Source organism: Cedecea davisae DSM 4568 (genome assembly GCF_000412335.2).
In the GTDB taxonomy this organism is placed as follows: domain Bacteria; phylum Pseudomonadota; class Gammaproteobacteria; order Enterobacterales; family Enterobacteriaceae; genus Cedecea; species Cedecea davisae.
The window spans coordinates 3,632,916-3,690,586 of sequence record NZ_KE161030.1; the positions used below are offsets into that span (position 1 = coordinate 3,632,916).

The following is a 57,671-nucleotide window of genomic DNA, read 5'->3' on the forward strand; positions in this document are numbered from 1 at the left end:
CCGGCGGGCAATACAGGGAATCCTGGTGCGGTAACCGCGCCGTTCTACCCGCTGCCGACTATTCCGGTTATCACGGCGATAATCGATAACGCGTTACCTAACGTGGGCACGGTTCCGAACAACCAGTCAACCAATGACCAGACCCCGACTATTCAGGGGACGGGCGTTATTGGCGAAACTATTCATATATTTGATAACGGGCTTGAGATTGGCACTACGGTAGTGGGAGCCGGTGGCACATGGAGCTTTACACCAGGCGTTAATCTGCTCGACGGCCCGCACAACTTTACGGCCACCGCCTCTAACATCCGCGGCGACAGCGGCAGCTCTGCGGGCTACAGCGTTACGGTTGATACCGTTGTCGATGCACCGGTACTCAGCCTGGTTGAAGATAATACTGGCTCCATCACTGGCCCTATCGGCAACAACGGCGTTACCGATGAGAAAAAACCCGTCTTCAGCGGCACCGGTGAACCCGGCAGCTCGCTCACCCTCTTTGATAATGGCCTTCCGATTGGCATGGTCACCGTCGGCAATGACGGTAAATGGACATTTACCCCAACCAACGCGATGGGTGAAGGCTCACATGCAATAACCCTACAACAGACTGATTCGGCAGGTAACCTCAGTAGCGTCACCGTCGGCCCAACCTTTACCATTGATTTCACACCACCGAATGCCGTTACGCTTAATCCGCGCGATCCGGACGGGACGACCGTGACCGGTACAGGGGAAATTGGCGCAACAGTTACCATTACCACCCTCTCTGGCGTCGTATTGGGCACCGCTCAAGTTGATGGCAGCGGCAACTTCTCCGTCACCCTGACACCTGCGCAAACCCACGGTGAAGACCTTATCGCGAAAATTAGCGATGCCGCTGGAAACCAGGGGCCAAATACGCCATTCGAGGCCTCAAACTCCGGCTTCCCAACCGTCCCTGTTCTTATTTCGGTGACCGATGATGTCGGCCCAATTAAAGGGACGTTGACCAACGGCCAGGCGACGGATGACAACCGCCCGACTCTCAGCGGCACAGCTGAAGTGGGTTCCACCATTGCTGTCTTTGATAACGGCCTGCCGATTGGTTTTACTGTGGTTGATCCTGACGGCAGTTGGAGTTTTACCCCAACGTTGCCGCTGCTTGATGGCCCACATTCCTTCACCGTGAGCGCCAACAACGGCTTAGGCAACAGCGGAATATCCGCACCGTTTGGCGTAGTGGTTGATACCGCGGCTCCTCTGCCGCCAACCGGGCTTAGCGTCTCCAACGACGGCACAACGCTCACCGGGACAGCAGAAGCCAACAGTAAAGTGACCATCACCAACGCCAGCGGCACCGTACTTGGCACCGCGACGGCAGACGGTACGGGTCACTTCAGCGTGACGCTTTCCCCGGCTCAACTGAACGGTGAAGTTCTGACCGCGAAGGCCACCGACGTGGCGGGCAATACCGGACTGGGCGCCACAACTCCCGCACCGGATCACACGCCGCCGAATGCACCAACCGGGCTTGCCGTCAGCGCGGATGGCCTGCAGTTAACCGGTACTGCCGAAGCTAACAGCGCCATCACCGTCAAAGACGGCAACGGAAACATCATCGGCGTGGGCACCACTGACATCACCGGGCATTTCGATATCTTGCTGGTGCCTCCGCAGCTTAACGGCCAGACACTGCTGGTTACCGCCACGGATATCGCCACCAATACCAGTGCTCCGGCTACCGTTATTGCTCAGGATCACACCCCTCCTGCTCTGCCGACTAATCTAACGTTTAACGAAGACGGCACGGTACTGACCGGTAAAGCGGAGGCAGGCAGCACGGTAAAAGTGACCGATACGCTGGGCAACCCACTGGGCCAGGGCGTAGCAGGTCCGGACGGAAGCTTTACCATCACGCTGACCACGCCTCAGGCCAATGGTCAGCATCTGCAAGTGAACGCGACGGATGTCGCCGGGAATGCTGGACCGAACGCGCCAGTCACCGCGCCGGATATCACCCCGCCGAACATTCCGGTCATCGGTTCAGTAGTCGACAACGTGCCGGACCATACCGGTAACCTCAACAGCGGCGACCTGACCAACGACGATAAACCGACACTCTCCGGCACGGCCGAAGCTAACTCAACCGTGAAGATCTACGACAACGGTAATCTGATTGGCACCGTCAATGCCGACGGGACGGGGGCATGGACGTTTACGCCAACAACCGCTCTCGGCCAGGGTTCTCATAACCTGACCGTCACGGCTACCGACGCCGCAAACAATGTAAGCCAGCCAAGTGCCGCGTTTAACATCAACGTTGATTCGATTGCGCCAACAGCACCGACCATCACCCTGGTGAACGATGACGTCGGCACGGTTACCGGCCCGGTTAGCAATGGGGGAGCGACCAACGATCCTACTCCAACGCTTAGCGGCAGCGGTGAACCAGGCTCTACGATTACGATTTACGATGGGCTGAACCCGCTGGGAACCACCACCGTGAACGGCAGCGGCACCTGGACATTTACGCCAACCACGCCGTTGCTGGATGGGCCTCACGCCTTTACCGTCACGGCTTCAGATGCCGCAGGAAACGTCACCGCGCATTCCCCGCCGTGGAACGTTGAACTGATCACCGCCTTGCCAAACGCGCCGACGATCGGCGAGATAGTGGATAACGTTAACCCGGATCTTGGCCCAGTGCTGCCGGGCGGCGCAACCAACGATCCTCAACCCGTTATTAACGGGACAGCAGCCGCTGATGCGGTCGTCAAAATATACGATGGCACAACGCTTATCGGTACCGTCACGGCGGACGGCAGCGGAGCGTGGACATTCCAGCCAACTCAGCCGCTGAGCGAAGGCTCGCATACGCTTAATGTCTATGTGACGGATGCGGCCGGAAACACCAGCTCTGCCACAACGCAGATTGTGATTATCGACACCGCGCCTCCGGGAGCGCCTTCCATAGACGGCGCGCTGGGCAACGTCGCAGGCACGCCAATCACCCTGGTTAACGGCGGCAGTACCCAAAGTACCGAGCCGGTGCTCTCCGGTAAGGGCGAAGTGGGCGCCACCATCAAGCTGTACGCTGACGGCGGAACAACGCCAATCGGCAGCGCGGTCGTTGACGCCGACGGCAACTGGAGTATTACCCCAAATTCTCCGCTGGGTAGCGGGACTCATATCTTCACAACTACGGCAACGGACGCGGCAGGCAACGTCGGAGCACCTTCGGCCGAATTTACGCTGTCGGTTTACGCGACACCTCCGACTCAGCCTGTTGCGCCTACGGTAACGGACAACGTGCCGCCTGTAGTGGGAACCGTCGCCCCTGGCGGCAGCACCAACGACACGACGCCAACCTTTAGCGGCACCGGCGTCGCGGGCTCCACCATCAACGTCTTCAACAACGGGAACGAGCTGGTCGGCACCACTATCGTGCGTTCAGACGGCACATGGAGCGTTACGCCGACAACGCCGTTTGGCGAAACAACCTACAACATCACCGTGCAGGTGACCGACCCGGCGGGCAACATCAGCCTGCCGTCTGCGCCGATCGCGATAATCGTAGACACCACGCCGCCAGCGGCACCGGCTATTGGCACCGTGGATGACAACGTTGGCCCGGTTACCGGCGCTATCACCAACGGGATTACCGACGACCCGAAACCAGTGTTCCACGGTACAGGGGAAATTGGTGCAACCGTCACGCTGTACAACGGCACCACGGCGATAGGCTCTGCGGTAGTAGACGGCACGGGTAACTGGACCATCACGCCGGATACCGCGCTGGCTAATGGCGAAAATACTATAACCGCTGTCCAGACCGACAAGGCTGGCAACGTCAGCGGGCCGTCAACCGATTATGTACTGACCGTCGATACCGTACCGCTTACCGCGCCGGTCGTCGTTGAAATCCAGGATAACGTCGGTCCAATTCAGACGCCGCTGGTCAACGGCAGCGTCACCGATGACACAACGCCAACCTTTACCGGCACCGGTAAAATCGGCAGCACGATTACGCTGTACGACACTAATGGCACAACCATTCTGGGTACCGGTATCGTAGGCCCGGACGGCAAATGGAGCATAACCACTTCCACGCTGTCGGAAGGCTCGCACAGCATTACCATTAAAGCGACCGATGATGTCGGCCATAGCGTTGGGCCATCTGCGCCAATTGTGATTGACGTGGATATCACTGCGCCAGGAAATCCTACGGTTCTGGTCATTGATCCGACCGGTACCCTGGTCTCCGGTACCGCAGAAGCCGGGGCGACGGTGATTATCAAAGATTCCAGCGGCAACGTCCTGGGAACGGGAGTCGCGGCGCCAATAACCGGTGCCTGGGTCGTAACGCTTTCACCAGCCCAGACGACTGGCGCACAGCTTACTGCTGTGGCACAGGATCCAGCGGGTAACCAAAGTGGTGGCGTGAACTTTAACGCAACGACCTCAGTTATCCCTCATCCTCCGACCATTGACACCGTGATGGATGATGTCAGCCCGGTCACCGGGAATGTCGGTAAAGGTGGCTCGACCAACGATACGCTGCCGACGTTGAACGGCTCAGGTGCCACTGCCGGAGCTGCGGTTCATATCTATGTCGACGGAGTGCTGATTACTACAGTGTCGGCCGACGGCGATGGAAAATGGACGTGGACCGTCACCGATCCTCTGGGCGAGGGGCTACATACCTTCGCGGTCAGCCAGAATGTGCTTGGCGTAGAAAGCGGCCTGTCACCTGCCTACAGCATCATCGTAGACACCATCTTGCCAAACCAGCCGGTTATCCTTTCCGTGGTGGACGATGTAGTGGGCGGTGCCCTCGGGCCGTTGACCAGCGGTCAGGCCACTAATGACGCCAAACCAACTCTCAGCGGTACCGCTGAGGCCGGGGCTACGGTGAGCATTATCGATAACGGCACCGTCATCGATACCGTCACCGCTAACGCCCTGGGCATCTGGACTTATACGCCGACAACCAATCTTGGCGAAGGCGCACACACGCTTACCGTCACGGCAACGGACGCCGCCGGTAACGTCAGCCCACCTTCCACCGGCTTTGTGGTAAATGTTGATACCGTCGCACCGGGAACGCCTGTTGTGCTGACGGTTACCAACGACATTACCTCGCAGCCAATCACTTCTGGCCAGCCGACCAACGACAATACGCCGACCTTTAGCGGCACCGCCGAGGCGGGAACCACGCTGACCTTCAAAGACGGCAATGTCGTTATCGGTACCGTTACGGTGCCGGTGGGCGGTAGCTGGACCTTTAGCCCAACGGTTCCGCTGCTGGACGGCAGCCATAACATCACCGTGACCGCTACGGATGCGGCAGGTAACGCCAGCGGCCCGACCGCCGGGTTCAACGTGGTGGTGGATACCGTTCCGCCGATTGTGCCGATTATTCTCTCGGTAATAGACGACCAGACTCAGCCAGGTACCAACCTGCCGCTGATTAACGGCCAGTTGACGAAGGACACGCAGCCAACCCTGAGCGGGACGGCAGAAGCCAACGCCATCATCACCGTTAAAGACGGCAATAACGTGCTCGGCACGGCTCAGGCCGATGGCCTGGGTAACTGGACATTTACCCCGACCGGCCCGCTGGGACAGCGGTACGCATACCCTGAACGTGACGGCAACCGATGCCGCAGGCAACGTCAGTAACACGGCCTCGTTTGGCGTGAATATTGACTCCGTCGCGCCAAATCCTCCGGTTATCGTCACCGTTCTGGATAACACCGCGCCGGTACTTGGGGCAATCACCAACGGCCAGGCCACCAACGAAACACGCCCTTCCCTTAGCGGGACGGCGGAAGCTAATGCCATCATCAAGGTCTACAGCGATGGCAACCTGATAGGCACCACCGTTGCCAACGGATCTGGCGCATGGAGCCTGACGCCGGTGGCCGCACTCGGCAACGGCCCACATACGTTAACCGTCACCGCTACCGACGCAGCTGGCAACGTCAGTAATCCGTCTAACGGCTTCGCGTTAACCGTGGACACCATTGCACCGAATGCGCCGACTATCGGCACCGTTGCGGATGCGGTGGGGCCAATCACCGGGAACCTGACCAGCGGCCAGGTAACCGACGATACTCGCCCAACGCTGACCGGCACTGCCGAAGCTAACGCCAGCGTTAAGATTTACGATAACGGGAACCTGATTGGCACCGTACAGGCCGACGGCACCGGAGCATGGAGCTTCAGGCCGTCGACCGGGTTAACCAACGGCGGCCATGCGCTGACCGTCACCGCAACGGATGCTGCCGGTAACGTCAGCCTGCCATCTGCGCCGTTTAACGTGGTGGTAGATACCATCGCCCCTACCCAGCCGATTGTCATTCAGGCCTTTGACGATGTTGGCCCGGTTCAGGGGCCGCTGGTGAGTGGTTCAGCTACCGACGATACCCAGCCTGTGCTCAGCGGTACTGCGGAGGCTAACGCCACCATTAAGATTTACGATGGCGGCAACCTGATTGGCACCGTCACCGCCAACGCGCTGGGCGTATGGAGCTTCACGCCGGGCACCGCGTTAGCCCCTGGACAGCATGTGTTCACCGTCACGGCATCCGATGCCGCCGGTAACACCAGCGTCGCGTCTGCCGACTTCACCCTGAACATCGTCAGCGGCGTATCGAATACGCCGGTGCTGACCTCGGTAGTGGATGATGTCGTCGGTGGTGTGGTAGGTCCGTTAACTAATGGCCAGGCGACTAACGATGCGCGTCCGACCCTGAACGGGACGGCGGATGCCAACAGCACCATCAAGATTTACGATGGCGGCAACCTGATTGGCACCGTGACCGCTAACGTACTCGGCGTCTGGGTGTTCACGCCGCCGAGCGCGCTGGCAAACGGCTCGCACACCTTTACCATCACCGCCACTAACGGCGCAGGCGTGGTCAGTAGTCCGACAGCTGGCTTCACCGTGGTCGTGGATACCGTTGCGCCTAACCAGCCAGCGATCACCTCCGTGGTGGATGACATTGGCCCTATCACCGGCCCGGTTGGCAACAATCAGCCGACGGATGACACTCGCCCTACCCTGAACGGCACCGCGGAAGCCAACGCCACAATCAATATCTTTGATAACGGCGTACTTCTTGGCACCACGACGGCAAACGGCAGCGGCGTCTGGACATTTACGCCAACGCTGCCGCTGCTCCAGGGCAACCATTCATTCACCGTGACGGCTACGGATGCAGCAGGTAACGTCAGCGTAACGTCGGTGCCTGCCGGTATTGTCGTCGATACCGTGCCGCCGCTGGCCCCAACCGGCCTGACGGTGAATGCTACGGGCACAGTAGTAACCGGCCTTGCCGAAGCCAACAGCACCGTAACCATTACCTCAGCAACGGGAACGGTACTGGGTACGGCGAAAGCGGACGGTAGCGGTAACTTCAGCATCTCCCTTTCTCCTGCGCAGACCAGCGGCCAGTCTCTGCTTGCCTTTGCTCAGGATGCTGCGGGTAATACAGGGGTTTCCGCAGGCTTCACCGCGCCGTTCACCGGCGTACCGGGGCTGCCGGTTATCACCAGCATCGTTGACGATGTTCTGCCGAAAACCGGCATCGTGGGTAACGGCCAGAGCACCAACGATACCCGTCCGACGATTAACGGCACCGCCGAAGCCAACGCCACCGTTAAGATTTACGACAACGGTGCGTTGCTGGGCACGGTAACCGCGAATGCGAGCGGCGTCTGGACGTTTACCCCAACCGGTGCGCTGGGTGATGGCGTCCATGCCTTTACCGCTACGGCAACCAACGCCAACGGTACGGGCGCTGCGTCTCTGGCAACCTCGGTAATTGTCGATACCATTCCGCCGCTGATCCCAACCGGGGTTATCAGCGCCGATGGTTCAACGATCACCGGCGTAGCGGAAGCGAACAGCACCGTGACCATTACGCTGCCGGGCGGGATAACCGTCACCGGTACGGCAAACGCTTCTGGCGCATTCAGCATTACGCTGCCGACTCGCCAGATTGAAGGCCAGTCTCTGTCGATATCTGCCGCCGATGCCGCCGGGAACGTCTCGCCGTCGCTGTCGATCACCGCGCCTGTCCTGCCTCTGGCAGCAAGCAGCAACGTGGTCGATCTGGCGCTGACCAGTAACGCAGAAATCACCACCGCGCACGACAGTGGCTACGGTAGCCTGCTGATTGGTGCGCTTGGCAACGTGGCTTCGGTTCTCGGCAGCAATACCGCGCAGGTTGGCTTTACCATCGGCAACGGCGCTACCGGGCATATCACCATTAACGCCGCCGCGACCGGCGTAGTGCTTTCACTGCTCAATACGCTGGAAATTGCTATCCAGAAATATGATGCAGCCACCAACTCATGGACTACGATTGTTGACTCGTCTTTACCGCAGTTCCTTAATCTGCTGACGCTGGGTGCCACTGGCGTGACCCTGAACCTCGACGGGCTGGGCGAAGGGCAATACCGCGTACTGGGTTATAACACCAGCCTGCTGGCCACCGGCGCGACGACTAACCTTGCTGTGACCGTCGAGCAAACCAGCGCTGGCGTCGTCAGCGGCACCACTACCTCGGACGGTAACGTAATTACCGACGCAGGCCCTGGCGGTGCGGTGGATAACGCCCCTACCGGCACCGTGGTAACGGCTATCACTGATGCTAACGGCGTGAGCCATACCGTTGGCGCAGGCGGGCTGGATATTCAGGGCAAATACGGCACCCTGCATATCAACCAGGACGGCAGCTATACCTACACCTTAACCAATACGTCGGCCACGGTACTGGGCCGCACGGAGAACTTCACCTACACCATTACCCATAACGGCGTCAGCGACTCTGCACAGCTGATTGTTTCCCTGGGTAACGGCGCGCCGGCCAGCACGGTCACCGCAACGGATAACATCGCTTCTCTGACTTACGGCACCGATGTTGCTGCCGTTGACCACGGCGCATCGCAGCAGACCGGCCTGTCCGTGCTGAGCGTGGGCCTGGGTAACGTGGTCAACCTCAACCTGCTTGCCAATATGAGCAACCCGATTCTGTTTGATGTTGCAGACGGGTCGACTCGTACCATGACGCTGCAGGCGAACGTTGGCGGGGTTGCGCTGCTTTCCACCTTTGACCTGTATATCTACAAGTTCAACGTGGCCACCCAGCAGTATGAACAGTTCCAGGTGCAGAAAACCTGGCTGACGGCTCCGCTGTTGGGTGGCTCATCAGGCCAGCTGACCGTGACTCTGGGCGGCGGGGATTACCTGTTCCTGCTGATGAACGCCAGCGGCGTATCGGTGCTGACCAGCTACACGCTGAACATTCTCCAGGATCACACCTACGCGGTAGACAGCCTGGCGGCGTCGACCACCGGCAACGTGATGCAGGATGATATCGCCCCGGCAGGAAGCCTGCTGACGGCGGTGAACGGCGTGGCAATTTCGGCGACCGGCACCACCACCATCAACGGCAAGTTCGGTACGCTGACTATTGATGCGCACGGCAACTACACCTATACGCTGAAAAGCGGCGTGGGTGCAGACGGTATCAATACGCCAGACAGCTTCGTTTATACCGTTACCGCGCCAAATGGCGATACCGGGACCGCGTCGCTGAACATCACCGCAACGCCGCACACCGTGGATGCAGTGAACGATATCAGCTCGATTATGGCTATTGCGTCAACGCAGAACACTGCGGCTTACGCGAGTGCCAACGTCGGTTCAGCGACCTGGACCACTGCGCTGTTGGCATCCAGCCACGGCAACGGCAGCGGTACGTTCACCATTGCGGACAACACCACGCTGGGCGGAGCCGCCCTGGTGTTCAAAGTGGCTTCCGGTTTGGCGTTGGGTGGGTTGTCTGTAACCTGGACGCTGAGCGACGGTCAGGGCCATACCTACACCGGTACCTTTAGCGGCAGCGCGCTGTTGGGCGGCACGGCCATTGTTCCGGTTACGGACCTGCATTCGGGTACCTGGACGTTGAGCTATGTTGGCAACATGGGGCCGCTAAGCGTAGGGAACATCACCATTACCCCAACGGTCACCGGGACTTCGCACCTGCTGGACAGCTTCACGGCGCAGAGCACCGTCGTACACGGCAATCTGTACGACGGTAGCGACTCTGCCGGTGCGTCAGACCAGCTTGGCAGCGTCCACACCCTGTTGACGATCAACGGCACGAACGGCAGCACGGCCACCTTGAACCCGCTAACCAACAGCAACGCGGTAGCGACGATTCAGGGGCAGTACGGCACGCTGACCATAGATATCGGCGGGAACTATACCTACACCCTGAAGGCGGGTGTAGCGCCGGGATCGATCGTCAATAAGGAGACTTTCACCTACACCCTGAACGATCAGAACGGGCATTCAGACAGCGCTACGCTGACCATCAACATGAACCCGCAGTTCGTCAGCACCGCCTACGGAGACATCATCAACGGTTCGTCGGCCTACGCCGATACGCTGGTCTACCACGTCCTTGCAGGCGGCGCGAACGACGGTACGGGCGGCAATGGTGCGGACGTCTGGAAGAACTTCTCGCTCGCCCAGGGCGACCAGATCAACGTCCACGACCTGCTGGTTGGCTGGAACGGACAGACATCAACGCTGGGCAATTACCTGAACGTCGCTACCGTCGGCAATAACACGGTCATCTCTATCGACCGCGACGGCAACGCCGGAACGTTCCACTCCACCACTCTTGTCACTTTGGAGAACGTGCACACCACACTCGACGAGCTTATCCAGAACAACCATATAGTTGCCTGATAGTACAAGCGGAACAGCCCCGGGCGCGCAGACGCCCGGGGAATAAGACAGAAACGCAGTGCCATTTATTAGGGAAAAAACATGGGAAAAATACAGCCTGTTGCGTTATGGCTGGCTTGTGGTCTGTTTTCACTCCAGGCCTGGGCCGACGATACACCTGCTTCTATTACGACTCAGGGCCTCGCTCAGCAACAAGAGCTGCCCTCACTCGATGGCTCAACCGCCCTCCCGCTGAATGCCCCTGCGCCCGGAACTTTAACGCTTAACGATGCGGTCAACCGCTCCGTCACCTGGCACCCCAGCATTCGTGAAGCAATAGGCAAACTTTACGGCCAGTCCGAACAAATTAACGTCGCGAAATCCAAATACTACCCGCAGATCAGCGCCGGAATGAATAACGGCTACACCAACACCTACAGCAACAGCGGATACAGCCCATCGCTGGTGCTTTCACTGTCCCAGATGCTGTATGACTTTGGCAAAGTGGCAAGCCAGGTACGCGCCGAAACCGCCGGGGAAGCTCAGGCTCAGGCCAACGTGCTGGTGAGTATCGATACCGTCGGGCACGACACCGCCGTGGCGATGGTGCAGGTGCAACTCTGGCAGCAGATGGTCGACATAGCCAAAGAGCAGCTGGATGCGCTCTCGGCGATTGGCCGCCTGACCCAGCAGCGCAACGATGAAGGAGCAACCTCGATGTCCGACGTGGTGCAGACCGATGCGCGTATCGAGTCCGCCCGTTCGCAGCTGATTCAGTACCAGTCCAACCTCGACAGCACTCAAGCAACGCTGATGAGCCAGCTCGGCTGGACCAGCCTCAACAAGATCAGCCCCGACTTCCCGAAAAAGCTGAACAACAGCTGCGATGTAGCGAAGCCTGATGACCGCCTGGTGCCTGCCGTTCTCGCGGCCTGGGCCCAGTCAAATGTCGCCCAGGCAAACCTTGACTACGCCAATTCGCAGATGACGCCAACCATCTCGCTGGAACCCTCCGTTCAGCACTATCTGAACAAGAACTACTCCGGCAGCGAAGTTCTGGATCGCACGCAATACTCGGCGTATATCCGCGTTGAAATGCCGATTTACCAGGGCGGCGGCCTGACCGCAAGACGCAACGCCGCAAGCCACGCGCTTGAGGCGGCGCAATCCGGCGTAGACAGAGTTCGCCTCGACGTGCGCCAAAAACTGATGGAGTCCCGCAGCCAGGCACTTAGCCTGGTCACCGCGCTCCAGGTCTTGCAGCGCCAGGAGCAGCTAAGCGCCCGTACCCGCGAGTTGTATCAGCAGCAGTATCTCGACCTGGGCTCGCGTCCGCTGCTGGATGTGCTCAACGCCGAGCAGGAAGTCTACCAGGCGCGCTTCGCCCAGCAACAAACGCTGAGCCAGCTCCATCAATTGCAGCTTAACTGCCTGTACAACACCGGCAGAATGCGTAACGCATTTGGTCTGGAACACCGCAACATCCAGTCACTGGAGATCCAGCCATGAGCCAGACAGCCCCTCCCGCCGGGGAGTTTTTAAGCGAACAGGCACTAACCCAATGGGCTCATGCCATCAGCCACGTTGCCGGGCATTACCGGGTGGTTTGCTCGCCCGGCACCATTCAGGCCAACGCCCCGTGGTTTAAAGATAAGACAATGGTTCCAGCCCTGACGCAGCTTTCACGCCAGGCCGGTCTATCCTTCCACCTGCTCGGCAACACCGAAAAGGCGATTGCCCAGTGGCGGCTGCCGGTAGTAGTGAACTTAGCCAGCGGCCAGATCGCGGTGATCGAACAGTTTGACGGTGTAGATACGGTGGATATCTGCTACTTCGACGACGAACGCCACACCAACCGACAGTCGCTTAGCAAACTGCTGCCTGAAATCCGTTTTGTTGCCGCCCTACGCCCGCTCTCGGCCCTGAAAGACAGCCGGGTTGACGCCTACATCTCACGCTTCAGCCCCGACTGGATGAAAGAGCTTATTATGCTCGACGTTCGCCCCTACGGCCCGGTGATGCTCGCAGCCTTCTGGGTGAACGTACTTTCACTGGCGGGCATTTTGTTCTCGATGCAGGTTTACGATCGGGTCATTCCCGCCCAGTCGTTCCCGACGCTTTATGTGCTGGCAACCGGCGTGCTGATCGCCGTAGTGTTCGGCTTTATCCTCAAAGTCACTCGCAGCAATATTATGGACGTGTTGGGCAAGCGAGCCGATATGCGCATTTCCGATCGCGTATTCAGCCACGCCCTGCGGCTACGCAACAGCGCGGTTCCCCGCTCCACCGGCAGCTTTATTTCACAGCTGCGAGAGCTGGAGCAGATCCGCGAGATGATCACCTCCTCGACCATCTCCACCATTGTCGATCTGCCTTTCTTTCTGCTGTTTGTGGTCGTGCTGGCGATCATCGCCCCGCAGCTGGCGTGGATAGCCCCGGTAGCGGCGGTCCTGATGGTGCTCCCCGGTCTGCTGCTACAGAAAAAGCTGGCAACGCTCGCCAACCAGGCAGCCCATGAATCCACCCTGCGTAATGCGGTACTGGTGGAAAGCGTGCAGGGGCTGGAGGACATCAAGCTGATGCAAGCGGAAAATCGCTTCCTGCAACAATGGAACAGCTATATCCGCATTACTGCCGAGTCTGGCCTGAAAACCCGCGAACTGACCCAGGGCTTAATCAGCTGGGGCATGACTATCCAAAGTCTGGTGTTTGTGGTGGTGATTTTGTTCGGCGCGCCGCTGGTTATTGAGGGCGAAATGACCACAGGTGCTATGGTCGCCGCTTCGATGCTGGCCTCAAGGATGATTGCCCCGATGGCAAACCTCTGCGGTGTGCTCGCACGCTGGCAGCAGGTCAAAGCCGCCAAGCAGGGGCTGGACAGCATTATGCAACTGCCGGTGGAAACCCAGCGTGATGAAAACCTCATCCACAAGGATATTTTCCACGGTCACTATCTGTTTGAAAGTGCCCAATTCAAATACCACAGCGAAGATCCGCGCATTCCGCTACGCATTGCCCGCCTGGAGATCCAGCGCGGCGAGCGCATTGCCGTGCTCGGGCGCAACGGCGCGGGCAAATCTACTCTGCTCCAGGCGCTAGCCGGAGGCGTAGATCTGGCAAGCGGCGAAGCCCGGCTCGACGATCTCGCTATGTCGCAAATCGACATGGCGGATCTGCGCCGCAATATTGGGTTCCTGAGCCAGAATGCCAGATTGTTCTACGGCACGCTGCGGGAAAACCTCACCCTCGGCGCACCACACGCCAGCGACGACGCTATCTTCGAAGTGCTGGAAGTCAGCGGCGCAAGCAACTTCGTGAAGCATCTGCCGAAGGGATTGGATCATCCAATAATGGAAGGCGGCAGCGGACTTTCCGGAGGGCAACGGCAGTCAGTCCTGCTGGCTCGCATGCTGCTGAGATCGCCCAACATCGTGCTGCTCGACGAGCCTACCGCCTCGCTGGACGATCATACTGAAAGAGAGTTTATTCAGCGCCTGAACCAGTGGCTCGGCCACCGCACGCTGGTTGTTGCCACCCACCGCGTGCCGGTGCTTGAACTGGTGGAGCGAGTGCTGGTGCTAAAAGATGGCCAGCTCGTGATGGATGCGCCGAAGGCTCAGGCACTCGGTACAGCAAGACCGGTTCCGACTACGTCACCGGCCGCCGCCCAGACACCACCGCGGGAGTGGAACAATGAAAACCAGTCAGCATGACGTCACCATGGATGACCCGGACATCCAGCGCGAAAGCGAATTCTCCGGAGCAAGCCGCATCATCCTGCTCATCACGCTGCTGTTTATTCTGTTTGGCGTCTGGGCGTGGTTCGGCACCCTGGATGAAGTCTCGACAGGCACCGGGAAAGTCGTGCCCAGCTCCCGCGAGCAGATCCTCCAGTCACTGGACGGCGGGATCGTCACCGAACTGTTGGTGCATGAAGGAGACAAAGTGCAGGCCGGACAGATAGTCGCTCGTCTTGATCCTACAAGATCAGAGTCCAACGTGGGCGAGAGTGCGGCCCGCTACCGTGCCTCTCTGGCCTCAAGCGCCAGGCTCTATGCAGAGGTTAACGATGCGACACTTAAGTTTCCCGACTCGCTAAAAGCATGGCCGGATCTCATCGCTTCCGAAACCCGTTTGTTTAAAACCCGGCGGGCGCAGCTAAACGACTCAGAGGCCGAACTGCGGGATGCGTTGGTATCGGTCAACAAAGAGCTGGATATCACCCAACGGCTGGTAAAAAGCGGCGCAGCGAGCCACGTAGAAGTGCTGCGCCTACAGCGGCAGAAAAGCGACCTGGGCTTAAGGATCACCGACCTGCGCTCACAGTATTACGTTCAGGCGCGCGAGGCGCTGTCTAAAGCCAATGCCGAAGTAGATATGCTGGCCTCTATCATTAAGGGCCGCGAAGACTCGGTAACCCGCATGACGGTGCGCTCACCGGTACGCGGCATCGTGAAAAATATCCAGGTCACCACCATCGGCGGCGTTATTCCACCGAACGGTGAGATGATGGAAATTGTGCCGGTGGACGACCACCTTTTGATCGAGGCGCGGCTTTCACCTCGCGACATCGCCTTTATTCACCCAGGCCAGCGCGCGCTGGTGAAAATCACAGCCTACGATTACGCCATTTACGGCGGTCTTGAAGGCGTGGTGGAGACCATCTCCCCGGACACGATTCAGGACAAAGTGAAGCCAGAAATTGTTTACTACCGGGTGTTTATCCGCACCAACCAGGATTATCTGGTGAACAAAATTGGCCGCCACTTCTCCATTTCTCCGGGCATGGTGGCGACCGTGGATATTAAAACCGGGCAGAAAACTATCATTGAGTACCTGATTAAGCCGTTCAATCGTGCCCGGGAGGCGCTGCGCGAGCGTTAATTAACCGCCTATCCCGCTGTCGCTTAAGACTTTTTGTACAACTTGCGTACAGCGGGAATTCTCTGTGTACGGCTGGTCAGCGCGGTGATAAATCTGTTATACTCCGTTTCAACACATTGGGGCTGATTCTGGATTCGACGGGATTTGCGAAACCCAAGGTGCATGCCGAGGGGCGGTTGGCCTCGTAAAAAGCCGCAAAAAAATAGTCGCAAACGACGAAAACTACGCTTTAGCAGCTTAATAACCTGCTAAGAGCCCTCTCTCCCTAGCTTCCGCTCTTAAGACGGGGATCAAAGAGAGGTCAAACCCAAAAGAGATCGTGTGGATGCCTTGCCTGGGGTTGAAGCATTAAAACTAATCAGGATAGTCTGGTAATGGCGTGTCTGTCCGCAGTTGCCCGGCGAATGTAAAGACTGACTAAGCATGTAGTACCGAGGATGTAGAAATTTCGGACGGGGGTTCAAATCCCCCCAGCTCCACCAAAATTCTTTGTTGATGGTCACCAGAGCCTAATATGAAGTCCTGAAAGCCCGCATGACGCAAGTTGTGCGGGCTTTTTTGTGTCCACATTTTGACTGGTTCTCGAGTAAGGATTCTTGCAGGTGCCGTTAACTGCGCAGGGAAAGAGCTAAGCGCAGCCTAGTGAAGAAGATCGCAGATCGGCAAAGCAGAGAACACCCCTAAATGCTTTTCCGATTCAACTTCCGCAGCAGTTTTCCCGTGTTTATGGCAATAAGATACAAACTCGCACCGAAGTTCCGACGTGGAATTGCATTGATTGTGACAGAACACCGGAGCGAGCGACGAGTCGGCAATTTCAGCGCGTATATACTCGGCAATATCCTTTGAAATATTAGAGAGTAAGGAAGAAATGATACGGCACAGAGCACGATAGTTATAGTGATTGTCATCGTGGAGCCGCATGCCTTCGCGATAAAGCACGGAGTGATCCTTCGAACGTACTAGTTCAACCCGAATAATGGACTGCCCATTATGGCTAATTTCGGATCCGGTAATGTAATAATCAGCTTTTGACTTTTCGATGGCCAGCAAGAAATCACTATAATCCTGGAATGCCCGAGTGATTGAGGATGAAACGATCTCGATTGGAATATCATTATTTATCTTTACACGCTGAAGCCACTCAACTAATTGATCTTGCAAAAATGCCGAAGCTATTTTGTTTTTCATATCAAATGGGAATAGCGCAAGACTACAGTTTTCGGTTAATTCAGCGCCACTGAACGTCGCGCTGGGTTCTAACGACCCGGTCTTTTGACTTTCTGAATCGGTGAACATCTTAACGGATGAAAGCAGTCGATAGCCTTTGCCGTAAATGGTTTTAATAAAACGCTTTTTATCCGTTTGCCCGAGTACTCTGCGAAGAACATAAATACAGCGGGTAAGAGACTCATCAGAAACAATTCCGCCCTTCCAGACTTTACTAATAATCTCCTCTTTGGAGATCATGCTATTGGCTCGCTCCAGCAGCAGATGAAGAACCGCGCTTTCTTTAGGGGCCAGCTCGACTTCCCCCTTGTGATCGCAGATCAATCGCCCCTGCCTGAAACAAAAACTCTCAAATTTGTAGTAGATGACATTCATAATATGTAATTCCCTTTACAAAAACAAATGAGGTTAGATCACTTAATAAGTTACAAACATCATTTTAAAACATTGAGAAAGCTCAATCGATTAATATATACGGCCAGGAGGCAAACATGGCAAATATGCCAATAACGCCGGGCATAATCATTTTCCAAAAAACTACTAAGGATGCGGTTAAGCGAGGCCTAGTTTTTCATCAAAAAAATGTCCGTCAAGTTAGTCAAATTGACGTCCAAAACAAATTTTAAGCATTTGAAAGTAAAGAAAATTAATGAATTAATAATATATTTCAGGCTGAATTTTGCGCATTTACGGCAATCAGTTTAGAGCATAATATTGTAAGAAGCGATTAGCTATCCGCTTTTATCAGCATAAAATGCTGAGGCGAGGTAGTGCAATTTATTTATAATACCTTTGAATTAAATGTTAATCTTACAGTATTAAATAATACGCTCATAAAGAGACGTTGAGAATAACTAATTATGGCAACGGGAAAATAATTGTCAGAGTGATTGCTGTAGAAATAATTAACAAGCAATACTGCTGGTAGAATAGCGGAGGGAGGAAGGTGATGGATTGGGTTGGAATACCGCGATGGCGCAACATCACTGCTGTAATGGCGCCAGGCATTATGGCATTTTTCCTGAAATCAGGCAGTTTGATTTAAAACTGTAAGTTAACACTCCAGATAGCGATTGACCGCCTGCTCCCAGCTGACCCTATTGGAAAAATTAAAATCGGCGGCATTGAAAGGATCAATAAACATGTAGTCAGGCCGGTATTCAGGCGTTCCGGCCTCCTTTACCCTTTGACATAGTTCATCTCTTTTTTGGCCATCGTTCATTTTTAGCTGCACATTATCCCAAAATGTCTTTTTTTGTTGGCTGCTAAGTGAATCGATACTTTCTTTGAGTAACCTGCTGTGCCGCGCATGCGCAAATTGACTGTCCACCCGCATCGCATCATACCAGGTTTTACTTCCTGCCAGGGCATAGAGAAAGGTTGCATCGCCCCACTCCCGCGATTTAATACAATTATTCATTCTTTGGTAGAGTTGAGCGGGCAAGTCAGCCGCAATAAACCTCATATCACTTTCACATTGCACCTGCTGGAGGTCTGCCGCTCCCTTTCCTGAAAGAGATTTACCCGGAGACTGACACCCGGAGATAAGCGCCGGGACAGGCAACAATAGTAAGGCCAAAAGCTTACCAGTCGGCATTTTCATCATCTTTGATTCCATTTGATAACAGGATATTTTGCTTCCATTCTTCATACATAATAGTAAAGCCGAAATTAGGTGGACTCGCTTCTTTAGAGGCCATCTCATCAAGCGTCTTTATCTTTTCATGCGCATTCAGCTCATTCGATTGACGGGCGGTGAATGCAGAGCTATCTATATTCATGGTATTACTCCTCATGATGTTGAGTATCACGCATTGTTTGATCACATTGCGGATAACGAAGGGAAAGTTGTTCATGGAGATGCTGTATGGCCTGCTCAGATATTTTTTGATGGTCTGGATAAAAATCTATTCCTCCGGTTAATGTCTCGACGCTAGAATAGATAAATTCCTCTGGGAAAAATTCGGCAAGCCGTTCTTTATATTTAAAAACAAAACGCGGTTCGTGGTGATATTCAAAAACCACCGAACCGGTATGCTTACTTTCCACCACACGAGACAAGCCCGTTCGGAATCGGCGATTCGCATAGGGCATTAGAATACAGACTGGAGAATTTTTATCATCTTTATCAAGTTCATCAACCCATTGCTCCAGCACGTTGAGAATAACGGCTTCCTCATCAAGGATGTCTGACAATAAAATTTTAATATCCTTCTGAACCTTAAGATAAAGCTCATGGGCGTAACTCGAATTATTATCAATAAATTGGCAAACAGAATCGATAGACATCAACAAACCACGTTCATAACCGACACGATAAGCTTCTTTTTGAATATTATCGCTTTCCTGCGCGGCCTGCTTAATAAGCTGTTTAGCCCTGCTTTTCGCCTGCCTGAGCAACCCGTCGCCCTCCCTGATTTTCTTCAACGTTTTGGAAGGGATGAGCACGTTTTCGAGTGCCTTATGAGGTGCTATATTAGTTATTTCTTTTGGCATATTGAATGGCCATCCTTACCAATATTTCATTGTCATTCTGCTGCAAAATAAAACTATCCGACATATTCACCTCAGCCTGCTTTTCAAATAAAAGAGGAATGCGTTCTTTCATTAATAATGAAACATCAGAACTAAAGGTCATTAATTCCCGATACGCAAGGAAGCGCAAACATCCCCAAGTAATATCCCCTCTAAAATCATCCCTTGAGCCTGTTAATTCGCACTGCGTGAATTGAAAAGTCAGAGGATCAAGTTTGAACATTAAGCCATTATAAGCAAGAGCGGAACGATACCTGTGGCAGGCTGCCATAAAAGCAGCTTTAGCCAGTATCGCCCAGTGGTGGGCGAGATAGTTTTCTTTGCTATTCGATAAATCGAGATCTCCCGTTGAAAGCCCATACTGATGCAAAATAATATCGTTGATAATGCTGCGACATCTTGCTGTAGCCAGCTTTTTGGGGAGTAAAAAACGCTTTGGATGGATCCATGAAATAGGATCGTAAATAATATATTTTACGTCAGCGTGCATCATTAGAGCCTTTGAAATCGGCACCCGGTTCCGCATCTGAATGACCCTTTTCAGGCTCTAAATCCGATTTATCCGGCACATCGTCACCTGTTATGGCACCTCCGCCGCTTCGTTCATTTTTATGAAAAATCGGGCGCCGCCGCATTGTCTCTTTCAGAGAATGGCCATTTTTTTTGAAGAACAAAATGAAAAGAAGAGCGCTGGCAAATAACAGACCTACGATCAGCAACAACGACGTTACCGAGAATGATTTATCAGGTGCTACAACGGGTGGAACACGCTGTACGTCTTCAGTTTTAGAAAGCACAACGGAGATATTATCGTAATCAATATTATCAAAGCTGTTTTTTAGAAACCTTTTCACATCACCAATCAGAAGCGACGGATCCACAATGCGCTCGTCATAATTAAGCAGCGATGACAAATGAACTGGCTTTTTGTTTCGCTCCCCCTCACCGGCATCAAAATCGTAGCTGACATGCACCCGAGCGGAGACAACGCCACGTATTGACAGCAATGACTGAGCAAGACGTTGCTCTATTCCAGAATATAAACGCGCTTTTTCGGCACGCGGGGAAGAGACCAGAGAGTCGGCCGGGAACATCTGCGCGATCTCCATTTTTGGCGCCCGAGGCAAGCCATATGTCGACATGAGATCAACGGCTGCGGCAAAGTCCTTCGGATCGACAGAAACGCTAAACCCTTCTTTTTCAGAATCTTTTTTGTCAGCCGAAATGTTATTGCGCTGCAACAGCGCAATAACCTCGTTCGCCTGGCTTTGATCAAGGCCTTTCAGCAGCTGTTCCTGCTTACAACCCGTAAGCAGCAGAATCATTAACGGCAGAACAAGATATAATTTTTTCATCATCAGGAACGCAGTAAAGTCTCTACAGCACTGACGCCTTTACGGGTCAGGGTACTGATCATTGAAACGTGCAAATTATAATCAGAGGTTCTTTGCTGTAGCCGGAATAACTCAGCCGGATCGGAGGTGACTCTTGCCTGCTGAAGCTTATTAATAACGTCAGCCTGTTCAGCCTGAACCGTCGTAGATGTTTTTGCGTATGCCTGAATCATACGCTCCTCCAGCGACAGTGACGTAGGATCAGACATTGTAATATCCGATGCCTGACCGGTGAATGCCTGAATAGAATTCAAAGCTATACTCATAGTCTTTCTCTTAATAATCCATTAGCGGAAGTTAGTAATAATTGCGGAAGCAACGTCCTTATAAACCTTCACAACGTTAGATTGCGCATTTCGGTAAAGCGTATATTCCGAAAGGCGAGACTGATATTGAGCCAACAGCTGTGGGTTGGATGGATCTTTAGTTAACTCAGTTAAAGCATCTGTTAACTCATTATTTAATTCAGTCACCCCCTCGTCAAACGTTTTGGATGTATGGGACAAATAACCGTCCCAGACATAGGCCGTTGCCCTTGGGCTATCTACTGGCGAACTCATGTTATAACTCCTTTTGTAAGCTTCTCGGGAAATACCAATGGCCAGGTGATAATTTCACATATCCCTGTGTTCCATACTTATACGACTTGCCTTTCAGCCAGTCATTTTTTAGCTCGAGGGCGAATTGCACGTACTCCCCCCCCCAAGCCTGATAGTAGCGAGTAATAAACTCTTTCAATCTTTCCAGTTCGCCATCTTCAATGGCTCCACGAATAACAAAAGTTACGCTATTTCCGTTATTGATTTCGGTAAACGACAGAGCCATTTTTTTCAGGCCGTCAGCAGCGAGTAATTTTATTTTTTTATCAGAAATCTCAGAAATGGCGATGCTGTTGGCATAAGCAACATTTTTGATCAATGCGGCAATAAACCTATCTCTTTCCACATCGCTTAATCTGGTGCGCTCAGCGCTTATTTCGAGTACCGGATGTTTAACATCTGCAAGTCTTATTCGATGAAATTTCACCTGAGGCCAGCTACTCTCAATCCACTTGCCGAGCCGTTGCTCTTCGGCCCCTAAGGTCAGCACCTTTGTGCGATAAGGCTGTGGAATACGGACCATGGATTGAATCGCCCATTGAGCCGATTTATCATCGTCTGCAAGCACGTAAATAATTTTGTCATTGCCGTACACAATCTGATAGCTATCTGACGACTTATTCAAAAAATCAGCCACGGAGGTTATTTGCCGCTGTGTTTCAGTCAGCCATGTGTACCCGGCGAAAGAGATGCACCCCACAATTCCCAGAGCAACCAGAGCTTTCCACCACTGCTTTTTGGGGGCTCTACTCAGAGGTTCGACGGTATTTTTTTTGGCTTCGTTAAGTTTATCGTTCGAATAGAATAGAATTTCATCTGAAAAACTGCCGTCCGCCTCTCGCCAGGCTAGCTTTTGCCCTCCGACGGCCACAATCTGGTTAGCCGGAAAAACGCTTTCCGGCGTAGCATCATCCTGAATCTCTCTCAAGATAACCGGCTCGCCGTCATCCTCTGGCACCAGAACTTCAAAATTTGAACCATTCTCTTTTGCCGGAATATAAATAGTATTTTCCGGTAAAAGCGTTCCATGATGCTGCTGACGAATAGCCTGTTCATCACTAATGATGAAGAGTGTTTTTCCCGATACAAGGGTAAACTCACATCCGCGTAACATTCCATTTAACAGGCGAACGACCAGCTGTTTCCCGGGTCCACCGTTTTCTCTTTCTTCTAACATAACGAAGCACATGCCCTTGTAATCAAGGATGAATACAATAATCCATCAACCCTGGAGACAGGATACAATGAGCGGCACGGGACATCCTGATTCAATTACAATGAAAAAATGATAGGCAACCTGTGCAGATAACAGGAGGAAAGCAATTGCAGATTTGAGATTAAATTAAAATCAGTTAGACATTTTTAAATGTATATATCCTATCAATCACAAACACCGACAAGAGACCACTTTCTGGTTCAGATATCTTCTTTTTGCCATCACTTTCCCATCATTATTTGCAGCAGAAACAATATTAACGGGTAAATGAGAGAAAAAAATGGGAGGAAAATAAATGCCACGTTAAAAACATCCTTAGCAGGATAAATTTTTAGGGGTTGCAAGCGTTTAAGTTCACCCTCATCGGGTATAACGCGACTAACGATGTCGTACTCTATCAGATTGCAAAAATCATAAATAGCTCTCCGAAAATTATTTTTAAGACTTACATTTTTTACTTTTTATCGTTTCAGAAGTAGCCACTCTACGCGTGGAATATGTGTCGTTGCTTTTTATAAAAAACTTACGTTACAAGAACCATAACCATTCATTACTCATGATAACTGCTGGCTGGTGGACAGCGCTTTGCCGACTATAGAATACAGGTCTTTAACATATTCCGTTTCAGCAAGAAACTCCTCCTTATATTCAATTTTAAATTTATCTTCCAGCGCCAGAGATATATCGAGCAATGCCAATGAATCAGCCAGCAAGTCATAACAGAGATGTTTTTCTGGTTGCACACCGTGAATAGAGCAGTTCAGCGTTGATGCGACTATTTCGTTAACCGCGCTAACAATATTATACTGAGTCATCATTCTCGTTATTCATTCCCCCCGAAGGGGGAATACCTTAGTTATTTTTTATTTGCTGGGCCGTTAAAGAATGGCGTAGCCTGAGCCGAACCACGGCTGCCAATATAGCCCTGATTTTGGCGATCCATGTAAGTCTGCGCACGTGGGCCTTTATTAGCCTGGCCACCCTGTACGCCATCTTTTTGGAATTTTAGATCGCTATTATTCTGTGCAACAACCCTCTGTCCTTGCGTAGCACCAACCATTTTATGACCCGTGGCAGGCCGCTGGCTTACGGTGTTACTGACATTTTGCGAATTAACCGACTGGCGGGACTCTCGTGCAAAAGAAGCATCAGCACTCTCACTGTTAGCTCCTGAACCCGCCACTTTTGGCTCCGACGCCTTACGATCACGCGCAAAACTGGAAGGCACGCTAGGCGCGGCGGAAGAGCCCGGGCCACCTAAATAACCATTGGTCGCTCCCACCGGCGGATGTTTTTTCGCTGGCTGATGCCTGAGGTTTTGAGGGGCTGTATGTGCTCTCGCCTCAGCACCGTGCTGGCTTGCTGCCTTAGCCGTGTTTTGTAAATCAACCGACTGCTTTGGGATTGCGGCATTTTTATCTGGCGCTGCCCGACCGGCTGCTCCGCCCCGCACGGGATTATTCACGCCAGCAAAATCGGAGGGAACGGCACGCGCACCGGACGAGCCAGGGCTACCCAAATAACTTCTACTCATGTTTACCGGAGGATGTTTTTTCGCTGGCTGATTCTTCGCCCCTGCCACACTTTGCGCACCTGCCTCAGGCTTTACAGCGTTACGCTGGACGTTGCCCACCACTGTTTCCGCCGTAGCCTTTTGTACCGTTGCATGCACCTGAGCGGAATTAATCAGAGGTGAAGCCTGCATCATTGCATGTTGCCCAATATGGGTCTGGGCTCCCGCTTTCATCCCTCGATCATCGGCGGCACGTTGTTCCACAGCGGATTTCCGCCCCTGAATATCCCCCTGAGTTTGAACAGCAACCTTCGCTGACTCCACACCTACTGTTTGCGTTTCTCGCCCAATACCGGCTTTCCCTTTTTCGCGAACAGAATCTGACGGTACGGAACGAGCACCGGATGAGCCAGGGCTACCAAAATAGCTATTTGTCGTCTCCACCGGAGGATATTTAGCTGACTGCTTATTCGATGCTCCGGCATCGCGTGTTGCCTGCTGCGTTACCGTAGCCGAGAGTGTGGAAGACCGTGAGACAGCTTCCGTGCGTATGCTAGCCTGCACTGTCTCTTTGGAGATATTTTTCTGGGACGTTGAATTTGCCTGAGCAAAGGCTCGATTACCTGCAACAGCCGGCCCTGCGTTGGTTGCCGCTTGAGCTGATGCTCCCGGCGTCTGCGCCCCACGCCCGACGCCCACGTCAGAATTACCGCTGGCTTTATTACGCCCCGCATCCAACGGCGTTGAACGCGCCCCGGACGAACCCGGGCTACCGAAGTAGCTGGTGCTGGCATCAACCGTAGGGTGTTTTACCGCCTTCGCCGTTTGCTGACCAGCAGTGCGCATCTCAGGCTTAACGCCCATAGCCTGTTCACTTCCTGCGAAGGTTGCTTTGTCCGCTTTTACCGGCTGCGCCTGAACGTCGGACCCGGCTGTTGATGGCTGAGAGGATAAGCCAACCGTCTGCGCCCCGCGCCCGACGCCCACGCCGGAATTACCGCTGGCTTTATTACGCCCCGCATCCGACGGCGTTGAACGCGCCCCGGACGAACCCGGGCTACCGAAGTAGCTGGTGCTGGCATCAACCGTTGGGTGTTTTACCGCCTTCGCCGTTTGCTGACCCGCAGTGCGCATCTCAGGCTTAACGCCCATAGCCTGTTCACTTCCTGCGGAGGTTGCCTTGTCCGCTTTTACCGGCTGCGCCTGAACGTCGGACCCGGCTGTTGATGGCTGAGAATATGGGGCAGGGGCTGGCGATGCTGCCTGAGGCTCCGTCCAGGAGTCTTTCATCGCCGAATTTACCCTGGGCTCCACGGCTGGCTGTACAACCGGCTGCGGCTGCTGTGTCTCATCGTCAGGTGTAACTTCCGCTCCTGGCTCTTGCGCCGGAACTGAAGGAATTGTGGCGGTATTTACCTTTGCAAACTGCCTGGTGAAAGGTTCTTCGGTAACCGGTGGATTGAGCCCCTCACCCGCCTGAGTGCCTGTCGCAGCGTTATGCTCAGTCTCTGTCTGAACATGCTGGCTATGATGAGGTGAAGCACCATCAGTTTGAGTTAAATGGTCGTTTACCGGTGTTTTGTCAAAATTGACGTCATTATCGGCTTTAGCTGGTTCGCTGGCATTCATGCCGCCATTGATATTGGCATGGATAGAATTATCGATGGTGACATTATAAATTGTCTGGCCAGGCTGAGCGGGAGCCCCAGGCCCGGCTGCCGGGCCATCCTGCTTTTTGCCATCTGCGGCTGGCGCATTATCAGCCATTTCTGCAAGGCGATGATTCAGCAGATCGAAAATAATCGACTCATGATGAAGCCTGTTCTGAACCTGTTCAAAAGGTGACAGCGGCGCGCCGGAAATGCTGCTATGCATATCCTTATGCTCAGCCTGAGAGGCGCGAAACAGATCGCTGCTCTTATCCAGAACCTGCTTTTGCTGCTCTGCGGATAAACCGGAATTAAATATCGCAGTAGCAATTTTATCGGAAATTTGGTGATTAAAAGTTAAATCAGATCTTCCGTTTTCGGCTCGGCTCAACCCAACCAGCCGATTGCAAACGCTGCGAAATTTGTTCAGCTTAGATTCGCTGGATTTCATCGACCCGGCGGCAAGGGAATCAATTCCCAGGCCATTTTTAGAAACGATAGATATAAATTTACTGGTCAGCTTATCAAGCTCACTTCTCTTTGCGCTGTCTTCCGGCTGCAGGCTGTCCTTCACCTCTTTGCGGATCATCAAAAAGTCGTTAACGCACCTGACAGCCCGATGCTCCTCCTGGCCCGAGAAGTGGGTGATCATACTGATGAATTTTTGAAACTTCTTTTCTTCAGTTTTATTATTTGCTTCTTTATGGCTGGCAATCAGGTCTTCTCTGGCATCATGCTGCTTTTGAGAGATAAACTCCTCGTCGGATGGAAGCTCATGCAGCGCTTTGTTTATTCCTTGTTTAAATGAAGCATCGGCCGAAACGCTCGCGGCTTCGCCTGCATTTGTTTCTTCCGCACGCTGCGGGGCAGCATTTATAACCGATGTTTCATCATTATTGACAACCTTAACGGTGCAATTTTCGCGCCACTGCATTTTATCAGAACTGATAAATGAAAGGATATCAGTGACCGATGCCTGCTTAATACTCAGGCGGCCAGGAAGATCATCGATATTTTTAATCCCGCTAAGATTATCTCCGATAACCGTTTTATTAGCAGGTTCATTTTGCCTGGCAAAGGTATAATTAACGCTGCCAACCCCAGAAATTCCGCCGCCCATTTTAACCTCCTGTTAAATAGTTAAGAAACCTTTATCGCAGTCCAGTAAGGACGAGATAGTGCTGCTCAATACCTTAACTAAATTATCGAAGGTAGAGTTCGCATTGGAATACTTCTGGGTTAAGGTTTGCATCCCGGTTTGGATTTTGTCCTTCTGCATATCCATACCCGCCTGCCAGGCCGTCCATTGGGCAGAGTTCAACGCCATGACATAGTTGCCATCTCCATCTTTACCTGTATAGGCTACTGACTTCTTCATTTCATATAATGGGCTCAAATCTATTTTGACAGAATATCCAGTCTCACCCGTTCCACTACTAATACACTTTTCCGGGTCAAGCCCCATTTCTCTGCACCAGGCCTCGCACTCTTCTTTACTTGCCGATCCTTCTACTGGATATAACCTTTGTGCGTCTGTGCCGTCATATTTACTTATAAGGGCATCAATAGCATCATAAAACTTTTGGACATCAAGATGGGTATAACCCTCACCTCCGGCGGAAATAAAACCTTTAAGTTTTGACAAAAAATCAGACAAGTCGCTATAAAATGCGGCATATTTCTCAACCGCCTGCTGGAAAACGTCGAGATAGTCGCTGCCCATATCACCAATGGCATCCGCAACGGACTCACAAATATCCTTGCTGGAAGTTGGCCCGGAGCCGCCGCCGGCCGCATTTTTTAACCCCTCGAACAGGGAATTATTCTGCTCCGCTCCATCTAATTGAACGTCCGGACTTAACAAGCCGAGGTTTTGTAAAAACACGCTCATATCAATAGCCGGGCCTGCAGGAGTACGCTGGTCCGCCGGCAGCGGAAGGGAGGCGGCCATTTCAGGCTCGCCGCTGCTGCGCAGCACGTCCATGCGCGCAGCAACTTCACGGCCAACCAGCGCAGTACGCGCCTTAATCGCGCCCAGCTCTGCGCTGAACGCCGCAGCCTGCCCTGTTTTAAGCAAATGCGTTAATTTATTCTTGTCCGCCATCACGCTCTGGATGGGTTTGTTAAGAAAACGTGCCGTAGCAGAAGCCCCTGCCGCACCACTTTTAATAGTTTTCATACCGGCATCTGCATATTCAGTGGGACCAGATGACGTATTTTTTGTATCGTTTACTGAATAAAACTGATGGCTGCTGGTAATACTTTTTAAATAATTATTAGAAATATTCATTTTTCCCCCGCTAAGCCTCCTGAAGCAGGAGGCATCTCTCATCGCTAAGTTGGTTGTTAGCCTTTAATATTATTGGTCATTGAGCTGACGGCGTTTGAGCGGTTGGTCAGTAGCTGAGCCAGCAGCTGCAGCAGCTCGGTTTTAAAGCGAGCGATAGACTGCTGCTCGCGTTCATCAGAATCTTTACGAGCGGCAAAAATATTCTCATCCGTTTTATCCATCTGGGCTTTAGCATCTGCATTCGCTTTCTCAACGTGGCCGCTGGAAGATGACAGCGCGGCAATACTTTGCCCGCCCTGGCCCAGCATCTGGCCGTGCATCTGCATTCTCATGGCATCATTAGCGCGCATTTGCTGCTGCATGGTTTCGATTTTGGCATCATGGCGCAGGTTATTAGGCTGCTTTTTCAGGAGATCGACATCCGAGGTGCTCTCTTTACCCAGGCCAACGCGTTTACCCGGAGCGGCTTTAGCGGCAAGATTATCCGCGCTGCGGTTTAAATTAACCTCTTTAGTGCCGTGAACCTTAATCGCCTTATTGGCGTTGTTTAAGCCTTTAGCCTGCACCCCCGCGGAGAGGCCGCTGGCGGCCATGCTGATCCCCGCCTGCTTATCCATCATGTTTTTATTTGCCACGCCCGCTTCCACGGTCTTTTTAGCGCTGGACTCCCCTAGTTGGCGCGCAATAATGTTATTTGCGCTGGCCTGCTCGCGCATAATATTCTGTGCTTCCTGAGCGGCAACGCTTATGGTTTGCAAAATAGCCGCGGCACGGCCGCTAAAGCCATTGGCGATAGTGGTAATATCAAAACCACTTTTTTGCGCCAGCACGGCGAGCTCTTTCCCTGCTTCGGTATACGCTTTCGTTACCTGGTCGGTCGACAAATTAGCAAACGATGAATGCAGTTGCTCAACCTGTTTTGAAAAGTTTACCGGGTCAGCCTCAATTTTACCCTTCGGAATATCCGGAGCAATTTCCTTTAAAACAGCAGCGGTAATTACGCTTTTTACCGCCGAGTCGGCAAATACCGGAATACTATTACCGTCGCTAACGGCGCGATTTTTGGCTGAATTAACGCTCGCCTGATCGACATAATCTTCATTGCTTAACGATTTTAACGGTGCCTGATAGGCAGTTACGCCATTTGCTGGAATGGAGGACATATTTTTTCCTTTATAATAGAGGCTAATCAAGCCTTCATGTTTCGAGTAACAAAATGACCCGCGGCACTTTGGCTTTGTAGCGTATCGGAGAGCATCTGGCCAATAGACTGAACCTGCCCCTGATCCGATTTAAAACGGCTAATAATGGTATCCAGCAGGTCACGCAGGATTTTTATATCGGTATTTGCCATCTGAAATTCGGCTAAAGTCTTCGTGGCCTCTAGCTGAATATTCGCAACATTCATACTCATGCCTGACTGAACAAATGAATTTGAGGTAGAAATCCCTACCCGTGCCATATTCAAATGATTAAGATTAATTTTCCTGAGGTTATTCATAACCGCAGAGTCGCTCTCTTTAACCAGTCCGGTAATATTTTTAGTCATCTTCGCAGAGACCTTCTCAATTTGCCGAACCATCTGCTTCATCATTGCCGAAGCCTGCTTCGCGATTCCCTTAATAATTTGTGGAATGATTTTGTCAATCACCTGCTTAATCGCTTTTTTAATCGTCTGAACAACGGCCTTAGCCATTTTCTTGATTAAGAATTTTGCGGCACTCTTGGCGACCAGGGCCACAACGACAATGGCGGCGATGGCGACCGCAGCGGTGACGGCCATATGAATGGTGTCCATCATGTTCGCGCCGGTAGCTTTATCGATCTCCTTCAGCAGCAGACCCAGCGGCGTATAGTCAAATATTTTGGTAACAATATCCCCGAGGAAATTCATTAATGGCATCAGCACATGTTCCATTAATGGATCCATAATCATGCCGGTGAGCGATTTACCCGTGGTGGCCTCAAGAATGGGGTCCAGTACCATCAGAGCAATACCAATCGCCATCAGCGTAGTGCCGGCCCCGCCGAAGATAGTGGTAATAGCCCCCAGGGCAATCGCTAACCCACCGAGAATTTTGCCGATGCAGTCGGCCATTTTCTGCGTATCTTCGGCTTTGCGTGTCTGCTCTATATACTCATCAGACTTGCGCTTCATTTCTGCCTGCCGCGCTTTGGTCTGAATGCGGTTCACTTCTAAATCGCTCTTCAGCTTTTCGCTGGCTACTTCATCCATATTTTTGATGAACTCGGAAATCAGCATAATCATCACGGCCGTGCGCGATAGCGCCTTCTCCGACTGTTCGGCCGCCGTGCTGACTGAAGCGCTGCCGGGCAGAACTACGTTGGCATATTTTTTATTCAGCTCTGCGGTTTTAGCATTTAGCTTATCGAGGATTTTCTGCCCTTCATCGATAGCATCTTTGGTCTTGTTCTTCGCCGCGGTCAGGTTCTCCTGAGCCTTGTCATAAGCCGTAGTCGCTGTGGCAACGTCGGCTTTAGCTTTAGCGATATCCTCTTCACTGGCATTAGGATCCTTGAGCAGGTTATCCAGCGCATTTTTAGCGCTCTCTAACTTGTCTCCGGCGCTCTTCCACTCTGAATTAGCTGCCTCTTCGTCGCCTTTTGCCGAGTCGATGACCTTGCCCTGAGCATCAAACTCACTTTGCAGCTCATCCAGCTCGGCGGACATCTCGTTCGCCGCCTGTATGGTCGACTCTGACTGGGCTGCAAAATTTGCCGCAGCATTCGCCAACTGATGCGAGTCCATGGTGTTGCTGAGCGACTGATAGCGGAGCATCGCCAATAAAACCTGTGATTTATTAGTCAGGCCGTTGGTTGGCTCACGAAGTGATGGTCTGTCGCTATCCATCTCAAGACTGCGGCTAAATTCTTCAGAAATGCCATTCGCTATTTCATCCTGGCTCCTTTGCTGCGCCAGCGCATTTAACTGTGAACCTTTGACCACAGAAATATGCGTTTTGCTGGAAGCTGCATTGGTCAATGACACATTAGACTTTATCGTAGCGTTCAACACGGCAGTTTGAGCTGATTTTGCAGAACTCAAATCCATATTATAGTCCTTATTATATTATCGATTTATTATAATCACTTTAAACTAGACGGCCTCATCCGGCGTTTCAGCATTTTCATCCGCAACGGTTTCACTGCGATTTTGGCGAATAGTATCCATATAAATTTTAGCTTTATTAACCAGAGACTGGTCTGTACATCTCTGGCAAATAATATCAAAGCACTGTAAGGCTTTTACTACATTGCCCATTAATAGCTGACATTGCCCGGAATAAAACACTGGATTAAAATTATCCTCGGCCATAACGTAGGCCAGCGCATAAAAATCACAGGCTTTGTGGTAATTCTTTTTTAATTGGTTAACCGCCCCCAAACCGATGAAATAATCTGGGTTTTTTAAATCATACATGCACAGGAAGTTAAAGAAGCTTTCTGCTTCATCGAGTCGGCCCTCCTTATAATACTGATATGCATGAGCATAAATATTTTCCATGGTATCATCAGGGATGCCATGAATTTCACGTAATGTCGCACCATGTTCCATGGTGGCGCTCATAATCAATTCGGCTTCTTGTTCAGTGATATTACCTTTCATTATATCCATATCTCACTCTTTGGCAGCGTCACCGTTCATTCAGATGACAATATTTAAACATGTGGATTCCAAACGTTCACATAAAGAACGCTCATTCTTACTTCTCTTCGGGCGGCCGTTGATGCTCATTCATCCAGGCATTTTCGACCTGTTCTAGCCATATGAGAACCTCGATAACATCATCAAGATCATCAATACTTACAAATGAATAGCGGCGATGTGTTTTGAATATTTTGCGAGCAAGCCTGACGTTCTCGACTACCGGAACGCCAACTTTTTCAGCATAGGCACGCACCGCCAGCGCCCGCTGGTTGGTTTCCAGAACGGAGATAAAAGGAATGCCTACAACGTCCATGTTGATGTAGATCCCTACGGCAATATGCGTAGGGTTAGCGACGATAACTTTGGAGTTCTCGATATCCGATTTAACCTGCTCGGAAAGCAGCTCCATATGAAGCTCTTTGCGTTTTGATTTTATTTCCGGATCGCCATCCTGCTCTTTATGCTCACGTTTGACTTCCTGCTTATCCATCTTCAGATCTTTAATATGCAAAAAGTATTCGGCTAGTGCATCAAGAACCAAAACCAACAGCGCGCAACACAGGCATAAATAAACCAGAGAACTAAAGAGCTGCCCCCATATCGGGAAAACATGCTCTACTCCGGCATTTACCTGAGAAAATACCAGCAGCTTATTTCCATCCCAGAACATAATTGCCGCAGTAATAAAACTCGTCAGAAAAAGGAGCGTTTTGACAACATCTTTCAACGTGCGCAGACTAAAGAGTTTCTTAAAACCATTAACCGGGTTGAGTGCCGAAAAATTTATTTTTAGCGCCTTGCTTGCAAGTTTGAACCCCGTTTGCAGCAATGCTGGTAAAGCCGAGGCCGCTACGCAGAGTAAAAAGAAAGGCAGAAATATTTTTACACCTGACCATAAAACGACTCTGGCGTAACCCTCGGTGTCACTGGTAAATCCATTTTCAATAACCCGGCGCCACAGCACCATAAGGTCTACAGCTCCGGTAAAGCTCACCAAATATTGCACGCCAAAAAGAATCAGGCAGGAGATAATAAGATCTTTGCTCTTAAAAGATTGACCTTTCTCGGCGGCCTCTCTTTTCTTTTTGGGGGTGGGTTTCTCCGTCTTGCTCCCCGACATTATACCCTCCAGAATAAAAACTAAATATGGCTGCTTAGCCAGGCCGGCATGCCTTCAGGTAATAGTTCCAGCAGCATGACTTTCCCTGGCAGCACCGGGGTGAAGTAAATAAGCAATAAAAAGAAAGCGATAAAACTCTTAACCGTTAGCGCGAGAGCAAAAGCATTAAGTTGAGGAGCAAATCTGGCCAATAGCCCCAGGCACAGCTCGGTTAAGAGGAAAATAACAATCAGCGGGCTGGCAAGAATCAGCGCATTGCTCACCAGCAGCCCCAAAAAACCCAACACGGGCGCGATTCCGGGAAGCGTCATCTGGTAAGGCCCCCAAAGCTGATAGCTTTTCTCAAAAACCTCCAGAAGAGTCAGCAATCCGCCGTGTTGCAACACGACCACTGCGGCAAACAAGTTAAACAGGTTAGCCAGCTCCGAAGTGTCCACGCCGGAAAGCGGGTCGATGCTGCTACTAAGCGTTGCCCCGCGCTGGTTATCGATAACGCTACCCACCGCGTGCAGCACCCAGCAGGGCAGGCACAGGAAAAAAGCCAGAATCAGACCGATGGCCAGCTCTTTAGCTATCAAAATCATAAACCAGACCGAATCAAAGCCTGCTATAGGTGCGCCGGAGTATGGCCACAGAGCCACGCCCACAAGCATTGCCACCGGCAGGCGAATAGCGCCGGTCAGGGTGCTGGAATTAAAAAATGGCAGCAGGATAAAAGCAGGCATTAAGCGGGCTGACGCCATCGCCATTTCATAAAGCCAACGGTGCAGGTCAAAGAAAAGCATCGTCTGCATGTTATCGGGCCATCGCCATCCGGATGACCTCCCGGGCGAAATTGATTAGCACATCGCCATACCAACCCGCTACCAGGAACAGACACAGTGCGACACTCAACAGCTTCAGGCCAAAGGGTAAGGTCTGTTCCTGAAGCTGCGTAACCGTTTGAAATAGCCCCACCAGCAGCCCGACTATCGTTGCTACGGCAATAGGTAAAGCTGAGAGCATCAAAATAAGGTAGAGCGCCTTATTACCCGCGAAGGTGATTTCATTCATAGTCCACCCGGCCTGTTAAGAAGCGAGATCGATGTATTGCAGCACCAGGCCTTTTGACAATAACGTCCAGCCATCGAGCACCACAAATAGCACCAGTTTTATCGGCACGGATATCGTAACCGGGCTCATCATCATCATCCCCAGCGCCAGTAAAATACTGGAAACCAGCAGGTCAATGACCACAAAAGGCAGGTAGAGATAAAAACCGATTTTAAACGCGCTCTTTATTTCGCTTAATGCATATGCAGGAAGCAGGGAGAGAATCGATGGTCTTTCATCTTCCTGAGCAAGGCTGTCGTCTTCTTTATCCCGCTCTATCTGCACCCGCTCAAAAAAGCGAGTTAACTCGGGGTCTGAATACTTCTCCAGATAGCTTCGATAGCTGTCTAACCCATGCTCAACGAAATAAACAACTGATTGTGGATTGCTGGAATCCATATCCGAACGTTGGTATTCCTCATAGCCGTTTTTCACCACCGGCATCATCACAAAAAAGGAGAGCACGAGGGCAATGCCGTTTAACGTCATATTTGACGGTATCTGCTGTAAGCCTAAGGCGTTGCGTACCATGACAAAGACAATAGAGAATTTTATATAGCAGGTACCACAGGCAATAAGAAACGGGAGTAAAGTCGAAAAGGCCAGTATTGCAATAAGCGAAATATCATTACCTTGAATCATCGCCCGGCTCCTGATAAAGCTCTTTGACCTCTACGCCCAGGCGATCTTCAATCCACACAACTTCACCGCGGGCAATAGCAACACCGTTGGCAGTAATTGTAATATTTTTCTCGGCATCGGGATCGCAAGGTAAAACCATTCCTTGATACAAAGATTCCAGCTCATCGATAGCAATACGATTTTGCTGCAATACAAAACCGAGCTTGACGGAAATTTTATCTCGCGGCATTAATTTTTGCGGCTCAACTTCCGCATCATTTTCATAATCATCAAAATCTATTTCCGTATAATCATCTTCAGTGTCAAACATAAAACCATCCTCATTACGGGAAAACTTTCCAATAATATTGCCGCCAGAAAAAATAAAGTTTTGAGTCTTATTAACCAGCAACACATCTCCGACCGAAACGCGTTTTAGCAGGCTGATGCTAATAATGCTGTGCCCTACCTCAAACTGAATCTCCACCGGCAAATGTCCGACAGCCATCCCACCGGTGGAGTATCCCGGCGCAGCGAGATTTTCAGGTATGCCGTAAAACCATACCCGAGCATGCTGAAACTGGCAGGAGTACATTGAGTCAGTAATATTGGATCGACTCGTCAGACCCTTGCTTGCCAACTGATGATATTCAAGCTCTTCAGGTAGCCCTTCCAGCGGATTAGAACTGTTAATAAACAGCTCTTCCAGCTGCTGTGCCGACCAGCAAGAGCCGGACATCTTTGCGCTTTCCGGCATGATGCCTGCAAACCAGGCTTGTAGATCGATGACCCCTTCCCAGCCCGTGTCACTGGTAAAATTGAGCAACGTCTCACCCGGTTTAATACCCTGCTGAAACACAAATCCCTGGCTTTTCCAGCGTAAAATATGCTGCCGCCACGCCAGCTCCTGGGACGAGTAATGGCGCAAATTTCCGCGTATCACGCTTGCTCCTCATCGGCGTCAGACTGCCGGTGCTGCCCTGGATGCTGCTTCTCTTGCTCATCCTGAAAAACCCATTCAGGATTCCCCTGATGGTGATGCTCACTATGGTCGGCGAGGCGCTGTTGAACTAATGAATCGGAAGGGTGCAGCACCACAGGTGTGCCATTGTGGGCCGCCATTTGCACATTAACCTGATGACCTCTTCCCCAGTCTGAAAAAGTGTAAGTCAGCCGACCACTGGCCTGAGTTTTATTGGCAGAGTTCTCAGAAGCTGTGCTTGCAAGTAAATCGCTGGACATTCGCGCATGGCTAAGCGTTTTGCCTGGATTGATGTCTTTAGCTGTATGTTCAGCGTTAGGCAGATGAGTATTTACCAGATGTGGACGAATATTTTCCCTGGCGGATAATTGCTCATGTGGCCGGTCTGATTCAGACGAGGGGATGCCGTGAGGCTTCATCTCATTATCTTTTGCGGGCTGCTGGGTCCCCGCCTCTTTGTTACTTTTAACATGCCGCTCTGGCGATGAAATAATAACTCCCGAGCTATCTTTAGACGCCAATACTGTCGGGAATACCGTCGGTAATGCCGTCGGCAATACCGGGTTATGCTCGTAACGAGCGAGAGTCTTTGCCGATGGGCCAACTGCTGCCGTCCTGGCTGGTTTACGGTTTTCCCCGCCTTCTAAAACACCTGCAGGACCGACGCCCTCAGCCATGAGAGCTGGTAATACTGACCTCACCTGATTCTGGCTATGCTTTGCGCTTCCCCCCTGAAGGCTCATAGCCAGGCGCTGCATTGAGCGTTCAGCCGGCAAATAGCCCGGGGGCAAAGCCGCTGCCGTATCCTGGGTTTTAGAACGACCTTTGAGCACTTTCTTTGCTATATCATCGAGGCGGCTGGTGACCGATTCTCCCGCCGTTACGAATGCGGCCTCGTTGCCTGCATTGATATTATTTACCGCTGCCATGAGATCCTCTCTTCCGTTTCTGATTCCTCAATACGTGCCTCTCTGAGCCTTTTTTGTTTACGCTCGGCCGTACACAGATACTGATATTTATCCATTTTTCTGAGCAGAATTTTTCTCTTTTCGACAAGAGAACTCTTTTGCCTCTCGCAATCTTCTTGCTGGTGCTCAAGCTGGGATGACTGCATTTTCATCTCTGCCAACTTTCTTTTCAGCGCCCCCTGGCGACGCTGAATCGCCAATAATTTTTCTTTATTAAGTATGCCGTTGGGGTAAAGATTCTTCATCAACGCCACTATTGCCGACATCTCCTCGTAGGCTTTATTTATTTGCGCAGAAAGAGAGCGATGAACACTTTCATTTTTAGCGATCAGCAAATCATTACGTTGAATATTGAATTCAGAGCGCACGATCAGAGCCTTTATTTTATGACGCAAGTTCTCTCATCTCCTGAAACACTTCACGAAAGCTGGCATGCTCATCTACGCCCTGCCGCAGCCATGCAAGTAGATCATCCCGCTTATTCATCGCATAATCGTTCTCTGCATTTTCGCCAGGCTGGTATTCCCCCAAATCAACAAAAATTTGTAGCTCTTCGATCTTCGCTAAAATACGCCGGATCTCTCCAGCCAGTTGAAGATGTTCAGGTTCACAAACCTGGCTCGAGACGCGGCTAACGCTGTTTAAAACGTCGATTGCCGGATAATGATTTTTGGCGGCAAGTTTCCGGCTTAAATAAAGGTGCCCATCAAGGATCGAACGAATTTCATCGGCTATAGGATCCGGCTCATCGTCACTCTCCAGCAAAATGGTGTACCACGCCGTAATACTTCCTGAATGGGTAGAACCAGGTCTTTCAAGCAACTTCGGTAATGAGTCAAATACCGAGGCCGGGTAGCCCCGGCGAGCCGGTGATTCACCTGCGGCCAGCGCGACGTCACGCAGCGCTCTGGCATAACGAGTGATGGAGTCCAGAAACAACACCACATTCATCCCCGCATCGCGGAAATATTCCGCAACCGTTGTCGCAACCAGCGCTGCATTACAGCGATCGAGGGAGGAATAATCAGACGTGGCATACACCAGGATGCATTTTTGCTGGCGCTCTGACTGCCGCAGGGCTTCAGTAAATTCCGTGACTTCACGCCCGCGCTCTCCGATCAGCGCAATAACAAAAACGTCGGCGTCAGCCTGCTCAATCAGCATGTGCATTAGCGTGGTCTTACCGCAGCCCGCCGAAGCAAATATGCCCAGTCGTTGGCCAATACCGCAGGTCATCACGCCGTCAATTGCGCGTACGCCGGTGAAAAACGGCTGGCGGATACCGACTCGCTCCTGATAGGAAGGGGGCGGACTATCAACCTGACGAACTTCCCTGGCGTAACCATCATGATTTTCTACGAACCGCTCAACAACATTACCGGCAGGATCGAGCACACATCCCAGCAGGTCATGACTGACAACCACGGATAAACTTGCCCCTGTGGGGCTGATTACAGCCTCCCGGGATAATCCTTTTGCGGTGCCAATCAGGCTCAAAACCGTGTTATCACCGTTAAATCCCAACACCTGAGCGCGCGCGACAACGGCCGGCTTGTCCCAACTGGCGCGGATTTCGCACAACTCGCCAACCTTCACGCCGGGCAGAATCGCTTCAATAAGGGGACCAGAAAGACGCTGTGGGTGTGCCTGCTGGCGTAGTAGCTGCTTCATACTTGTTACCGAATCAGGCTCAGGAATTCTTCCTGCTGTGCAAAAAATTCATCCATCGCATCCGCAAGCCCTTTGCTGCTTTCCAGATAATCAGGATGAACCAGGCCACGCAGTTCGATGTAACCTTCGTTAACCTGCATTTGCAGCTGCCCCGTCATACAAAACAGGCAGCCGCTCATCATTTTTTCCAGCAGCACCGAGGCTTTATGCTGCAAAACGGCGTCATTTGCTTCACACAGCTTTGACCAGATCCACACATTGTCATCGGTAATACTGATCAACATGCTCGGATAATTATCAAAATCCAGAGATATCGTTGAATGAGCGTCAAAATCTCCTAAAAGAGACTCATCACAGCCACTTTCCAGAAGTGCATTACGAACCAAAGAAACAATATCGATATACATTATTATGATGTCCCCTATCAGATTGTTTTAATCACGTTAATAGAAACGCTGTCTGTTATCTCACCAAACGACATAACTTCGAGGTCTTTAAACCTTGTTTCGATAAATCGTTTTAAGAACCTTCGAATATCAACAGAAGTCAGTACCACCAAATCACGACATGATATGGTGACGCCGTCCATTGCCAATACAAACCGGTCCATTAGCTCATCGGCAATAGCAGGATCAAGATTCAGGAATGTACCTGAGGAAGTGCTTCTTATGCCCTGCCTGATTTTTTCCTCAAATTCGCCAGACAGCATAATGACCCGTAATGAATTAGCCGTTGAAAACTTATGGCAAATATATCTCGCCATAGCCCCACGAATATGTTCAACCAAAGTAATGACATCCTTTTCGCGTGGTGCCCAGAGCGCAATGGCTTCCATAATCATTTTCATATTACGCACAGAGATACGTTCGCTTAAAAGACGCTGTAATACTTCTGAAATTCGCTGAACCGTAGCATGGCGCATCACCTCCTTCATTAAGTCAGGATATTTCGCCTCCAGCTTGTCCAGCATATTTTTGGTTTCCTGAACGCCGAAGTATTCATTAATATGGCGAATCATAATTGCGGCAAAGGTGTGATAAACCTCATCAATACTGTTTCTCAGCTGGTAGCCTAAACCGGTTAGTGCTTTACGCTGGCTATCATCGACCCAAACCATGTCATCTACATAGGTGCAGGGGATCCCCATCTGCTCCAGCTCCGGCGAGCTATTTATCACGCGGAAAAAGTTGAACTTAGTGCGGAACTGCTCGGCTTTGATCTCATTGATTAAAATGGTGACGGTGTCGGATTCCAGGTTAGCCGAAGGCTTGAGCGTGATGTCCGGCAGGCTGATACCATAATCAACAAAGAACTGACTGCGGTAGCGCTGGGCCAGCTTCTCTTTCTCGAATAATTTGGCATCTTCGTCGCTGACCAAAATGATCAGCGGCACCGTCTCCGACGTTACGCCATCAATATTCGTTAGCAGGCCAAGCTTGCTTTCCGTTTCATCGCTCGAACTGTCAGGGTCAAAACTGCTGGCGGGTTCAGCATCCGCGACCGTTGCAGATTTTCTTAACTTGCGATGCTGGTAGTAAAACAGGCCACCCAGCGCTAACGCGAGTATGACAAACACGGCCAAAGGAAAACCCGGAAGGCTGCCGATACCCAGCGCAATAATGGCGCCAATCACCAGCACCATCGGGTTATCAAACAGCTGGCCGACAATGGTTTTCCCCATATTATCGCCGTCGCCGTTAACACGAGTGACGATAAAACCAGCACCTATCGCAATCAATAGCGCCGGGATCTGTGCAACCAGGCCATCGCCAATGGTCAGCAGAGTGTAGATTGACAGCGCGGAAGACATATCCATTCCGTGCTGTGCCACACCAACGCTGATGCCGCCAATAAAGTTAATAAAAATCACGATAATGCCGGCAATCGCATCACCCTTGATGAACTTCATTGCCCCATCAAAAGAGCCATAAAGCTGGCTTTCACGCTCCACTATGCTGCGACGTTCTCTGGCCCCGTCGGCATCAATCGACCCCGCACGCAGGTCGGCATCGATACTCATCTGCTTGCCCGGCATCCCATCAAGCGAGAATCGTGCGGCAACTTCGGCCACGCGCTCCGCCCCTTTGGTGATAACCATAAACTGCACAATAGTCACGATGGCAAAGATAACGAAGCCCACGACGAGGTTATCGCCGATAACAAACTCTCCAAAGGTGGCAATAATTTCGCCGGCATCAGCATCGTTCAGAATCAAACGGCTGGTACTTACCGACAGTGCTAAACGAAACAGAGTCGTTATCAACAGCACCGACGGAAATGTAGAAAAGTTTAAAATTCTGTCAATATAGAAAGACGACAGAAAGACCAGAATAGATAAAACCATATTCAGGCCAATCAAAAAATCGACCAGATAGGTTGGCAGCGGAATCACCAACATCGAAATGATGACAACAATCAATATCAGGATAAATAATTCCGGATGGTTTCTTATCCTGTTTAAAAAATCGTTCATATTCTCAAATATCCATATGCGATTTGTTAACCGCCTTCCTGACGACGTTCTCTATTTTCATTAAGCAGAGCTTTATCCGCTAGCGATTCAAACTGAGCTAACAGGGCCTCGCGCTCATCAAGCGAGGTAAATGCTTCGTGGGGCATTTTTTTACAGTTAAAATAGATTATTTGTAACAGCTTCGCGCGTTCGGTCTGTTTAACGAAACGCAAATAATCTCCCACCACCTGAGTCAGGTGATCGCTCAACGCATAAGGACTTTGCAAAGCGCTAAACATAAAAAATAGCCATGCACCTTCATCGTGATTTATTTCACGAACAAAATTATCGTTAAGTATCCCCTGCATAAATAAAATGTCGCAGGAGCGAATAAGCTTAATTTGACCAATCCGCCCCAATAAATACCCAAATTCAACGTGGCTGCAGCTGGGGTCGGCAGAGTCGATATCGGCGAGCACCGCATCTTCCATAAAGTTAATAACAATGCCGCGCTTCTCAACCCCGTATGTGGATATCCAATCCTGATACAACTCAATCTCATGCTCGTCGCTTGCCAGAAATCCCCGGTAACTTTCACGCATCAGCGCCGGGCTCATCATTAACGTCTTCCCGAACAAACGCGCTTTTAGCGCAACGTTAATACCGGCTTTTAGCCGCTTAGGATCGGCTTCTTTTTCAACCTGTGAAAGTAGCTTTTTGAGGCGCTTGCGAACGACCTCATCAAGATCTCGCTGACGCAGAGTCTCGCGCAGAACCAGAACCAGGTCGCTTTCATCCGGAAAAAGAGAGCGTGCATGACGCAGCAGATTCTCAATATTTGAACCCTCGCTCCCCTTCAATATTTTGACCAACCTGTCGAACTTAGGCTGAACCTCCTCATCTAACACCTGGTCAAAACTGGTTTCACCGGCGACTCCACTCTTTTTTTCATAGTCTCTGCGGCTACGAAACTGCGCCATCGCGGCAGACATCTCATCCGTTGCGTCCGAGAACCGCTGAAGTAGTGCGGCAGGTGATTCATCCTCCACCACCTGAGCCTCACCCTCGGCGAGCACATCCTGGCGATCCGTCTGGCTGGCACTCAATTCTTTATTGTTAGACAGGGCTTCCCGCCGCTGCATATAGAGATGCATGCTGGCATCGCCGTTGCCAATGCCTAGCGCCATTTTTGGCTATCCAGATAGTTAACCATCCAGTTCTGCAAGCGATCGCTGGAAAAGTCATCTTTCATTTCGCCAATCAGCGTATGTGCATCCGGGCTTAACGGCGCTTCAATCTCACGCGGCTGGATCAGGAATACTCGCACCATGTTTGAGGTTCTGTCTCGCTTATAGCGAAACAGGCTGCCAACCCACGGCAGGTCGCCAAGCAAGGGAATTTTCCCCTCAACTTTTGTCTCCTCATCTCGGGTATAACCGCCAATCAGCAGGCTTTTCCCTCGCGGAACGCGGGCAACGGTACTGATATTTGTTCTGCCGACCTCCGGGAGGTCATCCGCCGTCATTCGGGTGTCATCATATTGATTACCGTCTTCAACATTCAGCATCATTTCAATCTCGCCGCTTTCGGTAAAACGCGGAAGAACGCTAACCAGGGTGCCGTAAGTAACGCTTTCAAGCTGCGCGGTCCTTTCGCCCACCAGCTTGGAATAAAAAGTGCGGCTATTGTCGAAAATGGCCGGGATATTTTCCTGAGTCAGCAGCATAGGGCGCGAAACAATATTGGCTTTTTTCTTCTCGCTCAGCGCCAGAGCAGTGACCATAAAGCTGGCACCATCGATGGTGCTGGTTCCGCCATTTAGCGAAATCCCCAGGTTAGAACCGACGTTAAGATTGCCGGTCCACTGAACGCCTAAGTTTTCAAAGGCGTCTTTTTGCAAATCGACAATCCAGACGGAAAGCTCAATATGGCGCTTGGCGATATCCAGGGAATGGACCAAATTGCGAATATAGGCAACCTGCTCGGCGCTGCCCCTGACCAACAAGCTATTTGAGCCGGGGTCGGAGATAATGCTCATGCCGTTCCCGGTTGGCGGCGTCCTGACCTGGCTATCAAGCTGCTGAATGGCCTGCTCATTTGCTCCCCCTTCAGGAAAAGACCCCAGCAGCATTTCGTCTTCTGCGCTCGCTGTCGGAACCACCTTCCTCGGCGTAACCTGAACGCTACCGCCAGGGCTCGCGCCGTTAGACATGATCCGATTCACCACGCTGGAGATACCTGGAATAATGATTTTCTGGTCACGATAGCGATATTCCCGGTCTTCAACGAAGGTGTTAAAGAGCGGGATAACGGCCAGGTTTTCACGCCCGTCATAACCGTCACTTTTTTGGTCGAGAAATTTTGCCGCATTTGAAATAAGGTCGATATAAATCGGAGGCCCTGAGACATAGAACGTTGAGTTTCTATTATCTGAGCGCAGCGGATAACGCTCGTCATAGAGGCCTGAATCTTTCAAAAAACTTTTAATAACATTAAACGACGTATTACGCAGAACGATAACCGTGTTACGAATTTCCGATGCGTCGTAAATGTAAATGGCCTGCCCGTCGTCATACCAGATCAGACTTAATTGTTCAGCAACCGCACCCAAAACTTTCGGTGGGCGGGAGAGATCGAACTCTCCGCTAATTTTTTTTCGAGCTGCAATTTTGCTGATCACAACAGGTTTTTTCATTACCGATGAAATAGCATCGAAAAAACCTTTCACACCTTCGTCTCGGGCAATATAACCCTGATCGTTTTGCTGGTCGGCCAGTGCAACCTGCGGCGAAGAAAAAACGAGTAAGGCAGCAAGTAAAACTCCAACCTTGTTGTGCCATTGAACTGTCATTATTAATCAACTCACGTGTAATATTTTTTTCAAATTTCGAGGCGAAACGCCAAATGCATCTTTCACTTCATTAGAAAAATGCGATAACGAGGCATAACCATGGTTCATCGCAATAGTTGTCAGATTATTATCACCGTCAATTAACTCAAATAATGCCCGAACCAGGCGCCAGTCTCTGAGCTCTACTTTGGCCGTTTTGCCCAGCGCATAGCGAGTTAGCCGCCTGAAGTGCGAAACGGATAGGCCATAGCGCGAACAAAGCACCTGCAGACGCTGGTTTGAATTGTCGCAGGACTCATCCAGTAGAAAATCAACAAGGTCATACCATTCGTTATTTTTCAGAACGTCTGAGAAAGCAGCAATATCATCGGCATGCAATAAAGTCTGATTTAAAAACCAATATTCAATACTTCGCGTCGAAGCTTCAGGACCTAAGGCCGCCGGCAGGTATCCCCAAAATTGCTCGGGGTTAAAATTTTTTTTCTTATGCTGTGATTTATCGACAAAAACCTGCAATTTGACTAAAAATGGAAAATCAATATCGCAATAATGGAATGAGCCGGACTCAACCGTTAATGTGCAGGGAGACAATACCAACATGCCACGTTCATTCGCATTAACTGATGTGGATTCCACCCGATCTTTCATCGCCATGGTAATGCGGCAAGGCTCCTGCTCTGTTGCGGTATAAAATAATGAATGCCGTGGGATCTCGAGCACACCTCCGGCAGCTAAATAGTCATTTTGGGCTGTAGTGTTCATCATCGACGCTTCATAGAGAATATTAGGTTGACGAGTTTAACGTGCAGAAACTGAACAAACATGACGGGATAACAATGACGGCTAACGCCTCAGGGAAGATTTTCATCAGATTCTTCGGCAGCGGGCAGCACTAGCGCAGCAAAGCAATATTACGATGTGAATCCTTAAGCGGAATCAGGATATTTTCCCTGGAAGATTGACGGTAAATCCCCCAGACTTTTCGGGCATATTTCATCCTTAAGCGGTGTTTATTCTTTCCTGCCCCCGCATTGTAAGCGCCTACCGCCTCCCAACCATAGCCGTAAATATTGACCATATTTTTCAGGATTGCCGCGCCAACTAATACTGAAATACAGGGGTCTTTGACCAGCATGGACTCGCTAATTCCATGCTTACCAAGCCAGCCCAAATGGGTGCTATTAATCTGCATCAGGCCAAAGTCACGAGAGCCGTTGTTGTTTTTACCCACTACAGAAGGATCCATGCCGGATTCAACCTGAGCAATAGATTTTAACAGCCTGACTTCCACACCGGATTTTTGAGCTGCAAACTTCCAGCAATCAGCGTTAGCTATACTTGTTGTGAGAAATAATAACACTAAAAAAACAATACATTTCATAATACATGGAGCCAGATAGCGACAACTTATTAACGCATTCAGTTACTTAATAAATTAATAGTGATGGAGTATTTAAAAGAATTATTTTCTTTTTATTAATAGTGGGGCGCATACTAATTGCCCCCCTCAGGCATAACTACCAGATTACGCTCATAGGCTAATATTCGTCATGCCTATACCGCCGGCTGCATTGATATAATCGACCTTGTTGATGGATTAAATTTCCCACGAACGCCTTCAACACTCCTATACTTACCGACGACACATTTCCGCACGTTCTGTTCTGCATGCACTGATTTATGCGAGATAACGATATGGAATTAAAGGATTATTACGCCATCATGGGCGTCAAACCGACGGATGAACTGAAGACTATCAAAACAGCCTACCGCCGACTGGCCCGCAAATATCACCCTGATGTCAGCAAAGAGCCGGACGCCGAAGCGCGCTTTAAAGAGGTCGCGGAGGCATGGGAGGTATTAAGCGACGAGCAGCGCCGTGCCGAGTACGACCAGATGTGGCAGCACCGGAACGATCCGCAATTCAACCAACAGTCCCACCAGGCCGACGGCCAGAGCTATAACGCTCACGACTTCGACGACATCTTCTCCTCTATATTTGGCCAACAGTCCAGGCAGTCGCGCCAGTCCAATGCAGCACGCGGCCACGATATAGAAATCGAGGTCGCCGTTTTCCTCGAAGAAACCCTGGCCGAACACAGCCGCACCATCAGCTACAAACTCCCGATTTATAACGTTTTTGGCATCGTCGAGCAGGAAATCCCCAAAACCCTGAATGTAAAAATTCCGGCAGGCGTTGGTGACGGGCAACGCATCCGCCTGAAGGGCCAGGGTACACCGGGGGAAAACGGCGGACCAAACGGCGATCTGTGGCTGGTGATTCACATTGCGCCCCACCCGCTATTCGACATCGTTGGTCACAATCTGGAAGTCGTGGTGCCACTCTCGCCGTGGGAAGCCGCACTGGGAGCAAAAGTCGAGGTACCAACGCTCAAAGACAGCATTTTGATGACCATTCCGCCGGGCAGTCAAGCCGGGCAGAAGCTGCGCATCAAGGGTAAAGGCCTGGTCAGCAAACAGCATACGGGCGACCTGTTCGCGGTAATAAAAATCGTCATGCCGCCTAAGCCAGATGAAACAACCGCAGCGCTATGGCAGCAGCTGGCAGACGCCCAGTCGTCGTTCAATCCGCGTAAAGATTGGGGGAAAAAATAATGTCTACCGTCACCGTCACTTTTACCGTCACCGAGTTCTGCCTGCATACCGGCATTGGGGAAGACGAGATCAACGAAATAGTCGGCCTGGGCGTAATCGAACCCTATGATTTTGAAGCCAGGCCCTGGCAGTTCGATGACCACGCGCTAAACGTGGCACAGCGTGCTTTACGGCTAAGGCGCGAGCTGGAGCTGGACTGGCCGGGCATTGCCGTAGCGCTGAGCCTGCTGGAGGAGAACGAACGGCTACGCCAGGAGAATCGCCTGCTGAAACAGCGAATTGGGCGTTTTATTCGCCACCCTTAGGCTCATAAAGTGGCGAAAAATCCAGCATGATATATCCATGCGCCGTGAACGCTCTGATTCATTTAGGATTATTACCTAAGGCAACTTCCGCTTCGCTGTGCCAGGCTAATCTACGGTCATAAGGACTGATAACGTTTGTAGAGGATATTATGAAAAAAACGATCATCGCTTTATCTGCAATTCTGCTGGCTGCTCCTGTTTTTGCCGCGACCACCACACACGCAACCGACGAAACCGTCGCAGCCGCGCATGAAGGCGCGAACACAGCGAAAGAAAAACTGCACGAGGCGCAGAACAAAGGCGAAGAGCTAAAGCTCAAGTCTAAACACGCCGCTGAAGGCAAAACCGATAGCACGGGCAGCAAGGTGAGCGAAGGCTCCCAGAAGGCCTGGCATAAAACCAAAGAAGGCACCGAGAAAGGTTGGAACGCAACCAAAGAAGGGGCTGAAAAAGGCTGGAACAAGACCAAAGAAGGCGCTTCCGACCTGAAGAAAAAAGTCAGCGAGTAATACTCTTGCTGCCAGCAAAAAGCCGCATTAGCGGCTTTTTTTATACCCATAATATATAGCCAGGGCAGCTAGTTGTGCAGGGTCACGCTCTCATCCACGCTCTGGCGCCACATGCGCACCTTTCCCGAAGGTGCATCAGGGTCAGCGTAGCCAAACGAGATACCAAACAGCAGTCGATAATCGTCTGACACCCCAAGTAGCCTGCGCGTCTCGTCGGCATGGAAACCAAGAAGCGTTTGTGGAATACCGGCAAAACCACGGGCAGCCAGGGATAACAAGAAGCTTTGGCCGTACATGCCGATATCAGAAGCGACTCGAACGTTGTCACCAAATGAAGGCATAAACAGGAAGGCAACGTGCGGCGCGCCGAAGAATTTGTAATTACGCAGGAAGGCCTCCCGGCGCTTCTCTTTATCCTCGCGAGCAATGCCCAGCGCGTCATAATAAATCTTTGCCTGCCGCTGGCTACGCTCATAATAGTCGCCGTGAAAATCATCGTAGCTGAATGAAAAGTCCGGTGTCGCTTTACCCGCGCTATCGTTCTCTATCATCATTTTTTGCAACGCATCTTTAGTCTCGCCGGAGGCAATGTGAACATGCCATGGCTGTGTGTTGCAGTTAGAGGGCGAATATTGCGCATCCTGCAAAACGGCGCGAATTTGCTCATCGGTCAGCGGCGTCGGCAGAAACGCACGCGATGAAAAACGCTGGCGAACCGCCTCATCAAAAGCCAGAACCTTATTGCTCATACCATCCTCTCTGTTTATTGCCCGCCAGAATGCGGGAAAAATTTACTGAGCCGGATGTTAGCGCTGCCTGTCATAGCGAAAAACCGTATAATCCGGCAAAGACCTTTGCGGATATCGCACAAATGAAAGATCTGAGCCAAATAAACGCCCGCTCGATGCAAATCTTCCTCGCCGTAATCGGTGAAGGCAGCTTTTCGGAAGTTGCCCGCCAGGAGAACATCGCCCCGTCTTCGGTTTCGCGGACTGTTTTCCAGCTAGAACAGTCACTCGAAACCCAGTTGCTTTATCGCAATACCCGCGCCGTAGTCGCAACGGATGCCGGGAATATTTACGCCGAAGCTTTCAGAGGAATGTTGAACCAGCTGGATAATGCGCTGAACCTGATTAGCGAGCGCCGTCAGGAGCCGGGCGGGCTGCTACGCTTTAATGCTCCGGTATCATTTGGCCTGCGACACATCGCCCCGTGGGTTGCCGAGCTAAGTGAACGCTACCCGGCGCTCAAGCTGGAGCTCAATCTTACCGACAACTATATTGAACCGCTGGCGGACGGTACGGATCTGCTGCTGCGCATTTCGCCGATGCAGGACAGTTCGCTGCATGGCCGCTTTATTACCCGCCAAAGCTCTTATCTGGTTGCCAGCCCGGCCTATATTGAACGCCACGGTTACCCGCAAACCCCGGATGATTTACATAATCACCGGCTTCTTGCCTATCGAGGGTTAATGGGCCTTCAGCGCTGGTACTTTACGAAAGGAGAAGAAAAGCTCCAGTTGATGCCGGAGCCGAGAATTGTCTCCGACAATGCAGAGATGTTGGTTAAAGCGGCGCAGGACGGGGCAGGGATCGTGCTCTTTCCCGACTGGCAGATAAGCGACTCGCTGAAGGCAAAGCGCCTGATTCCGCTGATGACCGACTACACTGCTTCTTACAGCGTGACCGCCCATTCAATCTACATGCTTTACCCCGGCGGCCACTTTCCGTCGCTTAATACCCGCAGCGTGATTGATTTCTTTATGGAAAAGTTCGGCACGCCGCCTTACTGGCAGGATATCTAGTCTCCCGGTGAAATAAAGCGGCCGCCGGTGCAGCGGCCGCACGGTTTAGGGACTAAAACCCGTATTTCACGCCAATCATTGCGGACGTGTCACGGTAGCCTTTGTCACCTATCTGCTGAGCAACGCCGCCCCACATATTCAGGCTCGGCGAAATCTGCCCCTGAACGCCCAGTTTCAGTTGGCCAATGTTACGCGCCCCCTCTTCGTTCAGCAGCTTATTCCCCATTCTGACGCCGAAGTTTTTGGTGTTATGCAGCCAGTTCATTTCGATGTAAGGCTTGAATTCACGCCCTTTACCGTCGTCTTCCGTGCGATGCCCTCGCAGGTAGAGGCGCATGCCGAGGCGGGATTGCAGATTGCCCTGCCCGCTGTCCTGAATACGAGTGCCGTTGGCTTCCGAATGCTCAGAACTGTGAACGCCCATCCAGGTTAACTGAGCCTGAGGCTCAAGATAAACAGCCCGGCGCTCGCTTTCGCTAAGCAGCATGTTGTAGCCACTTTCCAGCGAGGCAGTAAAACCGCGGCTTTTATAATGCTCGTCCGCCAGATCTTCGCCGCTGACGCGGTTGTTGAACCAGTTGTACATCACCCAGCTATCAACATACATTCCCTCGCGGGAGACGGCATTCTGATACCAGGTGCCGTAAGCCCCCACGCTGTAACCATCCATATCGGAGTCAGAACGGTAGCCGGTCAGGCTTGAGCTTGAATGACCAGAAACGTTGCCGTAACCCGCCATCAGGCCTGCGCCCCAGCGGCCATTCTCGTTGGTTGAGCCGTGTAAAAACTCATTCCCCATCTGAGCGACATAGCGGTTGGCGCTGGATTTAATCTGGCCTTCACCGGTTTTGAAACGGTTTTGGCCGCCTTCCTGGCGAAGCCAGAAAGTGCCCCTGGTCATGCCGCGTCCATCTATCGGAGCACGATATTCGGTAGCCCCTTCGCGATCGTCGAGCGTCAGGTTGAATAACGTATTTGCCGCCGTCAGGTTAACCAGATAGCTGCCGACCTCCGGGCGATAAACAGGGACCGGGACAGGAGAAGGCCTGTTGATTGTTACCGGAGGAATGATCGGCCCCACAGGGGGATCAACAGGATCTACCGGCGGAACGATCGGGTCTACCGGATCTACCGGCGGCATTTCGCTCATCGAGGTCAGATACCAATTCTGCCCCTTCTGCACCAGGCTGTAGTCCCACGCCCCGGCAACAATACGCCCGGCCTGGGTGAAGGAACTCGCGGCTGAATTACCGCCAACGTTTACCACTTCAATACCCTGGCTGGTCTCATCCCCCTGACCGCCAACGTTATTTACCGCCAGCACGGTTGAGCCAGAAGTACTGCCCCGTACCACCAGTTTGTCGGTCAACGAGTTGTCATCGCCCAGTACAGTATTTACATTGAGAGCGCTGTTTGCCCCGCCAATATAATCTCCGCTGACGTTCAGGCGGTTGCCGCTGATAGTTGGGCTGCGGGAAAGATTTACCGTACCGTCGTTATTAAGTTCGCCGTTTACGCTAAAGCTGGCCGCACTATCGTCGCTCTGCAATGGACTGCCCACGGTTAACGTGCTGCCTGTTTCCAGCGTAGCCGCGCCAATACTGCCCGTGCCTGAGAGCTGAGTCATGCTCTTCGCCGTCACATCGCCGATCAGAGAGCCGGTGACATCCAGGCTGCCCTCGGCAAGCGTAGTTGTTCCGGTATAGGTGCTGTCCCCGGTCATTGTCAGCGCGCCGCTGCCGAGTTTGGTCAGGCCACCGCTGCCGGTTACGCTCTGGCTAATTGTGGTGTTGTGCTGCTGGGTATCCAGCGTACCGCCTGCGCTTTCCAGCACCACAGCCCGTTCCAGATCAAAGCTATTGCTAAGCTGCAGCGTACCGCCATCAAAGGTTAACACGCTGGAATCAGAACCTAACGCACCGTCCTGAGCGATTTGCAGAACGCCGTCATACAGCGTCCATGGCGTATCGGCATCCGTCACATTGTTCAGCACCCAAATGCTGGCTCCCGTTTTATGGAAGTGTTCAAAACCCTGGTACTGAGCACTGTCGCCTATAGCTGTAGCATCAAACTGGCTGTCTGCGTTGCCTCCGAGGATCAGCGTGTCATCCCCAGGACCGGCCTGCACATTCCCCTGAACGTTATAGCCATCGCGCAGCTCCAGCGAGTTTGTTCCCCCGGTAAACAGCACTGCCTGAGAGCGGTTTTGACCATTAAAGTCCATGCCCCCCGTCAGAGTGCCGCTGTTGACGATAGTCATGTCGCTCCCGGAAATGCCAATACCGCCGACGCCGACGTTACCCACGCCGTTATTAGCGCCTGCTGTACCCGGCTCGCCGCCGTTGCCGCCGGAAATAGTTCCGGAGTTAAACACGCTGCCGCCGCCCGCAGAAATACGCACGCCAGAACCACCGGCACCGCCTGCATCTCCGCCACCGCCGCCGCCGCGGTTACCGTTACCGCCCTGAATACTTCCGTTATTCACGACCTGGCCGCCGGAACCAATTAATACTCCGCTGCCGCCCTCACCGCCGCTGCCGCCGATACTGGCATCGCCGCCGCTGCCGCCGCCCGTTCCGCCGAGGCCGCCGGTTATCGTCGCTCCAACATCGTTGGTAACTTTACCTTTGCCCTCAATCGACAGGCCGTTACCGCCCTGTGCGCCGGTCCCGCCGTTAGTCGTACTGCTATTGCCGTTAGCGCCAGCACCACCGTTACCGCCGAGGAAAGAACCGTGATTGGTGACATTACCGGCCCCAATAATAGCAATTGCATCACCGCCTGAGCCGCCAACGCCGCCGCCGCCCGCAGAGTCATCTCCACCTTTACCGCCGGTCACCATACCGCTGGTTTCGTTTGTTACATCTCCGCCGCCGTTGATTTCAATCCCGGTACCGCCTGCGCCAGAGTCTCCGCCAAGTGAAGAACTAAGATTGCCGCTGCCGCCGCCGCGATTACCAAGACCGCCGGTGACTTCGCCGAAGTTGCTGACGCTGCCGCCGCCGTCCAGAGCGATCCCGCTGCCGCCTTTACCTCCGTCCCCGCCATCGCCGCCGCTAAGATTATCGCCGGTGCTGTTTGAATTACCGCCGCCGCCGGTTCCGGCGTTACCGCCGATGATATGCCCGCCGCTGTTATTGATAACTTTGCCGCTGCCCATCACGGTTATACCGCTGCCGCCGTGGCCGCCCGCGGATCCATAGCCGACAACGCCAGAGCCTTTGCCGGACTCCACCGCGCCGCCGTTACCGCCGTCTCCGCCGTTGCCGCCAAGAATGTTGCCGCTGTTGGTAACGGTGCTGGTCCCGCTGAGCCAGACCCCGCTGCCTCCGCTTGCGGCCTCACCGCCGGTTCCGCCGATGCCGGTAACGTCGTCGTTATTTTTAGTGTCCGCGTTGGCAGCGAGGCCGCCGGTAGCGCCGCGACCACCTGTAATGGTGCCGGTGTTAGTAATATTTCCCCCCTGGGTAGACATTACGCCATTGCCACCTGCGCCACCCGCGCCTCCGCTCCCGCCGTGCAGAACTTCACCTGCCGTCGTTTGGCTGTTTGCCGTTGCACTCCCGGTATTGCCGCCTGTGCCACCGTCACCGCCGGTGACAGAGCCGTCGTTGGTGTAATTGCCCGCCCCTGTTATCAGGACGCCTGCGCCGCCGTCACCACCATTGCCGCCATTACCGCCGTTACCAGAGTCTGCTACGTCGGTGGTATTACTCCCGCCGTTGCCGCCGCGGCCACCGTTACCGCCAACAATACTGCCTGCGTTGTTATGCTGGATATCGTCAGCCAATACCAGCCCGGCGGAACCACCGCCGCCGCCGCCGCCTGCAGAGCCGCTGCCGTTGGTCGCATTGCCATCAGGCTGTTGGCCGACTCCCCCGGTCGCCGTCCCCGCGGGAAGCGAATTCGTTACGCCATCAACACTTCCTGCGCCGCCATTTTCCCCCTGGCTGCTGCCCTGGCCTCGTTCTCCTGAGCCGCCCTCTCCACCATTACCACCGATGCCGGTGGTGGTATCCATCGTGCCGCCGCCGCCGCCCTGGGCGCTGTCGGAAACGGAAGATGGCGCACCGTTCTGGCCATCAGCAGCCATTGCGTGCTGAGGTACAGCGCTTAAAAGTGCAGCACTGATTGCGGTGGCAATCAGATGTCGTTTACCAGGGGTATGTAATAAATAAGGCATATCCATCCTCTTTAACTCAGCGGAGTCATATAGATGTGAAATATCAGAAACGGGCGAGCAGCAATTTATTTAAAATTGCACCAGGGTCTTAAAGGCAAAATGAAAATCAATTTCAAATGAGAGAAGTAATCATTAAAAACAATCAATAGTGTTAAAATAATGTATCGATTGAGATCTAATAACGGATCAAAATTAATTCGATACCGCCGCGCCCTCTCAAAAAGAATTTATTTCGGTTTATAATTTTAACACCATGGAAATAGTTATGAACAAAAGTAAATTGTATTACAATTTGATTTGACTCATGGAATGAATAACAAGCCTGATTTTTCGATAGAATTGAAATGGCTAAAAAACACCATAAAACCAATTTAACCCATTGTTTTAAAATGATTAAAAAAACAAATAAAATCAATGTATGCGAGAGATGAAATACAGATTATTCCTAATGAAAAAATAACATAAATTCATTTTAGAAAGTAAAAAATGCGTTTCGTCATCAAAGAAAATGCCAATAAAAGCCCTATATTACGCATAACAATTAGCCATAAGGTCAGGATGTTTTGCATTCCAGCATTAGCCTGTATCCTTTAAATGCGTCGCCCTTCCCCAACTCGTTAATTCAATAGCTTCGTCCCCAACATTCAACACACTATAAGCGGCATTTTGGTGTCCATATCTTCTTAAATCATCATTAATAGCTCCGCCTTTTAATTGCCAAATTAATATCTCCAGCGCATGACCATGACTAACAATAATGACTGTTTTATCTTCATGCTTCCCGGACAACTCTTTCAGAAAGGATAAAAGGCGGTTGCTGACATCAAAAACCGTTTCACCACCCGGTATTGCCGTCTGCGGACTCCCGGAAAGAAGGCGCTCAGCCATCCCAGGATACTCTCTTAGCGTCTGTGCAAATTGCATTCCCTGAAGCACGCCAAAGTGGCGCTCATGCAACCGTTCATCGCAGGTCAGCAGGCAGCTAAACTGGTTAGCCAGCACCCGTGCCGTGCTTTTAGCGCGCGAAGCCGGGGACGTATAAATATGCGAAACTGAGTAATCTGCCAGAGCAGCCCCCAGGGCAAGAACTTGTCTATGCCCGCGATCCGTTATCCGACTGTCTAACCGCCCCTGAATAACCCCCTGCCGGTTCGCTTCACTTTCCCCATGTCTAACCACAATAACCTGCATTCTCTTCCCTTATGCTGACGTTTGATTTAGCATTACCTTAATTTAGAACTATCTAAAGTAATGATTTATGAAATCTGAGCTCATACAACTTCAATCAAGCGCTGAAAGCGCAGCGAAGCTGCTCAAAGCGATGAGCAATCCCAGGCGATTACTGATCCTTTGCCTGCTACTCGACTCACCGGGCACCGGCGCGGGCGAGCTGGCCTCTGCCACGGGTTTAAGCCCGTCGGCCACCTCCCAACATCTGGCGCGGATGAAAGATGAGGGGCTTATTGAGAGCCAGCGTAGCGCCCAGCGAGTTCTCTATTTCATTAAAGATAGCGCGGTACGCGAAGTCATAGCGGCGCTGAAATCCATTTATTGTCCTTAAGGAGCATGATGAACGTTTCTGCCATCTCGCCGGAAGAAGCTAAAAAGCTGATTACCGAAGGCGCCGCGCTGATAGACATCCGTGAACCGGATGAATATGCGCGAGAAAATATCCCTGAGGCCCATTTGCTGCCACTTTCAGCCATTAAAAACGGTGCACGCCTGGGGCCGCTAGATCCTCATGATGTCGTGATTTTTCACTGCCAGTCGGGTATGCGTTCAACCCAGAATGCACAAAAGCTGGCGGAAATAGCCGAGCCAGCCCGCGTATTGCTGCTGGCAGGCGGGCTGGATAGCTGGAAAAAATTAGGCCAGGAAGTGCAAGAAGACAAGAGCCAGCCCATGCCGATGATGCGGCAGGTGCAAATTGTGGCTGGTGCGCTGATCCTGCTTGGCGTCTTGCTGGGTTACGGCGTCAATCAGGGGTTCTTCCTGCTTCCCGGTTTTGTTGGCGCGGGCCTGGTGTTTGCCGGAGTTACCGGGTTTTGCGGCATGGCTCGCCTGCTGGCCCATATGCCCTGGAACCGACGCTAGCCGCGATGTTGCTTTATCCGCTCCGGTTTCTGATCTATGGTTATCAACGCGGCGCTGCTGCATTAAATTCCCTTAGCATTCAGAGGTTTTTTATGTTTAAACCAGGTGATGTTGTTCAGCCCAATCAGGGTGGTCCTAAGCTGCAGGTGGTTGAGGTTCAGGGAGAAGAGATAATTTGTGTTCCCGCCTCGGCGCCGGGCGCGGAAGAGCTAACGCTGAAAGCGGACTCCGTATCGCTGTACAAAGAAGAAGGTGATTTCGGCGTTTGCTAAGCCATAAAATTTCGGCGTGAATCGCTTCACGCCGAAATTATCAATAAAAGTGCCCCTATCCTTGTCATCGCCATTCATAAACAACCGGGCACGGCGGAAATCCAGGTCAGCAATCAATAACCCTTCTCATACCCCGCAAAAAAACATCGAACCGCTACGTCGGCGTTAACCTCTTTGAGAAAATCAACTACCGACTCTTTATCCAGGTGATAGCGGCGAGTCAGCACGCCCGCTTCCCAGGCCGCCCGTTGGCGATCGCCGGTCTGCTCGGCCATTCGATGGGTAAAGCCCAGCACAAAGCCACGTTTATAATCAGAACAGAAGCGCTCAACGTTCACCGCACTGTCGGCCTGCCTGGCCTTCAGCCCGGCCATCAAGCCTTTACCAAAATGATTATCCATCAGTGACTCCCCACCACTCGCTATATACAAAATTATATAACGATTTGTCCGGCAATGGGTATCCCTAAAACCCATGCTTTTGCGTGGATTTCATCGGTTGTGAAACGAGAAAGTCATCTCATTGATATTCCATAGAAAGATAAAACAAGAACCACAAAATCAGGAAATGCCAGCGCGGAACTGTGTTTCATCGCACTTTATCGACAAAATTTCGATAAATAAAAATTTTGAGCTAATTGATAGATTCAATGTAGAGATATAATCTACTCACCATAAATTAGTTACTCCATAACACCATACTTATGCATAAAAAGTAGTGTATATGGCTACTTTTAACCCGGAGTCAACATTATGTTTTCCCCTGAGTCACGCTTACGCCATGCGGCAGCAGATATTTTTGCAATGGTAGTGTATTGCTCGGTAGTGAATATGATGATTGAGATCTTTCTCTCCGGAATGAGCTTCGAGCAGTCGCTCTCTTCTCGCCTCGTGGCGGTGCCGGTCAATATTCTTATCGCCTGGCCCTACGGTTTCTACCGTGACGCCTTTATGCGCACCGCGCGCCGCGTTTCTCCGGCAAGCTGGGCTAAAAATCTCGCTGACGTACTGGCCTACGTGACTTTCCAGTCACCCATTTACGTTGCGATTCTTTGGAGTGTGGGTGCGGACTGGCATCAGATTGTGGCGGCTGTGACTTCCAACCTTCTGATCTCAATGATAATGGGTGCCGCTTACGGCTACTTCCTGGATTTCTGCCGCCGCCTGTTTCGCGTCAGCGGCGCTATCGGAATGAAAGCGGGAGCCTGAGCCCCGTTGTTAGAATAACGACTGGCGCAACTGCCAGTCGTTGACTCAATCAGTCTCGCCAAATAATCCTGCCAGATACCTTTCCAGCGCAATACGAGAACTAAACCCGTGCGGTATACCATAATGCTCGTGCGTGTCACCGGCCAGGTAGAGCGGGAACTGCTGATAGTGATCGCAGGTTTTCATCTCAGAAGCCGGGTCTGCCAGCATCTGGCTGCGCTCTCTGAGGGTTGGGTGAATAATCAGCGCGGTGCGCCCCATGCGCGCTTCGCGATTAACATAGACGTAATTCTCGCCACGGCGATAACCGTAAGTTTTTGCTGTTACCACATCCATGATAAAACCCGATCTCTCCAGAACTCGGGCCACCTCATCCGGTCGTAAATACATAGATTTTCCTCGTCATCATTTACTGCCAGGCAACGATACAATAAGCAGCATCGGCAACGCTTTCGGAATTGTCCAGAAAGCCCGTCAATAGCCATGGCTCGCCACATAACCAAAATTCATGGTCTACACTTAGCTCTACATCTTGAAAAGGGAGAGATACATGGCTAGTCGAGCAAACAAAAATGACGTTGATGTTCAGGTAGACGAGATTAATAACGATGTCACCCAGCTTGCGGATACGCTGGAAGATGTACTCAAGTCCTTCGGCAGCGACGCAAAAGATGAAGTTGATGCGGCGCGTAAAAAAGCCGAAGCGCTGCTAAAAGAGACTCGTGCACGCCTTAACGGCAGCCAGGGGCGTGTCACTCAGGCGGCACGAGACGCTGCCGGTTGCGCGGATTCATACGTTCGCGACAAACCGTGGCAAAGCGTGGGTATTGGTGCCGCTGTGGGGATTGTCATTGGCGCACTGCTGGTTTCCCGCCGCTAACCCCCTGCTATTGCAGTAGATAAATGATACTAAATGCGCGTTCAGCCCCGGAGCCTTTGCTTCGGGGTTTTTATTTTAGCGCCAACCTCAGCTGAAGCGCGTAACGCTGCGCCATTTCATAAGAGTTGATATTGGTAAAGCTCATCAGCAGTCCCCCCTGCGTTGACGGCTTAATGCGCCAGTGGCTTAAGGCCTGCACCGCCAGTCCCGCAGCTCTTGCCCGGTCTGCCAATACTTTGTCATCCCCTGCGACCTCCATCACCATTTGGATCCCTCCTTCCTGCGGAACAACCGAAAAGCCCTGCTCACGCAGCGCGTTTTCCAGCCACAGCCGCCG

General features: G+C 51.8%; 49 protein-coding genes and 1 other RNA gene (2 of these 50 cut by a window edge). 15 read left to right on the forward strand and 35 right to left on the reverse strand.

Annotated features, from left to right (window positions below):
* From HMPREF0201_RS16485 to ssrA, 6 genes are all read left to right on the forward strand, one after another.
* On the forward strand, window positions 1-5,661 hold the 3' portion of the coding sequence (locus HMPREF0201_RS16485) for an Ig-like domain-containing protein (RefSeq protein ID WP_055696373.1). It extends 1,824 nt beyond the left edge of the window; 5,661 of the gene's 7,485 nt are visible here — the last part of the coding sequence; its start codon lies off the left edge, out of view; the stop codon is at window positions 5,659-5,661.
* Entirely contained in the window at window positions 5,561-10,747 is a 5,187-nt protein-coding gene (locus HMPREF0201_RS16490; RefSeq protein WP_115586336.1) for a BapA/Bap/LapF family large adhesin, read from the forward strand. Before HMPREF0201_RS16485 ends, HMPREF0201_RS16490 begins: the two co-directional genes overlap by 101 nt.
* An 81-nt stretch (window positions 10,748-10,828) precedes the next feature.
* Window positions 10,829-12,235, forward strand: coding sequence for a TolC family outer membrane protein (locus HMPREF0201_RS16495; protein WP_016537899.1), 1,407 nt, complete (start codon window positions 10,829-10,831; stop codon window positions 12,233-12,235).
* Window positions 12,232-14,439, forward strand: coding sequence for a type I secretion system permease/ATPase (locus HMPREF0201_RS16500; protein ID WP_016537900.1), 2,208 nt, complete (start codon window positions 12,232-12,234; stop codon window positions 14,437-14,439). Before HMPREF0201_RS16495 ends, HMPREF0201_RS16500 begins: the two co-directional genes overlap by 4 nt.
* 7 nt (window positions 14,440-14,446) lie before the next feature.
* Window positions 14,447-15,610 carry a beta-barrel domain-containing protein gene (locus HMPREF0201_RS16505; protein ID WP_115586380.1) on the forward strand — a complete coding sequence of 388 codons (1,164 nt, stop codon included), beginning with the start codon at window positions 14,447-14,449 and terminating at the stop codon, window positions 15,608-15,610.
* A gap of 118 nt (window positions 15,611-15,728) precedes the next feature.
* Window positions 15,729-16,092, forward strand: a transfer-messenger RNA (tmRNA) gene (gene ssrA, locus HMPREF0201_RS22675).
* A 157-nt stretch (window positions 16,093-16,249) separates the two neighbouring features.
* On the opposite strand, the gene HMPREF0201_RS16510 is transcribed toward ssrA, so the two are convergent.
* From HMPREF0201_RS16510 to HMPREF0201_RS16650, 29 genes are all read right to left on the reverse strand, one after another.
* Window positions 16,250-17,215 carry a winged helix-turn-helix domain-containing protein gene (locus HMPREF0201_RS16510; RefSeq protein ID WP_016537902.1) on the reverse strand — a complete coding sequence of 322 codons (966 nt, stop codon included), beginning with the start codon at window positions 17,213-17,215 and terminating at the stop codon, window positions 16,250-16,252.
* A 679-nt stretch (window positions 17,216-17,894) separates the two neighbouring features.
* Window positions 17,895-18,446 (reverse strand): hypothetical protein, encoded by a 552-nt coding sequence (locus tag HMPREF0201_RS16515; RefSeq protein ID WP_039898702.1) that lies wholly within the window; start codon window positions 18,444-18,446, stop codon window positions 17,895-17,897.
* The gene (locus HMPREF0201_RS16520) at window positions 18,424-18,621 is read right to left on the reverse strand and encodes a hypothetical protein (protein ID WP_039898704.1); all 198 of its coding nucleotides are present in this window, start codon (window positions 18,619-18,621) and stop codon (window positions 18,424-18,426) included. The genes HMPREF0201_RS16515 and HMPREF0201_RS16520 overlap by 23 nt, the downstream gene beginning before the upstream one ends.
* A gap of 4 nt (window positions 18,622-18,625) precedes the next feature.
* A complete protein-coding gene (locus tag HMPREF0201_RS16525; RefSeq protein ID WP_016537906.1) occupies window positions 18,626-19,336 on the reverse strand; it encodes a hypothetical protein in 711 nt (236 codons plus the stop codon).
* Window positions 19,317-19,868 carry a putative type III secretion apparatus protein OrgA/MxiK gene (locus HMPREF0201_RS16530; RefSeq protein WP_016537907.1) on the reverse strand — a complete coding sequence of 184 codons (552 nt, stop codon included), beginning with the start codon at window positions 19,866-19,868 and terminating at the stop codon, window positions 19,317-19,319. Before HMPREF0201_RS16530 ends, HMPREF0201_RS16525 begins: the two co-directional genes overlap by 20 nt.
* Window positions 19,855-20,733 carry an EscJ/YscJ/HrcJ family type III secretion inner membrane ring protein gene (locus HMPREF0201_RS16535; RefSeq protein ID WP_016537908.1) on the reverse strand — a complete coding sequence of 293 codons (879 nt, stop codon included), beginning with the start codon at window positions 20,731-20,733 and terminating at the stop codon, window positions 19,855-19,857. The genes HMPREF0201_RS16530 and HMPREF0201_RS16535 overlap by 14 nt, the downstream gene beginning before the upstream one ends.
* Window positions 20,733-21,035, reverse strand: a complete 303-nt coding sequence (gene sctI, locus HMPREF0201_RS16540; protein WP_016537909.1) for a type III secretion system inner rod subunit SctI — start codon at window positions 21,033-21,035, stop codon at window positions 20,733-20,735. Before sctI ends, HMPREF0201_RS16535 begins: the two co-directional genes overlap by 1 nt.
* Window positions 21,036-21,056: 21 nt before the next feature.
* On the reverse strand, window positions 21,057-21,329 hold the full coding sequence (locus HMPREF0201_RS16545) for a type III secretion system needle complex protein (protein WP_016537910.1): 273 nt from the start codon (window positions 21,327-21,329) through the stop codon (window positions 21,057-21,059).
* A gap of 1 nt (window position 21,330) precedes the next feature.
* Entirely contained in the window at window positions 21,331-22,545 is a 1,215-nt protein-coding gene (locus HMPREF0201_RS16550; protein WP_160160641.1) for a PrgH/EprH family type III secretion apparatus protein, read from the reverse strand.
* A 593-nt stretch (window positions 22,546-23,138) separates the two neighbouring features.
* Entirely contained in the window at window positions 23,139-23,402 is a 264-nt protein-coding gene (locus HMPREF0201_RS16555; protein ID WP_016537914.1) for a phosphopantetheine-binding protein, read from the reverse strand.
* 38 nt (window positions 23,403-23,440) lie between these two features.
* Entirely contained in the window at window positions 23,441-26,866 is a 3,426-nt protein-coding gene (locus HMPREF0201_RS16560; protein WP_016537915.1) for a TrwC relaxase, read from the reverse strand.
* 12 nt (window positions 26,867-26,878) lie between these two features.
* Window positions 26,879-28,036 carry an IpaD/SipD/SspD family type III secretion system needle tip protein gene (locus HMPREF0201_RS22920; protein WP_055696374.1) on the reverse strand — a complete coding sequence of 386 codons (1,158 nt, stop codon included), beginning with the start codon at window positions 28,034-28,036 and terminating at the stop codon, window positions 26,879-26,881.
* A 56-nt stretch (window positions 28,037-28,092) separates the two neighbouring features.
* Entirely contained in the window at window positions 28,093-29,199 is a 1,107-nt protein-coding gene (locus HMPREF0201_RS16570) for a hypothetical protein (protein ID WP_016537917.1), read from the reverse strand.
* Window positions 29,200-29,225: 26 nt separating this feature from the next.
* A complete protein-coding gene (sctE, locus tag HMPREF0201_RS16575) occupies window positions 29,226-31,109 on the reverse strand; it encodes a type III secretion system translocon subunit SseC family protein (protein ID WP_016537918.1) in 1,884 nt (627 codons plus the stop codon).
* 45 nt (window positions 31,110-31,154) lie between these two features.
* A complete protein-coding gene (sicA, locus tag HMPREF0201_RS16580) occupies window positions 31,155-31,673 on the reverse strand; it encodes a type III secretion system translocator chaperone SicA (RefSeq protein WP_016537919.1) in 519 nt (172 codons plus the stop codon).
* An 88-nt stretch (window positions 31,674-31,761) separates the two neighbouring features.
* Window positions 31,762-32,826: an EscU/YscU/HrcU family type III secretion system export apparatus switch protein gene (locus tag HMPREF0201_RS16585; RefSeq protein ID WP_016537920.1), complete on the reverse strand. Its 1,065-nt coding sequence runs from the start codon at window positions 32,824-32,826 to the stop codon at window positions 31,762-31,764.
* A gap of 20 nt (window positions 32,827-32,846) precedes the next feature.
* Window positions 32,847-33,620 (reverse strand): type III secretion system export apparatus subunit SctT, encoded by a 774-nt coding sequence (gene sctT / locus HMPREF0201_RS16590; protein WP_016537921.1) that lies wholly within the window; start codon window positions 33,618-33,620, stop codon window positions 32,847-32,849.
* Between the two features lies 1 nt (window position 33,621).
* Complete coding sequence (locus HMPREF0201_RS16595; protein ID WP_016537922.1) at window positions 33,622-33,879, reverse strand: EscS/YscS/HrcS family type III secretion system export apparatus protein; 258 nt, start codon at window positions 33,877-33,879, stop codon at window positions 33,622-33,624.
* 15 nt (window positions 33,880-33,894) lie between these two features.
* Window positions 33,895-34,560, reverse strand: coding sequence for an EscR/YscR/HrcR family type III secretion system export apparatus protein (locus tag HMPREF0201_RS16600; RefSeq protein WP_016537923.1), 666 nt, complete (start codon window positions 34,558-34,560; stop codon window positions 33,895-33,897).
* Complete coding sequence (locus HMPREF0201_RS16605; protein ID WP_016537924.1) at window positions 34,547-35,482, reverse strand: FliM/FliN family flagellar motor switch protein; 936 nt, start codon at window positions 35,480-35,482, stop codon at window positions 34,547-34,549. Before HMPREF0201_RS16605 ends, HMPREF0201_RS16600 begins: the two co-directional genes overlap by 14 nt.
* Window positions 35,479-36,450, reverse strand: coding sequence for a SpaN/EivJ family type III secretion system needle length determinant (locus HMPREF0201_RS16610; protein ID WP_016537925.1), 972 nt, complete (start codon window positions 36,448-36,450; stop codon window positions 35,479-35,481). The genes HMPREF0201_RS16605 and HMPREF0201_RS16610 overlap by 4 nt, the downstream gene beginning before the upstream one ends.
* On the reverse strand, window positions 36,438-36,884 hold the full coding sequence (locus HMPREF0201_RS16615) for a surface presentation of antigen type M protein (protein ID WP_016537926.1): 447 nt from the start codon (window positions 36,882-36,884) through the stop codon (window positions 36,438-36,440). The genes HMPREF0201_RS16610 and HMPREF0201_RS16615 overlap by 13 nt, the downstream gene beginning before the upstream one ends.
* On the reverse strand, window positions 36,874-38,160 hold the full coding sequence (gene sctN, locus HMPREF0201_RS16620; RefSeq protein WP_016537927.1) for a type III secretion system ATPase SctN: 1,287 nt from the start codon (window positions 38,158-38,160) through the stop codon (window positions 36,874-36,876). The genes HMPREF0201_RS16615 and sctN overlap by 11 nt, the downstream gene beginning before the upstream one ends.
* 5 nt (window positions 38,161-38,165) lie before the next feature.
* Window positions 38,166-38,567, reverse strand: a complete 402-nt coding sequence (locus HMPREF0201_RS16625; RefSeq protein WP_016537928.1) for an InvB/SpaK family type III secretion system chaperone — start codon at window positions 38,565-38,567, stop codon at window positions 38,166-38,168.
* A 17-nt stretch (window positions 38,568-38,584) separates the two neighbouring features.
* The gene (locus HMPREF0201_RS16630) at window positions 38,585-40,633 is read right to left on the reverse strand and encodes an EscV/YscV/HrcV family type III secretion system export apparatus protein (RefSeq protein ID WP_016537929.1); all 2,049 of its coding nucleotides are present in this window, start codon (window positions 40,631-40,633) and stop codon (window positions 38,585-38,587) included.
* Window positions 40,634-40,659: 26 nt separating this feature from the next.
* Window positions 40,660-41,799, reverse strand: a complete 1,140-nt coding sequence (gene sctW, locus HMPREF0201_RS16635; RefSeq protein ID WP_016537930.1) for a type III secretion system gatekeeper subunit SctW — start codon at window positions 41,797-41,799, stop codon at window positions 40,660-40,662.
* Window positions 41,790-43,463 (reverse strand): type III secretion system outer membrane ring subunit SctC, encoded by a 1,674-nt coding sequence (sctC, locus tag HMPREF0201_RS16640; RefSeq protein ID WP_016537931.1) that lies wholly within the window; start codon window positions 43,461-43,463, stop codon window positions 41,790-41,792. Before sctC ends, sctW begins: the two co-directional genes overlap by 10 nt.
* A 6-nt stretch (window positions 43,464-43,469) precedes the next feature.
* Complete coding sequence (locus HMPREF0201_RS16645) at window positions 43,470-44,228, reverse strand: helix-turn-helix domain-containing protein (protein WP_016537932.1); 759 nt, start codon at window positions 44,226-44,228, stop codon at window positions 43,470-43,472.
* A gap of 127 nt (window positions 44,229-44,355) precedes the next feature.
* A complete protein-coding gene (locus tag HMPREF0201_RS16650; protein ID WP_016537933.1) occupies window positions 44,356-44,844 on the reverse strand; it encodes a transglycosylase SLT domain-containing protein in 489 nt (162 codons plus the stop codon).
* 314 nt (window positions 44,845-45,158) lie between these two features.
* Here HMPREF0201_RS16650 and cbpA point away from each other — a divergent pair, with 314 nt between their 5' ends.
* The 3 genes from cbpA to HMPREF0201_RS16665 all read left to right on the forward strand — a co-directional run bounded on the left by cbpA (window position 45,159) and on the right by HMPREF0201_RS16665 (window position 46,893).
* Window positions 45,159-46,079 (forward strand): curved DNA-binding protein, encoded by a 921-nt coding sequence (cbpA, locus tag HMPREF0201_RS16655; protein ID WP_039898711.1) that lies wholly within the window; start codon window positions 45,159-45,161, stop codon window positions 46,077-46,079.
* Window positions 46,079-46,384, forward strand: coding sequence for a chaperone modulator CbpM (gene cbpM, locus HMPREF0201_RS16660; RefSeq protein ID WP_016537935.1), 306 nt, complete (start codon window positions 46,079-46,081; stop codon window positions 46,382-46,384). The genes cbpA and cbpM overlap by 1 nt, the downstream gene beginning before the upstream one ends.
* A 149-nt stretch (window positions 46,385-46,533) precedes the next feature.
* Complete coding sequence (locus HMPREF0201_RS16665; RefSeq protein WP_016537936.1) at window positions 46,534-46,893, forward strand: hypothetical protein; 360 nt, start codon at window positions 46,534-46,536, stop codon at window positions 46,891-46,893.
* 68 nt (window positions 46,894-46,961) lie between these two features.
* Here the strand turns inward: HMPREF0201_RS16665 and HMPREF0201_RS16670 are convergent, their stop codons facing one another.
* Window positions 46,962-47,642 carry a nitroreductase gene (locus HMPREF0201_RS16670; RefSeq protein ID WP_016537937.1) on the reverse strand — a complete coding sequence of 227 codons (681 nt, stop codon included), beginning with the start codon at window positions 47,640-47,642 and terminating at the stop codon, window positions 46,962-46,964.
* A 122-nt stretch (window positions 47,643-47,764) separates the two neighbouring features.
* Here HMPREF0201_RS16670 and HMPREF0201_RS16675 point away from each other — a divergent pair, with 122 nt between their 5' ends.
* Window positions 47,765-48,697, forward strand: coding sequence for a LysR family transcriptional regulator (locus HMPREF0201_RS16675; protein WP_039899415.1), 933 nt, complete (start codon window positions 47,765-47,767; stop codon window positions 48,695-48,697).
* Between the two features lie 52 nt (window positions 48,698-48,749).
* Here HMPREF0201_RS16675 and HMPREF0201_RS23470 read toward each other — a convergent pair whose 3' ends face one another.
* Complete coding sequence (locus tag HMPREF0201_RS23470; protein ID WP_055696376.1) at window positions 48,750-52,880, reverse strand: autotransporter outer membrane beta-barrel domain-containing protein; 4,131 nt, start codon at window positions 52,878-52,880, stop codon at window positions 48,750-48,752.
* Between the two features lie 576 nt (window positions 52,881-53,456).
* Window positions 53,457-54,071 carry a histidine phosphatase family protein gene (locus tag HMPREF0201_RS16685; protein ID WP_016537940.1) on the reverse strand — a complete coding sequence of 205 codons (615 nt, stop codon included), beginning with the start codon at window positions 54,069-54,071 and terminating at the stop codon, window positions 53,457-53,459.
* A 67-nt stretch (window positions 54,072-54,138) separates the two neighbouring features.
* Between HMPREF0201_RS16685 and HMPREF0201_RS16690 the strand changes: the two genes are divergently transcribed.
* The 3 genes from HMPREF0201_RS16690 to HMPREF0201_RS16700 all read left to right on the forward strand — a co-directional run bounded on the left by HMPREF0201_RS16690 (window position 54,139) and on the right by HMPREF0201_RS16700 (window position 55,246).
* A complete protein-coding gene (locus HMPREF0201_RS16690; RefSeq protein ID WP_016537941.1) occupies window positions 54,139-54,441 on the forward strand; it encodes an ArsR/SmtB family transcription factor in 303 nt (100 codons plus the stop codon).
* Between the two features lie 8 nt (window positions 54,442-54,449).
* Window positions 54,450-54,974, forward strand: a complete 525-nt coding sequence (locus tag HMPREF0201_RS16695) for a rhodanese family protein (RefSeq protein ID WP_039898712.1) — start codon at window positions 54,450-54,452, stop codon at window positions 54,972-54,974.
* Between the two features lie 92 nt (window positions 54,975-55,066).
* Window positions 55,067-55,246: a YodC family protein gene (locus HMPREF0201_RS16700; RefSeq protein WP_039899420.1), complete on the forward strand. Its 180-nt coding sequence runs from the start codon at window positions 55,067-55,069 to the stop codon at window positions 55,244-55,246.
* Window positions 55,247-55,359: 113 nt separating this feature from the next.
* On the opposite strand, the gene HMPREF0201_RS16705 is transcribed toward HMPREF0201_RS16700, so the two are convergent.
* Complete coding sequence (locus HMPREF0201_RS16705; protein ID WP_039898714.1) at window positions 55,360-55,647, reverse strand: DUF2623 family protein; 288 nt, start codon at window positions 55,645-55,647, stop codon at window positions 55,360-55,362.
* A 351-nt stretch (window positions 55,648-55,998) separates the two neighbouring features.
* Between HMPREF0201_RS16705 and HMPREF0201_RS16710 the strand changes: the two genes are divergently transcribed.
* A complete protein-coding gene (locus tag HMPREF0201_RS16710; protein ID WP_039898715.1) occupies window positions 55,999-56,454 on the forward strand; it encodes an L-alanine exporter AlaE in 456 nt (151 codons plus the stop codon).
* Window positions 56,455-56,499: 45 nt separating this feature from the next.
* Here HMPREF0201_RS16710 and HMPREF0201_RS16715 read toward each other — a convergent pair whose 3' ends face one another.
* The gene (locus HMPREF0201_RS16715) at window positions 56,500-56,844 is read right to left on the reverse strand and encodes a DUF2002 family protein (protein WP_016537947.1); all 345 of its coding nucleotides are present in this window, start codon (window positions 56,842-56,844) and stop codon (window positions 56,500-56,502) included.
* A 160-nt stretch (window positions 56,845-57,004) separates the two neighbouring features.
* On the opposite strand from HMPREF0201_RS16715, the gene HMPREF0201_RS16720 reads away from it, so the two are divergent.
* Window positions 57,005-57,334: a DUF883 family protein gene (locus HMPREF0201_RS16720; RefSeq protein ID WP_016537948.1), complete on the forward strand. Its 330-nt coding sequence runs from the start codon at window positions 57,005-57,007 to the stop codon at window positions 57,332-57,334.
* Between the two features lie 70 nt (window positions 57,335-57,404).
* Here the strand turns inward: HMPREF0201_RS16720 and pdxR are convergent, their stop codons facing one another.
* Window positions 57,405-57,671, reverse strand: partial view of a MocR-like pyridoxine biosynthesis transcription factor PdxR gene (gene pdxR, locus HMPREF0201_RS16725; protein ID WP_016537949.1) — the 3' portion only. Its footprint extends 1,110 nt past the window's final position; 267 of the gene's 1,377 nt are visible here — the last part of the coding sequence; the start codon falls outside the window, past its right edge; its stop codon occupies window positions 57,405-57,407.

What these genes read in the sequence shown, in the direction of transcription:
- HMPREF0201_RS16490 (WP_115586336.1), top strand. Translation starts at nt 5,561, where the DNA reads ATGGCCTGGGTAACTGGACATTTACCCCGACCGGCCCGCTGGGACAGC.
- HMPREF0201_RS16495 (WP_016537899.1), top strand. Translation starts at nt 10,829, where the DNA reads ATGGGAAAAATACAGCCTGTTGCGTTATGGCTGGCTTGTGGTCTGTTT.
- HMPREF0201_RS16500 (WP_016537900.1), top strand. Translation starts at nt 12,232, where the DNA reads ATGAGCCAGACAGCCCCTCCCGCCGGGGAGTTTTTAAGCGAACAGGCA.
- HMPREF0201_RS16505 (WP_115586380.1), top strand. Translation starts at nt 14,447, where the DNA reads ATGGATGACCCGGACATCCAGCGCGAAAGCGAATTCTCCGGAGCAAGC.
- HMPREF0201_RS16510 (WP_016537902.1), bottom strand. Translation starts at nt 17,215, where the DNA reads ATGAATGTCATCTACTACAAATTTGAGAGTTTTTGTTTCAGGCAGGGG.
- HMPREF0201_RS16515 (WP_039898702.1), bottom strand. Translation starts at nt 18,446, where the DNA reads ATGATGAAAATGCCGACTGGTAAGCTTTTGGCCTTACTATTGTTGCCT.
- HMPREF0201_RS16520 (WP_039898704.1), bottom strand. Translation starts at nt 18,621, where the DNA reads ATGAATATAGATAGCTCTGCATTCACCGCCCGTCAATCGAATGAGCTG.
- HMPREF0201_RS16525 (WP_016537906.1), bottom strand. Translation starts at nt 19,336, where the DNA reads ATGCCAAAAGAAATAACTAATATAGCACCTCATAAGGCACTCGAAAAC.
- HMPREF0201_RS16530 (WP_016537907.1), bottom strand. Translation starts at nt 19,868, where the DNA reads ATGATGCACGCTGACGTAAAATATATTATTTACGATCCTATTTCATGG.
- HMPREF0201_RS16535 (WP_016537908.1), bottom strand. Translation starts at nt 20,733, where the DNA reads ATGATGAAAAAATTATATCTTGTTCTGCCGTTAATGATTCTGCTGCTT.
- sctI (WP_016537909.1), bottom strand. Translation starts at nt 21,035, where the DNA reads ATGAGTATAGCTTTGAATTCTATTCAGGCATTCACCGGTCAGGCATCG.
- HMPREF0201_RS16545 (WP_016537910.1), bottom strand. Translation starts at nt 21,329, where the DNA reads ATGAGTTCGCCAGTAGATAGCCCAAGGGCAACGGCCTATGTCTGGGAC.
- HMPREF0201_RS16550 (WP_160160641.1), bottom strand. Translation starts at nt 22,545, where the DNA reads ATGTTAGAAGAAAGAGAAAACGGTGGACCCGGGAAACAGCTGGTCGTT.
- HMPREF0201_RS16555 (WP_016537914.1), bottom strand. Translation starts at nt 23,402, where the DNA reads ATGATGACTCAGTATAATATTGTTAGCGCGGTTAACGAAATAGTCGCA.
- HMPREF0201_RS16560 (WP_016537915.1), bottom strand. Translation starts at nt 26,866, where the DNA reads ATGGGCGGCGGAATTTCTGGGGTTGGCAGCGTTAATTATACCTTTGCC.
- HMPREF0201_RS22920 (WP_055696374.1), bottom strand. Translation starts at nt 28,036, where the DNA reads ATGAATATTTCTAATAATTATTTAAAAAGTATTACCAGCAGCCATCAG.
- HMPREF0201_RS16570 (WP_016537917.1), bottom strand. Translation starts at nt 29,199, where the DNA reads ATGTCCTCCATTCCAGCAAATGGCGTAACTGCCTATCAGGCACCGTTA.
- sctE (WP_016537918.1), bottom strand. Translation starts at nt 31,109, where the DNA reads ATGGATTTGAGTTCTGCAAAATCAGCTCAAACTGCCGTGTTGAACGCT.
- sicA (WP_016537919.1), bottom strand. Translation starts at nt 31,673, where the DNA reads ATGGATATAATGAAAGGTAATATCACTGAACAAGAAGCCGAATTGATT.
- HMPREF0201_RS16585 (WP_016537920.1), bottom strand. Translation starts at nt 32,826, where the DNA reads ATGTCGGGGAGCAAGACGGAGAAACCCACCCCCAAAAAGAAAAGAGAG.
- sctT (WP_016537921.1), bottom strand. Translation starts at nt 33,620, where the DNA reads ATGCAGACGATGCTTTTCTTTGACCTGCACCGTTGGCTTTATGAAATG.
- HMPREF0201_RS16595 (WP_016537922.1), bottom strand. Translation starts at nt 33,879, where the DNA reads ATGAATGAAATCACCTTCGCGGGTAATAAGGCGCTCTACCTTATTTTG.
- HMPREF0201_RS16600 (WP_016537923.1), bottom strand. Translation starts at nt 34,560, where the DNA reads ATGATTCAAGGTAATGATATTTCGCTTATTGCAATACTGGCCTTTTCG.
- HMPREF0201_RS16610 (WP_016537925.1), bottom strand. Translation starts at nt 36,450, where the DNA reads ATGGCAGCGGTAAATAATATCAATGCAGGCAACGAGGCCGCATTCGTA.
- sctN (WP_016537927.1), bottom strand. Translation starts at nt 38,160, where the DNA reads ATGAAGCAGCTACTACGCCAGCAGGCACACCCACAGCGTCTTTCTGGT.
- HMPREF0201_RS16625 (WP_016537928.1), bottom strand. Translation starts at nt 38,567, where the DNA reads ATGTATATCGATATTGTTTCTTTGGTTCGTAATGCACTTCTGGAAAGT.
- HMPREF0201_RS16630 (WP_016537929.1), bottom strand. Translation starts at nt 40,633, where the DNA reads ATGAACGATTTTTTAAACAGGATAAGAAACCATCCGGAATTATTTATC.
- sctW (WP_016537930.1), bottom strand. Translation starts at nt 41,799, where the DNA reads ATGGCGCTAGGCATTGGCAACGGCGATGCCAGCATGCATCTCTATATG.
- sctC (WP_016537931.1), bottom strand. Translation starts at nt 43,463, where the DNA reads ATGACAGTTCAATGGCACAACAAGGTTGGAGTTTTACTTGCTGCCTTA.
- HMPREF0201_RS16645 (WP_016537932.1), bottom strand. Translation starts at nt 44,228, where the DNA reads ATGATGAACACTACAGCCCAAAATGACTATTTAGCTGCCGGAGGTGTG.
- HMPREF0201_RS16650 (WP_016537933.1), bottom strand. Translation starts at nt 44,844, where the DNA reads ATGAAATGTATTGTTTTTTTAGTGTTATTATTTCTCACAACAAGTATA.
- cbpA (WP_039898711.1), top strand. Translation starts at nt 45,159, where the DNA reads ATGGAATTAAAGGATTATTACGCCATCATGGGCGTCAAACCGACGGAT.
- cbpM (WP_016537935.1), top strand. Translation starts at nt 46,079, where the DNA reads ATGTCTACCGTCACCGTCACTTTTACCGTCACCGAGTTCTGCCTGCAT.
- HMPREF0201_RS16665 (WP_016537936.1), top strand. Translation starts at nt 46,534, where the DNA reads ATGAAAAAAACGATCATCGCTTTATCTGCAATTCTGCTGGCTGCTCCT.
- HMPREF0201_RS16670 (WP_016537937.1), bottom strand. Translation starts at nt 47,642, where the DNA reads ATGAGCAATAAGGTTCTGGCTTTTGATGAGGCGGTTCGCCAGCGTTTT.
- HMPREF0201_RS16675 (WP_039899415.1), top strand. Translation starts at nt 47,765, where the DNA reads ATGAAAGATCTGAGCCAAATAAACGCCCGCTCGATGCAAATCTTCCTC.
- HMPREF0201_RS23470 (WP_055696376.1), bottom strand. Translation starts at nt 52,880, where the DNA reads ATGCCTTATTTATTACATACCCCTGGTAAACGACATCTGATTGCCACC.
- HMPREF0201_RS16685 (WP_016537940.1), bottom strand. Translation starts at nt 54,071, where the DNA reads ATGCAGGTTATTGTGGTTAGACATGGGGAAAGTGAAGCGAACCGGCAG.
- HMPREF0201_RS16690 (WP_016537941.1), top strand. Translation starts at nt 54,139, where the DNA reads ATGAAATCTGAGCTCATACAACTTCAATCAAGCGCTGAAAGCGCAGCG.
- HMPREF0201_RS16695 (WP_039898712.1), top strand. Translation starts at nt 54,450, where the DNA reads ATGAACGTTTCTGCCATCTCGCCGGAAGAAGCTAAAAAGCTGATTACC.
- HMPREF0201_RS16700 (WP_039899420.1), top strand. Translation starts at nt 55,067, where the DNA reads ATGTTTAAACCAGGTGATGTTGTTCAGCCCAATCAGGGTGGTCCTAAG.
- HMPREF0201_RS16705 (WP_039898714.1), bottom strand. Translation starts at nt 55,647, where the DNA reads ATGGATAATCATTTTGGTAAAGGCTTGATGGCCGGGCTGAAGGCCAGG.
- HMPREF0201_RS16710 (WP_039898715.1), top strand. Translation starts at nt 55,999, where the DNA reads ATGTTTTCCCCTGAGTCACGCTTACGCCATGCGGCAGCAGATATTTTT.
- HMPREF0201_RS16715 (WP_016537947.1), bottom strand. Translation starts at nt 56,844, where the DNA reads ATGTATTTACGACCGGATGAGGTGGCCCGAGTTCTGGAGAGATCGGGT.
- HMPREF0201_RS16720 (WP_016537948.1), top strand. Translation starts at nt 57,005, where the DNA reads ATGGCTAGTCGAGCAAACAAAAATGACGTTGATGTTCAGGTAGACGAG.